44 protein-coding genes are annotated in these 40833 nt (G+C 31.7%); 38 read left to right on the top strand and 6 right to left on the bottom strand.

Annotation, left to right across the window (positions count from 1 at the left end; translation table 11 throughout):
* The 3 genes from Q0P94_RS05200 to Q0P94_RS05190 form a co-directional block, all read left to right on the top strand.
* On the top strand, positions 1-2915 hold a 2915-nt coding region (locus tag Q0P94_RS05200; RefSeq protein ID WP_295114433.1), incomplete at its 5' end, for a DUF3320 domain-containing protein.
* A gap of 12 nt (positions 2916-2927) precedes the next feature.
* Positions 2928-4679 carry an excinuclease ABC subunit UvrC gene (gene uvrC, locus Q0P94_RS05195; RefSeq protein ID WP_295114429.1) on the top strand — a complete coding sequence of 584 codons (1752 nt, stop codon included), beginning with the start codon at positions 2928-2930 and terminating at the stop codon, positions 4677-4679.
* A gap of 98 nt (positions 4680-4777) precedes the next feature.
* Positions 4778-5317, top strand: a complete 540-nt coding sequence (locus Q0P94_RS05190; protein WP_295114427.1) for a zinc-ribbon domain-containing protein — start codon at positions 4778-4780, stop codon at positions 5315-5317.
* 8 nt (positions 5318-5325) lie between these two features.
* Here Q0P94_RS05190 and Q0P94_RS05185 read toward each other — a convergent pair whose 3' ends face one another.
* Entirely contained in the window at positions 5326-5622 is a 297-nt protein-coding gene (locus Q0P94_RS05185) for a hypothetical protein (protein ID WP_295114425.1), read from the bottom strand.
* An 85-nt stretch (positions 5623-5707) separates the two neighbouring features.
* Here Q0P94_RS05185 and Q0P94_RS05180 point away from each other — a divergent pair, with 85 nt between their 5' ends.
* The 13 genes from Q0P94_RS05180 to Q0P94_RS05120 all read left to right on the top strand — a co-directional run bounded on the left by Q0P94_RS05180 (position 5708) and on the right by Q0P94_RS05120 (position 17347).
* Entirely contained in the window at positions 5708-7414 is a 1707-nt protein-coding gene (locus tag Q0P94_RS05180; protein WP_295114423.1) for an ATP-binding cassette domain-containing protein, read from the top strand.
* Positions 7415-7840 carry a universal stress protein gene (locus tag Q0P94_RS05175; protein ID WP_295114420.1) on the top strand — a complete coding sequence of 142 codons (426 nt, stop codon included), beginning with the start codon at positions 7415-7417 and terminating at the stop codon, positions 7838-7840. It begins immediately after the preceding gene.
* A 112-nt stretch (positions 7841-7952) separates the two neighbouring features.
* Positions 7953-8120 (top strand): 4Fe-4S binding protein, encoded by a 168-nt coding sequence (locus Q0P94_RS05170; RefSeq protein WP_295114418.1) that lies wholly within the window; start codon positions 7953-7955, stop codon positions 8118-8120.
* Positions 8121-8125: 5 nt separating this feature from the next.
* Positions 8126-9304, top strand: coding sequence for an NAD(P)/FAD-dependent oxidoreductase (locus tag Q0P94_RS05165; RefSeq protein ID WP_295114416.1), 1179 nt, complete (start codon positions 8126-8128; stop codon positions 9302-9304).
* A gap of 9 nt (positions 9305-9313) precedes the next feature.
* Entirely contained in the window at positions 9314-10282 is a 969-nt protein-coding gene (gene galE / locus Q0P94_RS05160) for a UDP-glucose 4-epimerase GalE (protein WP_295114415.1), read from the top strand.
* A gap of 9 nt (positions 10283-10291) precedes the next feature.
* Positions 10292-11185 carry a hypothetical protein gene (locus tag Q0P94_RS05155; RefSeq protein ID WP_295114414.1) on the top strand — a complete coding sequence of 298 codons (894 nt, stop codon included), beginning with the start codon at positions 10292-10294 and terminating at the stop codon, positions 11183-11185.
* A gap of 75 nt (positions 11186-11260) precedes the next feature.
* Positions 11261-12682, top strand: a complete 1422-nt coding sequence (purF, locus tag Q0P94_RS05150; RefSeq protein WP_295114413.1) for an amidophosphoribosyltransferase — start codon at positions 11261-11263, stop codon at positions 12680-12682.
* A gap of 6 nt (positions 12683-12688) precedes the next feature.
* Positions 12689-13936, top strand: a complete 1248-nt coding sequence (locus tag Q0P94_RS05145) for a peptidase U32 family protein (protein ID WP_295114412.1) — start codon at positions 12689-12691, stop codon at positions 13934-13936.
* Positions 13929-14723 carry a Ni-sirohydrochlorin a,c-diamide reductive cyclase ATP-dependent reductase subunit gene (gene cfbC / locus Q0P94_RS05140; RefSeq protein ID WP_295114411.1) on the top strand — a complete coding sequence of 265 codons (795 nt, stop codon included), beginning with the start codon at positions 13929-13931 and terminating at the stop codon, positions 14721-14723. The genes Q0P94_RS05145 and cfbC overlap by 8 nt, the downstream gene beginning before the upstream one ends.
* Before the next feature lie 2 nt (positions 14724-14725).
* Entirely contained in the window at positions 14726-15217 is a 492-nt protein-coding gene (locus Q0P94_RS05135) for a methylated-DNA--[protein]-cysteine S-methyltransferase (RefSeq protein ID WP_295114410.1), read from the top strand.
* Positions 15218-15245: 28 nt separating this feature from the next.
* A complete protein-coding gene (locus Q0P94_RS05130; RefSeq protein ID WP_295114409.1) occupies positions 15246-15617 on the top strand; it encodes a hypothetical protein in 372 nt (123 codons plus the stop codon).
* A complete protein-coding gene (locus Q0P94_RS05125) occupies positions 15614-16786 on the top strand; it encodes an MFS transporter (protein ID WP_295114408.1) in 1173 nt (390 codons plus the stop codon). Before Q0P94_RS05130 ends, Q0P94_RS05125 begins: the two co-directional genes overlap by 4 nt.
* 36 nt (positions 16787-16822) lie before the next feature.
* Positions 16823-17347: a YgjV family protein gene (locus Q0P94_RS05120; protein ID WP_295114407.1), complete on the top strand. Its 525-nt coding sequence runs from the start codon at positions 16823-16825 to the stop codon at positions 17345-17347.
* A gap of 33 nt (positions 17348-17380) precedes the next feature.
* Here the strand turns inward: Q0P94_RS05120 and Q0P94_RS05115 are convergent, their stop codons facing one another.
* Together Q0P94_RS05115 and Q0P94_RS05110 are read right to left on the bottom strand one after the other, a co-directional pair.
* Positions 17381-17620 (bottom strand): alpha/beta fold hydrolase, encoded by a 240-nt coding sequence (locus Q0P94_RS05115; protein WP_367270206.1) that lies wholly within the window; start codon positions 17618-17620, stop codon positions 17381-17383.
* Positions 17617-18144 carry an alpha/beta fold hydrolase gene (locus Q0P94_RS05110; protein WP_295114405.1) on the bottom strand — a complete coding sequence of 176 codons (528 nt, stop codon included), beginning with the start codon at positions 18142-18144 and terminating at the stop codon, positions 17617-17619. Before Q0P94_RS05110 ends, Q0P94_RS05115 begins: the two co-directional genes overlap by 4 nt.
* A 75-nt stretch (positions 18145-18219) precedes the next feature.
* On the opposite strand from Q0P94_RS05110, the gene Q0P94_RS05105 reads away from it, so the two are divergent.
* The 8 genes from Q0P94_RS05105 to Q0P94_RS05070 all read left to right on the top strand — a co-directional run bounded on the left by Q0P94_RS05105 (position 18220) and on the right by Q0P94_RS05070 (position 25109).
* Positions 18220-18864, top strand: coding sequence for an HAD family hydrolase (locus Q0P94_RS05105; RefSeq protein WP_295114404.1), 645 nt, complete (start codon positions 18220-18222; stop codon positions 18862-18864).
* 566 nt (positions 18865-19430) lie between these two features.
* Positions 19431-19802, top strand: a complete 372-nt coding sequence (locus tag Q0P94_RS05100; protein ID WP_295114403.1) for a helix-turn-helix domain-containing protein — start codon at positions 19431-19433, stop codon at positions 19800-19802.
* A 157-nt stretch (positions 19803-19959) separates the two neighbouring features.
* A complete protein-coding gene (serS, locus tag Q0P94_RS05095) occupies positions 19960-21237 on the top strand; it encodes a serine--tRNA ligase (RefSeq protein ID WP_295114402.1) in 1278 nt (425 codons plus the stop codon).
* 86 nt (positions 21238-21323) lie between these two features.
* Entirely contained in the window at positions 21324-21956 is a 633-nt protein-coding gene (locus Q0P94_RS05090) for a flavodoxin family protein (protein ID WP_295114401.1), read from the top strand.
* Between the two features lie 127 nt (positions 21957-22083).
* On the top strand, positions 22084-22344 hold the full coding sequence (locus tag Q0P94_RS05085; RefSeq protein ID WP_295114400.1) for a transcriptional regulator: 261 nt from the start codon (positions 22084-22086) through the stop codon (positions 22342-22344).
* Positions 22345-22449: 105 nt separating this feature from the next.
* Positions 22450-23241: a hypothetical protein gene (locus Q0P94_RS05080; RefSeq protein WP_295114399.1), complete on the top strand. Its 792-nt coding sequence runs from the start codon at positions 22450-22452 to the stop codon at positions 23239-23241.
* A 193-nt stretch (positions 23242-23434) separates the two neighbouring features.
* A complete protein-coding gene (locus tag Q0P94_RS05075; RefSeq protein WP_295114398.1) occupies positions 23435-23953 on the top strand; it encodes a nitroreductase family protein in 519 nt (172 codons plus the stop codon).
* A complete protein-coding gene (locus tag Q0P94_RS05070) occupies positions 23940-25109 on the top strand; it encodes a MalY/PatB family protein (RefSeq protein ID WP_295114397.1) in 1170 nt (389 codons plus the stop codon). Before Q0P94_RS05075 ends, Q0P94_RS05070 begins: the two co-directional genes overlap by 14 nt.
* Before the next feature lie 39 nt (positions 25110-25148).
* On the opposite strand, the gene nudC is transcribed toward Q0P94_RS05070, so the two are convergent.
* Positions 25149-25940, bottom strand: a complete 792-nt coding sequence (nudC, locus tag Q0P94_RS05065) for an NAD(+) diphosphatase (RefSeq protein ID WP_295114396.1) — start codon at positions 25938-25940, stop codon at positions 25149-25151.
* An 81-nt stretch (positions 25941-26021) separates the two neighbouring features.
* On the opposite strand from nudC, the gene Q0P94_RS05060 reads away from it, so the two are divergent.
* From Q0P94_RS05060 to Q0P94_RS05050, 3 genes are all read left to right on the top strand, one after another.
* The gene (locus tag Q0P94_RS05060; RefSeq protein ID WP_295114395.1) at positions 26022-26522 is read left to right on the top strand and encodes a ferritin; all 501 of its coding nucleotides are present in this window, start codon (positions 26022-26024) and stop codon (positions 26520-26522) included.
* A gap of 38 nt (positions 26523-26560) precedes the next feature.
* Positions 26561-27214, top strand: coding sequence for an adhesin (locus Q0P94_RS05055; protein WP_295114394.1), 654 nt, complete (start codon positions 26561-26563; stop codon positions 27212-27214).
* A 125-nt stretch (positions 27215-27339) separates the two neighbouring features.
* Positions 27340-28326: a beta-ribofuranosylaminobenzene 5'-phosphate synthase gene (locus Q0P94_RS05050; protein ID WP_295114393.1), complete on the top strand. Its 987-nt coding sequence runs from the start codon at positions 27340-27342 to the stop codon at positions 28324-28326.
* A 188-nt stretch (positions 28327-28514) separates the two neighbouring features.
* On the opposite strand, the gene Q0P94_RS05045 is transcribed toward Q0P94_RS05050, so the two are convergent.
* Both Q0P94_RS05045 and Q0P94_RS05040 read right to left on the bottom strand, forming a co-directional pair.
* Complete coding sequence (locus Q0P94_RS05045; protein ID WP_295114392.1) at positions 28515-28946, bottom strand: acetolactate synthase; 432 nt, start codon at positions 28944-28946, stop codon at positions 28515-28517.
* Between the two features lie 8 nt (positions 28947-28954).
* Complete coding sequence (locus tag Q0P94_RS05040) at positions 28955-30256, bottom strand: phenylacetate--CoA ligase family protein (RefSeq protein ID WP_295114391.1); 1302 nt, start codon at positions 30254-30256, stop codon at positions 28955-28957.
* A gap of 212 nt (positions 30257-30468) precedes the next feature.
* Here Q0P94_RS05040 and Q0P94_RS05035 point away from each other — a divergent pair, with 212 nt between their 5' ends.
* The 11 genes from Q0P94_RS05035 to Q0P94_RS04985 all read left to right on the top strand — a co-directional run bounded on the left by Q0P94_RS05035 (position 30469) and on the right by Q0P94_RS04985 (position 40645).
* Positions 30469-32265: a hypothetical protein gene (locus Q0P94_RS05035; RefSeq protein WP_295114390.1), complete on the top strand. Its 1797-nt coding sequence runs from the start codon at positions 30469-30471 to the stop codon at positions 32263-32265.
* Between the two features lie 210 nt (positions 32266-32475).
* The gene (locus Q0P94_RS05030) at positions 32476-33186 is read left to right on the top strand and encodes a DUF2162 domain-containing protein (RefSeq protein WP_295114389.1); all 711 of its coding nucleotides are present in this window, start codon (positions 32476-32478) and stop codon (positions 33184-33186) included.
* A gap of 17 nt (positions 33187-33203) precedes the next feature.
* On the top strand, positions 33204-33848 hold the full coding sequence (locus tag Q0P94_RS05025) for a MotA/TolQ/ExbB proton channel family protein (protein WP_295114388.1): 645 nt from the start codon (positions 33204-33206) through the stop codon (positions 33846-33848).
* Between the two features lie 7 nt (positions 33849-33855).
* A complete protein-coding gene (locus Q0P94_RS05020; RefSeq protein ID WP_295114387.1) occupies positions 33856-34176 on the top strand; it encodes a DUF2149 domain-containing protein in 321 nt (106 codons plus the stop codon).
* A gap of 108 nt (positions 34177-34284) precedes the next feature.
* Positions 34285-34716: a hypothetical protein gene (locus Q0P94_RS05015; RefSeq protein ID WP_295114386.1), complete on the top strand. Its 432-nt coding sequence runs from the start codon at positions 34285-34287 to the stop codon at positions 34714-34716.
* Between the two features lie 65 nt (positions 34717-34781).
* Positions 34782-35099 (top strand): transcription factor S, encoded by a 318-nt coding sequence (locus Q0P94_RS05010; protein WP_295114385.1) that lies wholly within the window; start codon positions 34782-34784, stop codon positions 35097-35099.
* Between the two features lie 202 nt (positions 35100-35301).
* Entirely contained in the window at positions 35302-35601 is a 300-nt protein-coding gene (locus Q0P94_RS05005; protein WP_295114384.1) for a hypothetical protein, read from the top strand.
* Between the two features lie 291 nt (positions 35602-35892).
* Positions 35893-37842 carry a phage holin family protein gene (locus Q0P94_RS05000; protein ID WP_295114383.1) on the top strand — a complete coding sequence of 650 codons (1950 nt, stop codon included), beginning with the start codon at positions 35893-35895 and terminating at the stop codon, positions 37840-37842.
* A 263-nt stretch (positions 37843-38105) separates the two neighbouring features.
* Positions 38106-38576, top strand: coding sequence for an MGMT family protein (locus Q0P94_RS04995; RefSeq protein WP_295114382.1), 471 nt, complete (start codon positions 38106-38108; stop codon positions 38574-38576).
* 11 nt (positions 38577-38587) lie between these two features.
* Entirely contained in the window at positions 38588-40144 is a 1557-nt protein-coding gene (locus Q0P94_RS04990) for a ClC family H(+)/Cl(-) exchange transporter (protein WP_295114381.1), read from the top strand.
* Positions 40145-40645, top strand: coding sequence for a nitroreductase family protein (locus Q0P94_RS04985; RefSeq protein WP_295114380.1), 501 nt, complete (start codon positions 40145-40147; stop codon positions 40643-40645).
* Positions 40646-40833 lie beyond the last annotated feature (188 nt).

Below are 40833 nucleotides of genomic sequence, written 5' to 3'. Positions count from 1 at the left end.
TTGTTGAGGATATTGTTGATAAAACGGATAATGTTGATGTTAGTGATGAGTCTGATTTTATAGTGTCTGAAGATGAATCTGATGTTGCTGCTGAGCTGGATTCAAATGATAATTTGGATGAAATTTATGTAGAAAATGATTCTGAATTCGTTGCAGATATTCCTAAATCAAATGAAAAAATCGATGATTCACAAGATGTAGAAACAAAGTCTGAATCTCTAGAAGATACTAGTTTTAAGGATGTTAAAATTGACTCTGAAGATGTTGAGGATAATCTGGAGGATGATTCGGAAATTTGGGAATCAAAAGATGAGGATATTCCTAAAAATGATGATGCTGAAGTATGGGAAGATGATGAAGGTATTCCCCCTGAGGATAATGCTGAAGTATGGGAAGATGAAAAAGATTATGCTGAGGATAAATCTGAAAACAGATTTAATCCTATAAAAGAAAAAATCAAGTCACTTTTCAAATCTGACGGTTCTGAAGAAAAAATGGATAAAAATCCATTATTTGCAGGACTCAAATTCACAAAAGATTTAGGTAAAAATTCCGATTTGGAAAAAGAATTTGAAGAAACAGTTGATGAAACTTCTAAAAAAGCGAAATCTTCAGATGATAATTTAAATGATAAAGTTGATTTGGGTTCTGATGATGATTATATTTATGTGGATCATAGTCATGATGATGAACGTGTTTTAGATGATAAAGAAGAGCCAATTATCTTTGAAAGTAAAGAAGAACCTAAAAATGATGATGATCCAGATAATGATTTTATAGTTGGAGATCAAAGTAAAGATAAAGTTGACATTAACAATAAAATTAAAAAAGGCAATTCTAAAAAGCCTAAAACAGATTCAACTAAAAAAGATGATGTTATCAACAACATTGAAGATGAATTTATCGAACCTGATGTAATTCCTGATGTGGAAGATCAAGTCAATAATCACGAAAATCTTCAGGATGCTGAAGAGGAATCTGTTGGTTCAGTCCCAATTCATGACATTAATTTTAAAGATTCTGTTGACTCTGATGTAAATGATAATACTGAAGATTTAAATGAGCCTGAATATGATGATAAAGTTGATTTGGGTTCTGATGATGATTATATTTATGTGGATCATAGTCATGATGAAGAACATGTTATGGACACAGAGGAACATGTTAATGAAGATGTTCACAAATCTTTTGAGGATGTGAATGTTGATGAAACTGTTGATAATGACACTCATCATTTTGATGAATCAAATAATGAAGGGAATTCACAACAAATTGTCGAAGAAAGAAAAAGCAATGCCAAATCAAAAATGAAGCATAGGTTTGATTCATTTATCTCTGAGGTTATTAATAATGCTGATTCTCAATTAGAACCTGAAGAGATTGAAATTGTTCGTGGAGAAGTCATTGAAGAGGATATTGAATCATTACATAAGCCGGCTCCTAAGGATGATTCTGTTATTGAAGCGGAAATCTTTAGAGACGGTGAGGAATTGAATATTTTCAATGATGAATTGCCTGATTTAAATAATGATATTTCTATCGATGACGAGGATGAAGAGATTTTTGAACATTATGAAGATTTGGAAAGGCCAACACCTAAAATAGACTTTGAAGATGAAGAGTTAAACATTTTCAATGATGATTTGCCTGATATGAGAAATGATATTCATCGAGAGGCAAAGGATGTTGTGAACAGAGCGATGGATGAATTTATGGATGATGTATTCAGCAGCAACAATTCTTCAAATGATAATATATTTGAAAATACTGAAGATGAGGATTCTTTGATTCAAGATAATGAAAGTAGTGAAATTCCTAAGGAAAAAATCAATGAAGAGTCTACAGGTGATGGTGTAACTTACTATCAGGGGTCTAATGATGTCAAAAGTAAACTTAGAAAAAATAACCTTTATTATGATGATGAAAAACCTCATTCAGTAAGGGAATCCATTAGAGGATTTAAAAGGGATATGAAATATATCAACAGATCCTTAAAAGAAATAGAAAATCCGACTAAAGTTGATTATGTATCTGTCGTTGACAGAACTGAAGAATATAATCCTGAAGATTATTTGAACAGGTCAAGTGATGATGATTCTCATTTGATTATTGAAAAAGAAAATGAATTGACATTTGCTGAAAAAGAGGAAAAGAGAATTGAAAAAGAGCTAATGTCAGAATCTATTGAAAGTGAGTTTGATGATGATGTTATTGTTCCAATCAATGAACAGCAAAGAGAAGAACTAAAAGACCAAACTCTTGAAGATATCATCCAATCTGCTGATGAAGATTATAAAGAAATTGAAAAGGTCAGATATCAAAATAATAATACACTGAAATCATTCGATGATAAAAAACTTCCGGGCAAGAGAAAACTTGAGGATAATATTGTCGATTATGTTCAAGTTACAGACATAGGATTGCATTCATCTGATGAACTGTATAAAAAACCTGCCGGTGAAGTCGCTAAATCAATTAATGCTATAGTTGATATTGAAGGGCCAATTCATGTAAAAGAAGTTGTTAAGAGGGTTAAGGACAGTTGTGACATTAAAAGAGCAGGTTCTAATTTGAAAAAGACTGTAAATGCAGCTATTGATGAGGCAGAAAACTCCGGAAGCATTATTAGAATTGGTGACTTTTTATATGATGCCTCAAACAATAATGTCCTTATCAGAAAAAGGAATAAACCGAATATAGAATTGATTTCTGATGAAGAAATTTCTAAAAACATTGAACTGGTATTACTTTACAATCAAAATGTAACTACAAAGCAGGTTGCAAAGGAAACTTCACGCAATTTCGGATTTAAATCAACATCCAAAAAGACCGCAGATAGAATAAACAGTGTTTTGGATTTGATGATTGCGAACAATAAAGTTAAGATAACTAATGATATTGTCGAACTTAATTGAGGAGGTTATTAAATGTCTACTAAAGTTAAATCTCCTGATAATCTGCCTAATAAACCTGGTGTCTACATAATGCGTGATAAAACTGACACCATAATTTACATAGGCAAGGCAAAAAATCTTATTAAAAGGGTTAAATCTTATTTTCGTGAAAAACTGGACAGGCCTAAAACTCAAATTTTAATGAGTCATTTTGACAGTTTGGAGTATATTGTTACTAATTCTGAAAAAGAAGCTTTAATATTAGAGGCAACCTTAATCAAAAAACATCGTCCAAGGTATAATGTTCAACTAAAAGATGATAAAAGATATCCTTATGTTAAAATCACATCTGAAAAATTTCCACGTTTGGTTATTACAAGAAACGTTTCAAAGGATGGAATATATTATGGACCCTTTACTGATGTCGGTTCTGTCAAACAAACTGTTAAATTCTTGAAATCATTATTTAAAATCAGAACCTGTCGCAATATGGATGGGCCTTGTTTGAATGCTCAAATTGATTTATGTTATGCGCCTTGTGATGGAAGAATATCTGAGGAGGAATATTCTGAAATTATCAATAAAATAGATTTATTTTTCCAAGGTAAGTATTCTACAATTGTAAAAAATCTTAAAAAAGAAATGACTGAAGCTGCAATACATGAAGAATATGAAAAAGCAGCTGTTATAAGAGACCAAATTGCATCTATTGAAGAGATTATGGAAAAACAATTTGTAGATTTAGTGGATGACGATTTGGATCAGGATGTTATAGCTATTGCTCCGGGTAAAAATGAAGTAGTAGTTATCATTATGCCTATAAGAAATGGTAAAATCGTGGGCAGGGATGACTTTTTGATGAGCGGTTCACAGTATGATTCATCTTCAGAAGTTCTGTTTGCATTCATTCAACAGTATTATGGATATAACAGACATATTCCAAAGCAAATTTTATTGGATGAAAACATTGATGAAAAAGAATTGCTTGAAGAATGGTTAAGTGATTTGAGAGGAAATAAGGTTCATATTAAAGTTCCTCAAAAAGGAGTAAAATTACGTTTGGTAAAAATGGCTCGTAAAAATGCTGAAATTATTAAACATCAAAAGAAAAAGATGGAAAATTCATTAATAGAGCTTAAAAAGTATCTTAAACTTGAAAAATTACCTCGTGTGATTGAAGGATATGATATAAGTAATATTTCCGGTAAGTTTGCAGTGGGTTCGAAAGTATCATTCAAGGATGGTAAGCCTAACAAAAAAATGTATAAACATTTCAGAATGGAAACCCCAGGTCCTAACGATTTTGCAATGATGGAGGAGTTACTGACTCGTAGATTAAAAATGGTTGATAGAGATCCCGAGCCAGACTTAATAGTGATTGATGGTGGTAAGGGACAATTGGGTATGGCTTGTGGTGTATTAGAAAAATTGAATTTAACTCATATTCCAATTATTGGTCTTGCTAAGGAATTTGAAGAGGTTTTTATTCCTAATTCAAAACGTCCGATTATAATCCCTAAAAATAATATTGCATTGCATTTGCTTCAACAAGTAAGGGATGAATCTCATAGATTTGCAATAACATATCATAGAAAATTGCGCAGTAAGAATATTCAGGCTTCTTCTCTTGATGATATTGCTGGTATCGGTAAAAAAAGAAAAGTTGCTCTTTTAAAGGAATTTGGAGATATTAACAATATTAAAAATGCTTCTGTGGAAGATTTAGCTAAAATAAAGGGCATGAATCAAAAAACGGCTGAAAATGTCTATAATTTTTATCACTAAATTTTAATTTATTTTTTTAGAATTCGGATTATTTTCCATTAACTTTAAATATAAGAATTTTAATAATGTTTTTATAATAATGTAAAAAGGTTTAAATTATGGTAAAATGTCCACGATGTGGCTATGAAAATTCAGCTTCATCAACTTATTGTGATAATTGTGCCTATCTTTTGACTGACCAAAATGGTAATAGAATTAATAATAATAAAAGAACAAGCAGTTGGAATATAGGCATCGCTAAAAAAATTGTTATTGTTTTAGGAATTGTTGTTATTGCTTTGTTATTATTCTCTTTTGTTTATAATAACTCTCAACCTTCTCCTGAAGATTCTTTAAACGTCATTACAGACAATGGAAGTTTAAATCATTCTTCTTCTTATCCTTATACAGCTGTTATAAAGTATGATGGCAGTTGGTATGCTAAAATGGGTGACCCTAATTACCTTGCTGAATTCTCTGGCAATGGTCAAAAAAGGGAAATTTTAGATTGTGCATCCTGGGAAAGAGTACACATTATGGCTCAAAAAGAAGATAATGGTGAAGGAAATCTTACAATCCAACTTTTAAGAAATGGTGAAGTTGTAGCACAAAATTCAACTACAAATGCTACTGGAAGTATAGAAATAAATTATAATTAATTAAAAAATTATAATTCATTTATTCTTGATTGAAGCAGTTCGACCAGTTCATCAGTTTTATAAAGACGGATTTCCTGTTCTTCTTTGTCTTTGAATAGTTTAATAAATTTGATAAGGTCATTGCATAACTGGTCATACTGGATACTTAATGTGTTATAGTTAGATAGTAGTCCAAATGCTTTTTCCTGGTCTAATTTTGGGTTATCTTTTAATATTCTTTCGATATTTACAAAGTGGGTTTCAATTCTTATTTTTTCTTCTTCTAAACTATCTAGATATTCTTGAATTTTATTTTCACTTGCCATTTTAATCACTTATTTTAAATTTTTAATGATTAAAATATAAATAGTTATAGAAATAAAAATTGGTATATTATAAGGGGCATAAAGAATGATAAAAGTTGAAAATGTAAGTAAAGATTATGAACTTGATGACGGAACAAAAATCAATGCATTAAATGATGTTAGTTTTGAAGTTGAAGAAGGTGAAATATTAGGAATCATGGGTAAAAGTGGTTCCGGTAAGACTACATTATTGAGAGCTTTAAGAGGTGTTGAACATATAGACACTGGAAGTATTTCAGTGGATAAAACCAGTGTCAAAGCGGGTGATTCTCAGTTTTATTATAATGAGCTCAAAAAAGTTACAGCAATTCATCTTCAAAGATCATTTGGGTTATGGCCAGATACTGTGCGTGAGAATGTTTTAAGAAAATTATATGCGCGAAGATACTTTGATGAAGGAGATACTAATTTTGAAGTTGCAGAAAGTGAATTCGGTGAAGAAGCAGATGAATTATTGGAACTTGTTTCTTTAACTCATAAAGCAAACCATTATGCATCTGTTTTAAGTGGTGGTGAAAAACAAAGGCTTATTATGGCAAGACAACTTGCAAAACAACCTAAAGCTTTACTTCTTGATGAACCAGCAACTATGGCATGCCCTAAAACCAAACAAGAAATATTGGATGCAGTAAAAAAAATTAATAAGGAATTAAACATTACTGTCATTGTTGTTTCTCACTTGCCTGATGTTCAAAAATACCTTGCAGATAGAGTTATTTTACTTGAAGATGGTGAAATAGCTGATGAAGGTACTCCTGATGAGATTTGTGATAAGTTTATGGCAGATATGCCCCCAATAGTTGACATTGAAAATGTTGCAACTGATGAAGATCTTATTGAAGTAAAAGATGTATTTAAAAGGTTTTATTTATTGACTGGTGGAGAAGTTCTTCAGATAGAGAATGTTAACTTTAAAGTGCAGAATGAGAATATATTAAGTTTAATAGGTCCGAGCGGCGCTGGTAAAACCGTACTTTTAAGAATGCTTGGTGGTTTGGAAGACCCTGATAAAGGAGAAGTATTGTACAATGTGGACGGAGAATGGAACGACATTGATATTCCTGGAATGGGTCGTATGAAAATAAGGTCTAAATTAGGTTTTATGCATCAGGAATTTGCGTTAAACCATTATGCTACTGTTCTTGATCAGTTGGCTGTTCGCTTAGGTTATAAAAATCAGGATATTATTGCTGAAGCACAAGCAAGAGCTAAAAGAATTGGCCTCAGTGAGGATTTATTGGACTCATTTTATTTACTTACAGACCTTCCTGAAATTGAAGCGAAAGAACGTTTAAGACAAGTAGGGTTAGATGCTGAAATTTTAAATGATTTGTTCCCTAAATTCCCTGAAACTGCTACTAAAGAAGCTGTTGCGGATATTTTTGAAAGTTTAGATTTGGATTTGGATATTTTGTATAGAAGGTCTTATGAACTGTCTGGTGGTCAAAAAGTCCGTGTAATGCTTGCATTAATTTTAATTTCAAGACCAAAATTCTTGCTTTTAGATGAACCCTTCGGAGATTTGGATCCTGTAACTTTAAGAACAGTCACCAACTCTCTTAAAAAGATTTCAAAAACTTATGGAATCACTGTAGTGATGATTTCACACAATACTGACTTTATTAAGGAACTAAGTAACAGGGCAATATTTATGGATGATGGTAAAATAGTCGATGACAGTGAAGATATAAATCAAATTGTAGATAACTTCATTGATTTCTGTCATGCGGATTATTTGAAAGGGGATAACTAAATGTTTGATGTTATAATGGTTCCAATTGACGGATCAGATTATAGTTTCAAAGCGGCTGATGTGGCTATTGAAATAGCCCAAAAATTTTCTTCAAAAATTGCGGCTGTTCATGTTTTGGAAGAGTTTTCATTTAACAGTTATGATTCAGAAGAAGATTCAGGTGATGCTCTTCTTTCTAAAGTTACAAGGAAGGCAAATGAAGTTGGTGTTGAGGTTGTTGAACATTTGCTTACTGCTGACCCTTTAAGGGATATGCATTTCATTGTCAACCAGACTCGCGCTGATTTAGTTGTTATTCATGCTCATGGAGCAAATAATAACAGATTTGTCTCTTTCGAAGAAAATGATGTTTCGGATACTCAAATTGGTTCTGTTTCAGAAAGACTTTTAAGAAATTCTGAAGTACCTGTAATGCTTGTTAAATAAATTCTTTTATTTTTTCTTTTTTTCCTATTCTATTTGCTTTTTTTACTAAACTTTTAAATACTATTAAATACTTACTATTCATAACATAAACTATTTAGTTAAGGAGATATTTATGATAGTTAAAGATTGGTGCTCATTCTGTGGAGAATGTGCTGGGGTTTGTCCAAGAAATTTAATTCAAGTAAGAGAATATGCTTTAGTATTTAATGATGATGACTGTAAAGATTGTGACACTTGCGTTAAAGCATGTCCAATTGATGCATTAGAAAAAGAGGACTGATTATTATGATTGAAACTGATGTTATTGTAGTAGGTTCAGGACCTGCAGGTTCTAGCGCAGCAAAACATGCTGCATTAGGTGGAGCAAAAGTTATTTTAATGGATAAGAAATCTGAAATTGGTGCACCGAAAAGATGTGCAGAAGGTGTTTCAATTCAAGGATTGGAAAAATTAGGAATTGAACCTTCTCCTCGTTGGGTAACTCAAGAAATTCAAGGTGTAAGAATTCAAACCCCTGATGGAACTGATGTATGGTTAACAAAAGATGAAGTACAATTGCCAGAAGCAGGATATATTTTGGAAAGAAAAGTATTCGATAAACATATGGCAATGGATGCAGCAAGAGCAGGTGCAGAAATTAAAATTAAAACATTAGTGACAGGAATTGAAAAAATTGACAATGGGTATATTGTTGAAACTGAATGCATGGGTCAAAAAATTGATTACAAATGTAAAATATTAATTGCTGCGGACGGTCCTGAAGGTCACGTTGCAAGATGGGCTGGATTAAGACCAGCTGCAAAAGCAAAAGAAATGGAGTCTGGTGTCCAGTATGAGATGTGTAATGTCGAATTTGAAAGACCTGGTGTAATTGAATTTTATTTAGGTTCATGTGCTCCTGGAGGATATGTATGGATTTTCCCTAAAGGAGATGACATTGCAAATGTTGGTTTAGCAATTTTACCTCACAAAGCAGAAAAAACAGCTAAAGAATACTTAGATGATTTTGTAGCTAATTCACCTTACTTAAAAAATGCTCAAGCTGTTGAAATGAATGTAGGTGGAGATCCTGTTGGAGGAATGACCAAAAAACTTTATGATGATAATATAATGGTTGTTGGAGATGCAGCAGGTCAAGTAAATCCATTAACAGGTGGAGGAATTATTTCTGGTATGACTGGAGGAATGTGTGCCGGTCAGGTAGCTGCTCAAGCTATTAAGGAAGATTGTTCCAAAAAATTCTTAAAATTATATGATGAAATGGCTCACAATGAATTGGATCATGAGATTAAAAGATATAAAAAAGTACAAGAATACTTACTTACCTTGTCTGATGAGGAACTTGACAGTATTGCTCATGCTTTCCAAGGTGAAAGCTTTGAAAAAATTTCAACAACTGAAATTGTTAAAAAATTAATTAAAGTATCTCCGAAAGCATTGCTCAAATTGGGTAAATTTATCTAGGTGTTAAAATTGATTTTAATTACTGGTGGGGCAGGCTATATTGGTGCCCATACTAACAAAGCACTTCATAATGCTGGTTATGATACTGTTGTAGTGGACAATCTATGTAAAGGTTATGAAAACTTTGTTAAATGGGGAAATTTTGAAAATTACGACTTTGGTAGTAAAGATTTAAGAGAAGTCTTTGAAAAATATGACATTGATGGTGTCATACATTTTGGAGCTTTCTCATCAGTAGCTGAATCAGTTGAAATGCCTCAAAAATATTTTAAGAATAATTATAAAAACACCTTAAATCTATTGCAAATCATGAGAGAATTTGGTGTTGATAAATTTATTCTTTCATCCACTGCTGCTGTATATGGGAATCCTGAAAAGATACCTATTACAGAAAACACTGAATTAAAACCAATCAATCCTTATGGACACTCCAAATTTATCACTGAAAAAGCTTTACAAAGGGAAGCTGATAAAGGTGATTTTAATTATGTATCTTTAAGATATTTCAATGCAGCAGGTTGTGATTTTGATTGTGAGGTAGGGGAATTGCATGACCCTGAAACTCACTTGATTCCGTTGGTATTGGATGCTGCCATTGGAAAAAGGGATTGTATTTATATTTTTGGAGATGATTATGATACTCCTGATGGAACTTGTATTCGTGATTATATCCATGTTAATGATTTGGCTGATGCGCATATCAAGGCTTATGAATATTTATGCAAAGAAAACGAATCAAACATCTTCAATTTAGGAAATGGGGAAGGTTATTCAGTTCGTGAAGTAATTGACATGTGTAAAAAAGTTACCAAACGTGATTTTGAAGTTAAAATAGATGAACGTCGTGAAGGCGATCCTGCAATACTTATTGCTGATTCTTCTAAAATTAATGAAAAATTGGGTTGGCAGCCTAAATATAATCTTGAAGAGATTGTATCTTCAGCATGGAAATGGCATAAGAAAATTAATGGAGTTTAGGTAATTTCCATGGAAAATGAAACTAATGAGTCAAAAATTGATGTTCGTATAATCGTTCAAAGTTTGGATGTTGCTCAAATGGTTTCAAAAGCTGTTAGCAATGTTCAACTTGAAAGAGATTATAATATAATTGTTTCATCTATCATTCCAACAACAGAAGTAGGTATAGTTAAAAAAGTGGCAAAAGGTGCTGATATTATACTTATTGGAAGTTATGGTAAGGATGAAACTTATAATATTCTTTTTAATGAATTGAAAACTGATTTTAACAATGTTGGATTGTTTGACTATAACAATATTATCATTGAAGATGAATCAATTGATTTTAATTTAGCTCAAAAGGAGATTTTAAATTCAATAATAAAATCTACCTTATCTTATTCTTTAAATTTAATCAATATCCATACGTTGGAAAATAAACTGATGAAAGTAACTCATAATTATAATAATTTATTGGATGATTATAATCAAGTTTTAAAAGAAAATGAAGTTTTTTCTCGTGAGAATAAGGAACTAATTGAAGATATTAATGACATTAAATCTGAATTTGAATCATTCAAAATGCGCTATGAAGATATTTATTCACGTGAAATTCTTGAAGTGTTTGATTTGAATGAATTATGGCAAGATACTTTTAGACAAGATTTAACAACTGAAGAGCAAGTTGTAATCGCCACAAATAAGTTTAAACCTGATAATATTATTGTCGGTCAGGGTTATATTGCAGCTCAATCAAAACAGGAAGCTATTGATTGGTTGAAAATAATTAGAACTGCATTAATTTTTGTTGAAGAAAACAAAGAGGATTTAAATCAGAATTTAGAAAAAGTTGAAGAATCTAAGCCTCCTGAAGTCAGGGATGATTATGAAATTCCAAATAATTTTGAAAATTTCTGGGACTGATTAATTAAAAAATAAATATTATTTTATACTAGTTAAACGATAATTATTATTATACTATTTTATGGGAGTTTCCAAATGCAAGGTGAGATTGAAGATAAATGTGGTATTGTTGGAATTCATTCAAAAGATGAATCTAAAAATGTCGCATCCTTTGTTTATTATTGTTTATATGCTTTACAGCATAGAGGTCAAGAATCTGCGGGGATAGCTACTTTTAATCCTGATAAAGGTTTGAACTATTATTGTGGGATGGGTTTGATAACTGATGTTTTTAAAGATTATGAAATCCAAAATTTGGCGGGAAACATGGCAGTTGGTCATGTAAGATATTCCACTACTGGCCAATCAAGGCTTGAAAATTCACAGCCTTTTGTAACTGATTTTGATGATGGATTTATAGCAATGGCTCATAATGGTGATATCGTTAATTCCGGTGAATTAAGGGATGAATTAATCTCTGAAGGTTATGAGTTTAAATCCGACACTGATTCTGAAGTAATTTGTTATATGCTTAAAAAGGAGCATTATGATAATAATAAAAATATTATGGATTCAATTGAATCTGTCTGTAAAAAACTTGTAGGATCTTATGCATTAACAATTTTAGTCAATGGTGAATTGTATGGTGTACGTGACCCTATGGGCATTAAACCTCTTGCTGTTGCTAAAAAAGGTGATGATTTCATTTTAGCTTCTGAAACTGTTGCTTTTGATGTAATTAATGCTAAATATATTAGGGATATTGTGCCTGGTGAAGTAATTTACTTTGAAAATGATGAAATTAACTCTCATATGTTAGAAATTGCTGGTGATTGCAAACTTTCACATTGTATGTTTGAATATGTTTACTTTGCAAGGCCTGACAGTACAATTGATGGTATCAATGTTTATCAGACTAGAATGAATATCGGTCGTCAATTATATGAATTATATCCTATTGATGCTGATGTTGTTATTCCAGTACCTGATTCTTCAATTCCTGCAGCTATAGGATATTCAAGGGCTTCAGGAATTCCTTATGGTGAAGGATTAATTAAAAACAGGTATGTTGGAAGAACTTTTATCATGCCGACCCAAGAAGAAAGGGAATTGGCTGTTAGACTTAAATTAAATCCTATTAAAGATGCTATTAAGGGCAAAAAAATTATTTTAATTGATGACAGTATTGTAAGAGGAACTACCTCCAAACAATTGCTGGATCTTGTAAAAGAAGCAGAACCTACTGAAATTCATTTCCTGGTAGGTTGTCCTCCTGTTATTGCTCCATGTTATTATGGTGTAGCAATGGCTACTAAAAAAGAATTGATTGCTGCTAATTATGAAGTTGAAGAGATTCAGGAGCGGTTGGATATTGATACTTTAGGTTATATTACATTGCCTGCATTGGTGAAGGCTATTGGAATGCCTAAAGAGGATTTGTGTTTAGGTTGTCTTAATGAGGAATATCCTACAGATCTTCCTGAAGGTCTTGAAGCTGAAACTTATTATAAACCTTAGATTATTATGGTTGAATTATTAGCTCCTGCCGGAAATTTTATTTCTCTTCGTGCTGTTCTTGAAAATGGTGCAGATGCGGTTTATTTTGGCCTTGATGATTATAATATGAGGGCCAATGCTAAAAACTTTTCTTTAAATGATTTATCAAAAGTTTCAAAAATCGCTCAGGAATATGGGGCTAAAACTTATTTATGTACTAATATAATTTTAAATGAACGTTTGGCAAATGAGTTAAACAGTAATCTTGAATTCATTTCCTCATCTGAAATAGATGGACTTATTTTATCAGATATTGGTTTAATAGAACAGACTGTATCTCACGGCCTTGAAGCACATATTAGTGTTCAGGAAAATGTCACTAATTCATACACTCTTAAAACTCTTAAAAAATTAGGTGCAAAAAGGGCAATTCTGTCACGTGAATTGTCTTTGGAGGAAATTGCTGAAATTACTAAAAAATCGCCGATTGAAACTGAAATTTTCATTCATGGTGCTATATGTATGGCAATTTCCGGAAGATGTTTTTTGAGTTATGGATTATATGGTCGCAGTGCAAACTGTGGGGACTGCTTGCAGCCATGCAGAAAAAACTGGACATTGACCTATGAAGAGGGTGAGGACAATGTAGTTAACTTCTCGGATGTTGAGGATGAAAGATTTATCATCACCGGAAGTGATGATGGAAGTTATAGGACAAACTTTTTTTCGCCAAAGGACATGTGCATGATTGAATACATTCCGGAACTTTTGAAAAGTGGTGTCGCATCTTTTAAAATTGAAGGTAGAGCTAGAAGTCCTGATTATGGGGCAATGGTAACTGGAATTTATAGACAAGCTATTGACAGTTATCAGGATGACCCGTTAAACTATAATGTTAAGGATGAGTGGATGGATGAATTGTCCAGTGTATTCAATCGTGGTTTTGACACTAATTTTTATTTTTCAACTCCTTTTGAGACAAGTGAAGACAATCAATCAAAGTATATCAAAAAAGATATTGGACAGGTTGTCAATTATTACAATAAAGTAAAAGCGGCTGAAATTAGAATATGGGATGATTTGAATATTGGAGATAAAATCATTATTCAGGGTAAGACTACCGGTTCGATTACACATGTGATTGATTCTATGCAGATTGAAGGTAAATCAGTTGAGCATGTTAAAAAAGGGTGCAATGTTGCAATAGCAATACCTACAAAGGTACGTGAAAAGGATTTTGTTTACAAGTTAGTTGAGAGGGATATTGATGATTAAAAAAATAGCAATTTATGGAAAAGGTGGAATTGGAAAAAGTACTACTGTAGCTAATTTATCAGCTGTGTGGGCAAGTGAGGAATTAAATTGTTTAGTCATTGGTTGTGATCCAAAAGCAGATACTACACGTACATTATATGGAAAAAGAATTCCAACTGTTGTTAATACTTTAAAAGATAATAGGAAACCTGTAAAGGATGATTTGGTTTTTACAGGTTTTAAAAATATTCAATGTGTGGAAAGTGGAGGTCCTGAACCGGGTGTCGGTTGTGCCGGACGGGGAGTTATCGTTGCCATGAAACGTTTGGAACAATTGGGCATTTTTGATGAAAATCTTGATGTTGTTGTATATGATGTTTTGGGTGATGTTGTATGTGGTGGTTTTTCAGTACCTCTTCGTGAAAAATATGCTGATGAAGTTATAATAGTGACCTCTGGAGAATATATGTCACTTTATGCTGCTAATAATATAGTTAAAGGTGTTAAAAAACTTAAAGGAAACTTAAGTGGCATTGTTTGCAACTGCAGAAATGTCGATAATGAAGAGCAAATTGTACATGACTTTGCAAAAAAAATAGGAACTCATGTAGTTGGTACAATTCATAGAAGTAATTTAATTCAGGGTGCTGAATTAGATGCAAAAACTGTTGTAGAAAAATATCCTGAAAGTGATGAAGCACAAGAATACAGAAGTCTTGCTTCAAACATTATGGATAATGAAATGTCATCAACTCCAGAACCTATGGATGATGAGGAATTTGAACAATTCTTTAAGTCATATATGTGAATATGTATTACTCAACTAATTACTCCTCGCCGATTGGCGAAATGCTTATTGTAAGTGATGGGGATGCAATTTGTGGAGTTTGGTTTTTAGACCAAAAAAACTTCAAATCAACACTTGATGAAAAAATCATTCAAAAGGATGATTTGGCTATTTTTAAAAAGGTAATAATATGGTTAGATGATTATTTCAATGGTTTGAACCCTCGAATTGATTTTAAATTAAATCCGAAAGGTAGTGAATTTAGGTTAAAGGTATGGCGGATATTATCTGAAATTCCCTATGGAACTTCAATTACCTATGGTGAGATTGCATCCAAAATATCTCAAAAAATGTCTGCTCAGGCGGTAGGAGGTGCAGTTGGAGCAAATCCAATAGCTATTATTATTCCCTGTCATAGGGTATTGGGAAAAAATGGTAAGTTGACGGGATATGCTGCAGGTTTGGAGAGAAAAATAGAGTTATTGAAAATAGAAAATCTTTTAAATTCTGATTGATATAATAATTAATTGTTTGGTGATTGTTGTGAGTAGGTCTCCATTGCGATTAATTACATTAATATCATTTTTTGGGATTATTGTTCTTTTAAAATTATTCACTAACATATCATGGAATATAATTGTTTCAATTGCAATAATAATGATTTTTTTGGAAGTATTCACATTCGCTTTTGAAACTGAGGGTCATGATTTATTAAAAATTTTTGTTATTTTGACTTCATTTGTTGGGTTGCCCATATTCGTATTACTGTATTTGGGGATTTTTAATTCATTTTCAAATCCTTTGATTAGTTTATTATTTGCTGTTTTTATTGTTATTTTTGGAGCAATGGCAATATTTACAATAGTCAAACTTAATTATGTTGAAATTGAATATGATTGGATTGATGAAAAATGAGCAACCCTGAAAAAATCTTTACTAAATCTTTTTTTCTAATATTCGGCGCATTGCTTTTCACTGCACTTGTAATGTATGCGTTAATGTCAACAGTTACAGAATATGCTACTTCTTTAGGCACTACTACTGCAATTGCGGGTTTAGTATCTGGAATCTATATATTTGGCGGTTTGTGTTCAAGAATCTATTCGGGCAATGCATTGGAAAAGATAGGCTGGCGAAAAACTGCTCTGATATTCATGAGTATTCATTTTCTTTCATGTCTTTTGTATTTCATTGTGAATGATGTTACCTTACTTTTGATTGTTAGGTTTATACATGGTATTGGTTTTGGTGCATCGGCTAATGCCATTGTAACTATAGCAACTGCAATACTTCCTAAAAAACGTTTTGGCGAAGCATTTGGTTATTTCATGCTTGGAACTACAATTGCTGTTGGTATTGGACCTTATATGGGTGGATTGTTATACGATTCATTAGGTTCAGTGGGATGTTTTATTGTGGCAAGTATTTTTGCGGCTTTAGCGTTGATTTTCATTTACTTTATTGATGTGAGTCAGGTTGATCCTGCAAACAACAGGAAATCAATTAAAAATGAAGAAAAAACATACAATGGTATTGAAAGAGTATTGGAATTCAGTGCAGTTCCGGTATCTCTTTTTACTGCTTTAACAAGTTTGGGTTATGTTTCAATATTGTCATTTTACAGATTATATGCAGTTGAAGTAAACTTGGTTAATGTATTTTCCTGGTTTTTTGTAGTATATTCCATTGTTCTGGTTGCCTCAAGACCTATTGCAGGTAAAATTCAGGATAAGTATGGCGATATGATAATTTGTGTTGTTGGAATTATAGCTCAATCTATTGGATTGTTCATGATTGCTTGGACACCATCAGAATGGACTGTTATACTTTGTGCAATTTGTGAAGCACTTGGATTTGGAACATTGAACTCAGCTTCCACAACTATCGTTACAAGAAATACTCCAGAACATCGTAGGTCTTATGCAGTATCGACATTTTTCATATTTTGTGATGCCACAATGGGTTTTGGCCCAGCATTACTTGGAATGTTTGCATTTGACGGTTATGCGCCGATATATTTCATTTCATCTGTTATAACATTATTGGCTTTGCCGATTTGCATTTATTCTCTTAGAAAAAATTAGTTAATTATATTTAACATAGAAAAGAGATAGTTCAGTATGGATTTGCCGATAAACATTGTCATAGGTAATGGAATTTCATTGATTGCAGGAATTTTCATCATTTTAAGCATGTGGGTAAACGATGAAAAGAAAGCTTATAAATATCAGTTTTTAAATGCGTTTATATTAATGATTTCATCAGTGTTTTTCTTTTCTTGGACAGGTGTTGTAACTATGGCAATTGCAGCTTCAAGGAATTTATTTGTATATTATGATAAATTAACTTTCAAGCTGACAGTTGTGTTCATTGTTATTTCAATTGTCATAGGAATGTTGGTAAATACGATGGGAATAATTGGAGTGCTACCTATAATTGCAATTATTCAGATTACTTTATGCAATTACTATTTAAAAACCATTAAACCAATTAAAATAGGTTTCATTGTCAACAGTGCAATATACATAATTTACTTTGTTGCAATTTTGGATTTCTCATCTGCTGTTATAGAAACAGTTACTGCACTGGTCGGTGTGGTTGCTTTATTCAAATTGATTTATTTTGATTCAAAAAAGAATAATTAAATTTAAAAATTTTTTTAATATCCTATGAATGAATCAATTAATTTTATTACCTCTTCTTTTTTTTTCGAAGTATATGATATGGCCGGCGTCTTCAATAATTTCAAGCTGTGAGTCATATAAAGCATCATGGACTTTTATGGATTCTTCCGGCGGATTCAACCCGTCATATTGACCGACTAAAAGAATCACAGGTATTCTTACATTGTCAATATCGCTCATCATGTCATACTCTGAAAGTGAAACATAGATATTTTTTCTCTCTTCGTTGGTCAGTTCAATTTTTCCTCTATTTCCTCTGTAATACTCTTGAATTTCTTTGGGACTGGTGTTTGGAGGGTAAACCCTTTGGATATTAACTTTCCCATTTCCTTTAAGTCAATGTTACTATTCCCATTATTTTCTTCTATCGCTTTTTCCATTAGGGATATCTTGCCTTTTCCTCTGATTCCTATTAATACAATCTTTGAAAATAACTCAGGGTATTTTTCCGCTGCGGTCAATGTGATGTAAGATCCCATTGACAATCCAATTACTATTGGTTTATCTAAATTGTAGAACTCCACTATAGCTTTTAAATCATTCGCATGGTCATTCAAACTGAATCTTTTGGGTTTATCACTTTCCCCATGGCCTCGAACATCATATGAAATTACATGGTAATTGGATTTGTAGTAATCAAATAGAGGGTTCATAATCTCCTTGCTTGCAAATATTCCATGGATTAAAACCATGTCCTGACAGGTTCCTTCCTCTTTAACTGAAATGTTAATTCCGTTAATTTCTATTTTTCTGTTCATTCAATTGTTTATATTTTTAATATTTTAAAAAATGTATTGTAAAATATTTTACATAGGATAATCAAAGAGTTATATATGAAGAAACTTGCAATATTTGATTTTGACGGTACATTATGCGATACTGTAATGGATGTAGTTATATGCTTTGATGAGGCATTGTCCAGCTATGGTTTTCCTACTTTAACTCGACAGGAGTATATTGAATGTTTAGGTGGAAATATTGATGAGGCGGTATCATTAATTTTAAAAGATCAAAATTCAAAGGAAAACATTGAACTGATTAAAAATGCTTATGAAAAATTATACAGTGTTTCCAATAAACAAAATTCCGTTCCGTTTCCAGATGCATTAGAAGTTTTAAATAAATTGCAGGAAAAGGGCATTTTATTGGCAATTAATTCAAATAGAAAAACTGATTCTATAAAATATTTTGCTGATAAATACTTCAAGAGCATTGATTTTGTTTTAATTGAAGGTCATAATCCTGATTATCCTTCCAAGCCTAATCCTTTTGGTGTTAATAGAATTATCAAAAAAGCTGATGTTTCTTTGGATGAAACAGTTTACATTGGAGATTCATCTACTGATATTAATACTGCCAAAAATTCAGGGATAGACTGCATATTGGTTAGTTGGGGTTATGGTAATGAAAAGGATTATGAAAATGAATATGTCTTAAAAGTTGTTGAGGATATGAATCAGTTACTTGATATTGTCTAATTGTAATCTGTTTTCAATAATCATTTATCATAATTATGTTTTTTGATTTTTAATGTAAAAATTCATAGAAAATTAAGTATAATTAAGAGATAGAGGAATTTTTTGATTTTACTATTTTGAAATTTTGGGAATATGAGGTTTGAAAGTGCAGGTAACCTAATGTTACCTCAAAAAATTCCTTTGTGGAAATCCAATGAAATATAGGGAGGATTTTATTTTAGTGTTTAAATAACGCAAATTGCAATGTTTTTTTTAAGTCCGGTCAATAGAATCTTTTTTCAACGATACTGCGTGGGCTTGCAGTATTTCATTCGTATTGATTCAAACAATAATACTATTTATCATCTGAGGAAAAAATATTTCATTTTCATTCCAAATCTTTATGGGATTCATTTTTTTCTATCTCTGCAATTTAGAAGCTACATTCATGCAACTTCTAATATCAACTTGGAATCAAGGTATATAAATGATTTTCGTAACCTTTTGGTGACCTCAAAAAATCGAAAAGTTTATATATGATGATATACAAGTCATTATAACCTATCTATTTTTAGGAGGTAATGCTCATGGAAACCTTAAAGCATATTAAATCATGTCCAATAGAATTAGTTGTTAAATTGATAAATAAAAAATGGGTAATTCAGATCATACGTGATTTATTCTTTGGTAAATCTCGTTTTCATGAATTTAAAGAAGATAAACCTGGTCTTTCAAATAAAGTTTTAAGTAACTGTTTAAAAGATATGGAGAAAAATGGTTTAATACATCGTATAGTTGATAAATGCGATAAGAAAAATGTAAAATATATCTTAACAGAAAAAGGAAAATCATTAAACAAAGTAATGTATGAAATTGCTATGTTAGGCGTTGATTTTGAAACTTATTCTGATAAAATAAAAAATGATGTAAAGGCGACTTTTAAAGAAACATTGCTCTGATGAATATATGATGAGGGTGTGGGCGGTGCCATATCAACCACTATTTTTTTTTTAAATTTTATCTAATTTTCATTAAAAATCTTAACTTCAAGGATTAACTTTAAAAAATAAAAAAATCATATTATAAAATGATTAAAAATTTTTTAGGGGACAAAAATTGTTAGATATAAAATTATTCAGAGAAAATCCAGAATTAATTATTGACTCTGAAAAGAAAAGATTTAGAGATACTGAAAACGTTGAAAAAGTTATTGAATATGATACCTTATGGAGAGAAGGTGAAAGAAAACTCAATTCTTTGAGATCTGAAAAAAACAAATTATCAAAATCATTTAAAAAAGCTAAAGAAGAAGGTAATTTGGATGAAGTGATTAAAAGGTCTAAAGAAGTTGCTGCTGAAATTAAAGAATTAACTTCAAAAAATGCAGATTACCTAAAACTTCGTGATGATTACAGATACAAGGTAGGAAACATAATAGATGAAGATGTGCCTATTTCAGATACTGAAGATGACAATGTGGTTGTCAGAACTTATGGTGAAATTCCTGAATATGATTTTGAACTTTTAAACCATGTAGATTTAATCAACAAAATAGATGGTGCGGACTTGGAAACTGCTGCAGACATTGCAGGAGCCCGTTTTTACTATTTGAAAAGAGACATTCTACATTTAAATTTGGCATTAATTCAATTTGCATTATCCGAACTTGAAGCTGAAGGTTATATACCTATGCAAACACCATTCTTTGTGAAAGGTGAAGTTGCAGCAGAAACTTCAGAATTAGGTGAGTTTGAAGAAACTTTATACAAAGTGGAAAATGAAGATATGTATCTTATTGCAACTGCTGAGCAAACTTTGGCTGCTCTTCACAGAGATGAAATTATCAATCCTGAAGATTTGCCTTTAAGATACTGTGCACTTTCAACCTGTTTTAGAAAAGAGGCAGGTTCACATGGAAAAGACACCTTAGGTATCTTTAGAGTTCACCAATTTGAAAAAATTGAACAGTTTATTTATTCCACACCGGAAGATTCAAGACATCAACATGATCATTTGATGGAAGTCACAGAAAGAATCTATCAAAAATTAGGTATTCCATATCAGGTCATAGCTATTGTATCATCCGCATTAAATGATAATGCTGCAATAAAATATGATTTGGAAGCATGGTTCCCGGGTTCAGGTGCATTCAGGGAATTGGTTTCATGCACCAATTGTAAAGATTATCAAGCTCGTAAAACTAAAACCCGTTACGGAAGAGCAGGTTCTGGAGATGCTCAAATATTGCACACACTCAACAGTACTGCAATTGCAACTGAAAGAACCATGTGCTGTATTTTAGAGAATTATCAACAACCTGACGGTAGCGTTAAAGTTCCTGAAGTGTTAGTCCCTTACATGAATGGAAAAACAGTTATCGAAGCTAAAAAATAATTTATATTAAATAAGTGTGTTTCACACTTTAACTTTTTTTTTATTTAATTGATTTAATGAATTTTTAATTGTGAGGTTGTTTTTAAATGAAAACTATTGTAATTAATGCAAGTCCAAGGAAGAAATGGAATACAGCGGAGGTAATGCAAGCCGCTCAAAAGGGTGCTGAATCTGTAGGTGCTGAAACGGAATACATTAATTTATATGATTTGGTATTTAAAGGATGTAGAAGTTGTCTGATTTGTAAAATGAAGGATAAAACCAAGGGCAAATGTTACTGGAGAGATGATTTAACACCATTGATTGAAAAAATTTTGGATGCTGATGCATTGCTCATAGGAACACCAATTTACTTCGGCGAGCCTACAAGTGAATTTCGCGCATTGGTTGAAAGGCTGATTTTCTGCAATCTTTCATATGATGATGGATCCAGTTATTACAGTGGAAAAGTAAATGTTGGAATTTTTTACACTATGAACGCTCCGTTCGATTTCTTTGAAAAAAATATGAAGGATAGTCTGGCAAGTACTGAATTTCTATTTTCATTTTTGAACGGTGAAGTTGTATCATATCCTATCTGCGATACTTTGCAGGTTCACGATTATTCAAAATATAATATGGCCGGTTTTAGCCAGGAACTAAAGGAAAAACAATTGATTTTACAGTATCCAAAAGATATTGAAAAGGCATTTGAAATCGGTGCTGAATTGAGTAAATAATTAAATTTCATTATTTTTCAATCTCCTTTTATTTTGTTTTATATAATATTCGAATATTCTTATAAATTGTGAATAAATTTTTATATGACTTACGAGTTATTATATTTTACAAAATTTAGGTGTTATTATGGATGATGATACATTAAAATTGATTTCTCATATAAATATTTCAACTTATAGGTTGAAAACTGTAAAAGCATTGGATGATGGGGAGAAAACACCAACTCAGATTTCTAAATTCACTGGAATTCGTTTAAATCATATTTCTGGTGTGCTTAAGCATCTAAAAGATTTAAATATTGTCATTTGCATTAATGAAGAAAAACGAAGAAACAGAATATATAAATTAACTTCATTGGGTCAAAGTATTGTCGATTACTTGGAATAAATTTAAGTATACTTTTTTTAAAAATGCATACATTTATATAGTACTTCATCACAATATTTAATTGTATACAAAAAACAATTATGTATACATGTTTGTGGTGGTATTATGAATAATGAAAAAGGAAAAAACTCAAGAAAATTTGTTTTTGGAAATGAAAGATTTGGTGGGTCATATACTCCGGGTGAATTTGAATTCAATTTCCCTGAAGACATGTCCCGTGAAGATTTTGAAAAGGCATTTACTTCTAGAATGAAAGCTTTTCAAAAAAGAGGCAATGAATTAGCAGAAGAATTTTTTGACAATACTTCAAAATCAAAAAAAGAAAAATTAAAAACTTTAAGTATTCGTGTAAAACCTCATACAAAGGAATTCTTTAAAAATAATTCAATTTTATCTCCTCGTGATGTTTTGGAAATGTATGAAAATTTCAACAATGGAAGTGAAGCATTCATTAACTCTCTTATTGAAGATGAAAAGCAGCTTGAAAAAGAGTTGCTTGAAGTTCAAGAGAAGTTGCACAATGCTAAGTTATTCAAGGAAAAATTGAGTGAAATAAAACCTGAAAATGATGTTTTGACAGATGAAGATAAGATTATAAAATTAAATAATGACTATGAGAACAGTGAAATCAAGATAATAGGAAATGAAACTTCTGTGGGGAAAGCTAAAAATAAAATAATTGCAGATATTCAAATGTATAATACCTTAATTATCCGTGTTTATAATAATGAGGTTTTATCTATTGGTGTTTTCACTAATGCTCAACCAGTTGTATATTATTTCAAAAATGAATATAAAAAAGAAGATATTCAAGAAATTTTAGGTCATGTTGAAGATTACTGCTCAAAGCATGATATTTCATTTAAATTAAATGAAAATTCTCGTTTTGATGAGTAATTAATTTTTTTGAAGTGCAAAAGTATCTTTATGCATTTCACTTAATTTTATTTTTTTAAAAACAGAATTTTCAAAATCAAGAAAAAAGTCTTCTATTTTGTTTGATACTATTTTTTCCATCTATTTTTTAATAAATAAATATATATCTGATGTAAATCTTATTAAAATTATTAATATTTTTTTTAGTGATATTATGGTTGAATTTGAAGAGATTATTAATACAAGACGAAGCATTCGTGAATATGCAGATAAAGAAGTAAATGATGATGATATTTTAAAAATTATCAAAGCAGGTATGCAAGCTCCAGGATCAAGATTAGGGGCTGAACCATGGGAATTTGTTGTCATTAAGAATAAGGAAACCTTGGCAAAACTCGGTGAAATAAAACCTCGTGTAACCAATGCCCCTGCGGCTATTGTTTTGGTTGCAAATATTGAAAGGGCTTTTTATAAAACCGTATGGCAACAGGATATGGGGGCTGCAGCTGAAAATATGTTGCTTGAAGCAGTTAACTTAGGTTTAGGTGGCCTTTGGAATGGGGTTGCACCTGAAGAGGAAAGAATGACTAAAATAGGTAAAATCATTGGAATTGATGATATCGCTGAAACCAAACCGTATTGTATTATTACAATAGGATATCCTGCTGAAGGCTGGGAAAACAAGTTCATGGATAAGTTTGATGAAGAGAGAATTCACTATGAAAAATACTAAATATGATTTTGAAAGTGTTGTGGATAGACACAGCACTAACTCTCTAAAATGGGATTTGTTTGAAGATGACCTGCCTATGTGGGTTGCAGACATGGATTTTAAGGTAGCGCCAGCCATTAATGAAGCAATTTTAAAAAGGGCGAATCATCCGGTTTATGGATATACAATTGTTCCTGATGAATTATTTGAAGCATATATTGATTGGTGGTATAGACGATACGGTCTTGAGATGTCTCGTGAGCAAATGGCATATTCTGTAGGTGTTATGCCTTCAATTTCATCAATGATTAGATGTTTGACTGATGTTGGAGACGAAATCTTAATTCAATCTCCGGTTTATCATGTATTCTATCATGTTATTGAGGAAAATAACAGAAAGGTATTGGAAAATCAGTTGGTCTATGAAAATGGTAAATATTTCATTGATTTCGATGATTTGGATGAAAACTTATCTGAAGTTAAATTGATGATATTGTGCAATCCTCACAATCCTATTGGTAAAATATGGTCCAGAGAGGATTTGGACAAAATTGATGAGTTATGCAAAAAGCATGATGTAATATTGATATCAGATGAAATTCATTGTGATTTGACAGATCCAAAATTAAAATATAATCCGTTCAAATCATCTGATAATGTCGTTCGTTGCCTGTCACCTTCAAAATCTTTTAATATTGCAGGTTTTCAAAGTTCAATCGTGCAAACATCCAACAATGAATTGTTAGAAAAAATCAAAAATCAAATGCACATTGATAATTCCGGCTCTTGCAATGTCTTTGCAGCAACTGCTGTCGTGGCGGCATATAATCAATCTGAAGAATGGTTGGAAGAGCTAAAAGAAGTTTTGTATGAAAATAAACAGTTTGTAAAAGAATATCTATCTGAAGAATTGCCTGTAATCAAGCTTGTTGAATGTGATGCGACATATCTGCTGTGGTTGGATTGCAGTGAACTTAAAGTTCCATCAAAGGTCTTGTCCGGATTTTTAAGACAAAATCAGGGATTATTTTTATCTGCAGGAATAGATTTTGGTAAAAACGGTGATAGTTTCTTGAGGATGAATATAGCATGTCCTCAGGAATTATTAAGAGAGGGTCTTTTAAGATTAAAAGCTGGTATAATAGCTTTAAATACATTTAATAAAGGACTGTATTGATTATAATTCAATAATATGTATGTTGTATTTTTACTGTTATTATATATTGTCAATGAATTCCTGAATAAGCCAGTCTGAAATACTGATGTCTGATTCATATCTTGTTATTTCATCTTTTTTAAACCATTTGGCTTTTAGTATTTCATCACCATCTACTTTTATATCTCCGGATTCATATTCTGCTGTAAAAGCAAGCATCAATGAGTTTGGAAACGGCCATGACTGACTGCGTTTGTATTTTAAATTTTTAATATTTATTCCCACTTCTTCAGCCACTTCTCTGTGAACGGCCTCTTCAATACATTCGCCGGGTTCTACAAAACCTGCAATCAGTGCATATCTTATATTGTCATGGTAACTGTGTTTTGCCATCAGCAGTTCCTCATCTTTTCTTATTGCCACAATGATTGCAGGAGCAATGCGAGGATAGTGTGCTTGACCGCATGAAGGACATTTTAACATCATGTCCTTTTCATCTATTTGTGTTTTTGTTCCACATCTGCCGCAAAACTGATGTGATATATACCAATCGTTAATAAGTACAGCTTTTCCACCCATCAAATATAAGTCTTTGTCAAATTCATAAACTTCTCTTAAATCAAAACCTTTTTCAAAATCGGCATGAGCAACAAAACAGTCTTTGGAGTTATATTTTCCAATATATAGACAAAAATTAACTTGAAAATCATTAATGTTTTTAGGCAATTGTTTAGTTTCATCTAAAAATAATTCTCGATTATTATTGAAAATAAATATGTAATCATTTTGAGTGGGTGTAATTTTATCGCTAAAATTGATTTGGTAGTCTTCATAAATTGATTTTTCTATCATGATTTTAATTTATACTTAATAATTTAAATAGTGTAGTAGGTTTTATATTTAATCAGATACAAAAATTATAATGGTGATAAAATGGTATCAGAAAATATGGAAAAAGCTTTAAATGCTCAATTAAATGCTGAAGTTTACTCTGGATATTTATATTTATCCATGGCGGCTTATTTTGAAGATGAAGAATTAGCAGGATTTGCTAACTGGATGAGGGTACAAGCTGAAGAAGAATTAGAACATGGAATGAAATTTTATGATTATATTATCAGAAGAGGTGCTTCTGTAACATTAACTGCAATTGATGCACCTAAAACTGAATGGGATTCTCCATTAGCTGCATTTGAACATGTTTTAGAACATGAAAAGATGGTATCAGGATTAATCAATGATTTAGTTAACTTAGCTATTGAAGAAAAAGACCATGCAACCAACAACTTCTTGCAATGGTTTGTTGAAGAACAAGTTGAAGAAGAAGAAAATGCAATGGAATTGCTCTCAAAAGCTAAATTTGCTGATGGAGACAACAGATTAATGTATGAATTAAACAAAGAATTAGGTGAACGTTCACCTTCTGAAGACTAGATTACTAGTCATTTTTTTATTTTTTTTTAGGTGTTAAAATGAGCTATCCTGATGGTCCAACTGATTGTGCAAAAATTGATTCAACCAAATACGATTCTAAATTGATAGGTAAAAATGATTTGGGATGTGTATATGTTCATGGTCCTTTTGGTAATGTCACATCAGATGTAAAAATAGCTTATTTAATTGGAATGCATCCACTTGAAAGCAAATCACACAGGGCATTATTTGAAAACTTAACCAATAATGATGAGTTGAAATACTGTTATTACATTTATAATATTTGCGTTAAGGAATTGAATAGTGAAACTGAAGGACGTATGGAAGGACAGCTTTTAGCTAAGGAATTTGTTGTGCCTTGTATAGTGGATGGACAATACGACTTGTTTATGGATATTCATTCTAATAGAGGATCTCACGGCCCAGGTGATTATCAGATTACTAACTTTATTTTTGCACCCGGTTTTGATGAAAAATCAACAGAATATATGAATATACTGCTTGATGATATTGAAGGGGTTGAATATTATGCTCCCGAGCACAGGACAAGTCCTCCATTTATAACTGAACCTACTTCCAAAGCAGGAATACCAACACTTGTTTATGAATGTTATTCCTATGAGCCTATGAATGTTTCATGCGATTTGGCTTCAAAATTAATCAATTCTATTGAAAAGTTAATTTTCAAATAGTCTTTTCTTTTTTTTTAACGATATTTTGGAATATATTTTCGATGAAAGACCCTATTAATAAAAAACTTTATTAAAGTATACTCACAAATATTTATAAAGATTAATTTATATATGGAAGTGAAAACATGATTATCAAAGCACCTTCAAGAATACATATGTCCCTTATTGATTTGAATGGGTCATATAGAAGAATCGATGGTGGAATTGGTTTAGCTTTATCTGAACCTCAATTTATTTTGGAAATTCAAAAAAGAGACGACAATCTTGTTACTCTAGAATTCTTGGACACTGTTACTGATGATGAGGCTATTGTGGAATGTTCACAGAAAATTCCTGTGGCTGCACAAAAAACAATAAAATATTTTGATATAGACCAAGGTTTTAATTTTATTGTCCATCAGACTTATCCTCCACATTCCGGATTTGGAAGTGGAACACAAATTGCAGTTTCAACAGCTCATTTAATTACTGAAACAATGGGTATTGAAGTTGAAAGTAGAGAATTAAGTAGTATTGTTGGAAGAGGAGGAACTTCTGGAATTGGAACATATACTCATGATTTAGGTGGTTTTATCTTAGATGGTGGACACAGTAAAGAGGATAAACCAAGTTTTCTGCCTTCTGGTGCTTCAAAAGCAAAACCGGCTACACTGATTGCAAGATATGATTTTCCGGAAGAATGGAATATTCTAATTGCCATTCCTAAAGTTGATAAACATATGAATGGTCAGGATGAAGTAAATGTTTTCCAGGACTGTTGCCCTATCCCTAGAGATGAGGTTGAAAAAGTATCTCATTTAATTTTAATGAATTTGGTACCTTTCATGCTTGAAAAAGATATTAAAAACTTTGGCTGGGCTGTAAGTGAACTTCAAAAAGTTGGATTTAATAAATTGGAACATTCACTTGATGATTCATTTTTACCTACAATGAAAGCCATTGAAGATGCCGGTGCTTATGGTGTGGGTATTTCTTCATTTGGTCCTGTTTTATACACAGTATTTGATGAGTCAAATGCGGATATAGTTGAAAAGACCAAAGAAATCATTGGTGATGAAGGTACTGTTTTTGTAACAAAAGCTCAAAACCATGGATTTACTATCGAACGATAGTCAAATCTTTCATTTTTTTTATTTGGATTTTTTTTTTAAAATTGAATAATTATCATTGAATTAAAAAGGAATTCTGATTTTAATGCTTTCATTTTCTTTTAAAATTAGTTGATATTTTAAATCCGTCTTATATAATAACTAGAGCACATTTTTAAAATTAGTGAAAAAATATTAAAAAGAGAGTGAAGTTATAAATTATAAACTTCACTAGCAGGAACGATTGGAATATTGTTTTCACCAAGAGTTTCAATTAGTTTATCTATATTGTCTGCATGTAATAATAGGATAGCTTTTTCAGCTTTATCATGTGAAAATGCATAAAGATATTCTAAATCAATTAAATTATCTTTAATTATTTTTAAAACGGTTGTTAAACCGCCTGGTGCATCATTCATTTCAACACCTATAATGTCGGTGATTTTAACTAGATAGTTATTCTTTTCAAGAACATCCTTTCCTTTTAACGGGTCATCAACTACAAGTCTTAAAATTCCAAATTCAGATGTATCCGCCATGCACATTGCTCTGATATTGACATCTGCATCACTAAGTGCCTCTAATGGGTTGGATAAGCTTCCCATTCTGTTTTGTAAAAATATGGATAATTGTTTGATTTTCATGTTTTCACCTAATGTAAGTTTCTTTTATCGATTACTCTTTTTGCTTTGCCTTCAAATCTAGGCAGGGTTTTTGGTTCTACTAGTGTTACTTTTACTCGAATTCCTGTTTCATTTTCAATTGATTTTCCGATTTTATCTTGAACTGCCATCATTTCTTTAATGCCGTCAAAGAAAATATCCTGTGATGCTTCAACTTTAACTTCGATTTCATCAAGTGTTCCGGGTCTTGTAACTATAATCATATAATGAGGCTCAACATCACCTGCTTTAAGCAAGGCTTTTTCAATTTGTGATGGGAAAATAGCTACTCCTTTAACTTTAATCATATCGTCAGATCTTCCTGTAATCCTGCTCATTCTTGCATGTGTTCTTCCGCATTCACATTTTTCATAAGTAATTTTAGTCAAATCTTTGGTTCTGAATCTTATGACTGGCATTCCTTCTCTTTCAAGATTTGTCAATACTAATTCTCCAGGTGTATTTTCACTTAAAGTTCTTCCTGTATTTGAGTCAATGATTTCTGGATAGTATATGTCTTCAGGAATATGCAGGCCTTTTTGCGCTTCGCATTCGATACCTACTCCAGGACCCATGAGTTCTGTTAATCCGTAAATGTTGTATGCTTTACAGCCAAAAATGTCCTGCACTTTCTGTCTTATTTCTTCAGTCCACATTTCTGCTCCAAAACCTATGGCTTTAATTCCTAAATCTTTTGGATCAATACCATCTTCCAGTGCAACTTCACCTAAATGAATTCCATATGATGGGGTGAAAATTAGTCCGGTTGTTCCAAAATCACTCATAATTTCAATTTGTCTTCTGGTCTGACCTGTTGAAATAGGAATGATTGCGGCACCAATTTTGTGACATCCGTAATGTACACCGAAACCACCGGTAAACATTCCATATCCATGAGTATTCTGGAGAATGTCTCCTTCATCAAGACCCATCATTGTAAGCCCACGAGCTATGGTTTCTGCCCATGTATCAAGGTCTTTTTTTGTATAACCTGATACAACCGGTTTTCCGGTTGTACCTGATGATGAGTGCAATTCTTTAATTTCTTTAATGTCTACTGAAAATAATCCGAAGGGATAACTTTCCCTTAAATCATCTTTTGTAATGAACGGTAATTTTTCAATATCTTTTAAAGTTTCAATATCTTCGGGATATACTTCCGCTTCACTGTATTTTTTATTGTAATAGGGTATTTTATCAAATGCTCTTTTAACTATTGCTTGAAGCTTTTTCAATTGCAATTCTTCAAGTTCATCTCTTGGCATTGTTTCAATTTCTTCATTCCAAAACATATTTTGCCTCATTATTTTGTCAATATAATAATATATTATTTTTTTATCTTTAAAATTTTTCTAGTATTGATTTAGAAAGTTTTTTTTAAAATAAAAAACATAAATTAAACTTAGTAATGCTTGTATTTTATTAATTTAATAATTTATGGGTATTACTAATTTGATGTATGTATAATTGCGCAATTGGTTATACAGAAAATTAGGAGTAATTCATGATAAAACACGGTGTTGTTATGGTTACTTTGTTGATTTTAACACTAAGTTTGGTGGGAATTGTTTCAGCAAGTAATATAACTGCATCGGATGTTGAAATGCAATCATTTGATCAAGATAATATTCAAATTGAAATTACTGAAAATAATGAATTGTCAAGTGTGGATGAAAGTTCTGTTTCGCTTTCAGGTGATGTGGAGTTGTCTTCGGATGATTCTGTTTCGCTTTCAGGTGATGTGGAGTTGTCTTCGGATGATTCTGTTTCGCTTTTAGGTGATGTGGAGTTGTCTTCGGATGATTCTGTTGCCGTTTTATCTGATGATGATTTAATTAGTGATGGTTTGGGTAATTCATTTAAATTTAATAAAGATACAAATTATGAACTTGGTTTTGATGCAACAACATCTGCATGTAATTTATTGGATTTTCAATCTGCCGATGATATATTGGTAATTGCTTCTGTTGATTCAAGTAAAATTGATGATGTGACTATTAAAAATGCTATAAATGGGATAATTGATGCTTCTAATGGATATATAACTTATGAAAAAGGTAATCTAATAACATTGTCTTCATTAAAATCAGATTTAATTGATATTGCGTTCTTTTCAAGGAAATGTGAATTTCTCACTATGGTATTCTATGAAAATGGAGTAATGTCTTCAATATTTTCTGGTAATGCAAGTTCGGAAGTTTCTGTTGGTCTTTGGGATGAAATCAAATATTCCTTAACTGATGGGATTGTAAATGGTGTTTTTTGTGATAAGCAGAAACATTTTTTAACTGAACAAATATTTGAGCAAGAATTGATTCAAACATTATTCGGATGTAATATGCTTGAAGAACCTATTGTGAATGCTGACGAGTGTTTATTGGGTGTTTCAATGGATTCTGATGATAATGCGGTTGTTTGGATTTCTGAAATTTCAGACAACAATGTGTACATTGGTGATTCAATTGGAAATGAATCTTTAATTGGGTTGAGTATGGAGAATAACGCTTCTGAAAATGGAATGATTGCCGTAATGAGTTATGATCAGTCAAATTTTAATGATATGTTGAAAATAGAAAATAAGTTAAATCCTGATATTAATAGAGCCAGTGGTAGTAAAGATTCGGATTTGGTTAAATTGACATCATCTGAAATTAAGCAAATTGGTGTTGATGCAGCTAATGACGCTTTAGTTTACTTCAAATCACAGGGTATTAATGTTAAAAAAGATTATTCAAGATTTTATATTTTAACTTCTGCAGGTTATGCAAAAATAAATGGTTTGAATACAAAAAAAGCTATTAATGGTCTTTTGGAAGTATTTGGATCTAAAATAAGCAAAAATGTAGATTTAATTCAAATTCCATTATGGAAGGATTTAATATTCTATTTTATATGGGTAAATGATGCTGATAAAAAAGATTTTGTATCTTATAGTCTGAAATATGATCCTAATGTAGGTGAATTGGTTGAATCAAGCAAGGCAAGAAAACAGGGGGACAAGATAGTCTATATCTTGGAGTTGTTTGATAATTATAATGAAAATCATAATTATCATAATAATGGTTTAATATTACCAGTAGAATTTGGGCACAATTTCATCAGTCCTGTATCAAAAGTTAATATTACTGGGAATACAAATGCAACCAATGCAACAAATTCAAGTAATGCCAGTGTCAAACAGACATTTTTGCCTAAGGATGAATTACATTCAAGTAAGGTTAATCCATTCAATATCCTGTATACATTAGTTTCAATATTTATGGTTTGTACAATATTTGGTATCAGTTACTCTAAACGTTAATTCAATAAGTATTTCACGAGATGTGAAATGCTATTTTTTTCTTTTTTTTTAAAGTCTATTAATTTCATCCAAATTATTTTTATAATGAAAATGAAAATATTATAATGATGGGTGTTTTTTTGCACATCGCAGTTAAAAAATTTATATACTTTGTAAAAGTAATAAGTAATTGTAAATTATTAAAATTTATTTGATAATGGGGAAATTAATATGGATATGATGAGTGTTTTGTGGCAAGTTGGTATTTTTGCATCTGTCCTTGTTTTCGGTGTAAAAATAGGGTTGGCTTCAGGATTAGCTAACTTGTCTAAAAAGTTATTTGCAATAATTTGTATTGCATATGGTGGTGGGGTAGTTCTTATTTCTGCAATTGCTTCATTATATGCAGAACAATTAATTCAGGCTATTTATGGATATAATACTATATTTTATATTATAATGGCTTCAATAATGATTATTGCAGGTCTTTTTACAATAAGAGAATGGAAAATACATGATAAAAATACATCTACTGCAACTTCCCTGGCTATTATAGCTCCTTGTCCATGTTGTTTTGGTTCAATTATTGCAAGCGTATTGATTGTTGCTCCAACAATTGGTGTAAGTTCACTCAATTTAAGTTGGTATGCAGCGGCTGCATTAGTGGCAGTTATGATTGTAACTTACTTGGCATCAAATACAATTATCAGGTTTATACATAAACCTTATCCAATTGTATTGGGCAATTTCATGTTGCTTTTAGGTGCATATTTCTTACTTTCAGCAATCGTTATTCCAAATATTGCAGGGGCATTGACAAAAACTGTAAGTCCTATTACTATTGGTTCTCCTCAAGACATACTTATGGTGATATTAGCATTTGCTATTTTACTAGTTGGAGGTATGGTTTTAAATAAAAGAGGCAGAAGTATTTTAAAATAATTTTTAGGTGAAAAAATATGGCTTTAAATATTCCAGGTGGAGAGTTTTTAACCGGTTCTCTTGATGTTATCTCACAAAGTTTAACCATTCCTGTATTGGTTATTTTGCTTATAATTGTTATAATAACCATTATCACATTGGGTGGTGTGATTGCTGAGTACACTTCAAGAAGAAAAGTTCCAGTAGGTACTATTAGAGATTTAATATATGATATTAATGCGGCTAATTCTGTTGATGAACTTAAAAATATTATTTCTAATGCTAAGATACCGAAATCTCAGAAAAAAGTTTTAACAGAAATCGCATCTTCTGAGGTATTGGGTGATTCTTCAAGAGAAGCTTTAGCTCGTAAATTATTTGAATTTGAAGAAGAAAAAACTTTAAGCACATTGCAGAAGACCGATATCATCACACGTATAGGTCCGACTTTAGGATTGATGGGTACTTTAATCCCAATGGGTCCTGGACTTGCTGCATTGGGTGCTGGAGATATCAACACACTTGCAAGTTCCTTGACTGTTGCTTTCAACACAACAATTGTTGGTATCGGATCAGGTGCTTTATGTTATGTTCTTGGTAAAGTAAGGTCAGGTTGGTATGACAGATATCTATCTGACTTGGACGCTTTGATTGATGCAGTTCTAGATTATATGAATAAATAGTGGTTTTATGGTAAGAAAACGAAGTAGAAGAAGATCTAAAAGAGTCGAAGAAGACCCAATGGCGGGTACATCCAACCTTGTGGATGCTATGCTTGTTATTGCTGTTGGTTTTTTAGTTTTTGTTATCATAAGTTGGAACATGCAGGCAATGTTAGATCCTAATCAGAACATTCAGGAACAGATGCAGCAAAAGACAACAGAAGTTGATCAAGGCCAACAATTAAATGAAACTCCAGACACTTCTAATAGTTCTGGTCAAGGTTATACTGAAATGGGTAAAGTTTACAAGGACCCAGCGACGGGTAAGCTGATAATGGTGGAAGGTTAATCCTTTCACACAAAACTTTTTTTTTTAATTTTTTCCATAGAATTCTTAAATATTATATGTTTTAAAATACAAACATATTATTAATTCTGATATGGAACTGGTGATTTGATGGTTGAAAGTAATAGTGTACGTGCAGTTGTAATGAATCTTGTATCTGCATTGATAATTGCAGTTGTTGCATGTTATTTTCTTTTTGATTTCAAGCTCACTCAAGTGCTTTATATTGGAAATCTGTTTGGATTGTATTTTTTAGTTGTTTTTGGAACTGAGATTCTTATTGAGTCCGGAAAACTTCAAAACAACTATAAAAGATTTGTTTTTGTCATTGTAAATACGATAATCTTTGATGTACTGTTCTTGATATTGGTGCCGATGATTTTCGGCAAACATATTTTGGATCCTGTTGATAATATTTTGCTGTCTTTCGGTGGCTTTGAATATAATCTGGTTTTGAATTCAACATTTTACATGACAATTTTTGCCCTGATGATGCTGGTGTTCAATTATCTGTTATACAGGAAAACAAGGTCTCAAAATTAATCGATTATTTTATATGTACCTTTGATTAAATTAATACTTGCGAATTTTAAATGGAGTTTTTTAGTATGGAATTCTGTCCTGATTGTGGTGCAATGTTAATGCCAAGTAATGGAAAAGTTAAATGTAGATGTGGATATGAAAAATCCTTAACAAATGATGATATTGAGGAACAGTATCATATGGAAGGGGAAAAGAATCCTGAAATGAAGGTAATTGTTACAGATAAAAATAATGTGGCGCTCCCGACAACTACAATAACATGTTATAAATGTGGCGGTACAAAGGGATACTGGTGGACAGTGCAGACAAGATCTGCAGATGAAGCTCCTACTAACTTTATAAGATGTGCAAATTGTGGAAACACATGGAGAAGTTCAAACTAGAACATAGGCTTCTCTCTTAATTAAATTTTAGTAAATTAAATCTAAAAATTTTTTTATTTTATTCAATTATTCATATAAATTGTTACAATTAAAATAACGAAGATTGTCTCGTATTTAATCTCAAGGTCTTCGTTGATTGAAAAATGCCCAAAAGGTGGCATAACTTTAAGAAAAAAAGCTAAAAAATGCCTTCGATGCGATTATGAATTTTAATAGGGATATTTATGAAAATATTGTAAGTCATGTTGTCGAGTATTTAAAAATTCGGACTTTAAAATCTGCCCCTGCTGTGGCAATCAATTATCTTCACGAGCTTAAAGGCAACCAAATTACACGCAAACTTCACCATATCATATTCCAAAGAGATAATTATCGTTGCGGGGGGTTCGCCGCTACCAACAAAGAAACACGTTTACATATGGATTACACCAGACCAGTAGCAAAAGGTGGAACAAATAACTTAAGTACCTACAAACATTATGGGAAGATTGTATGGGGCTAAATGCACTGATGAGTGGGTTGGAGAATATATAATAATCATTATACAAGTAATTTTAATCAAAATAGTGTAGATGAAGAGTTGGATGCATTAAATAAAAAACACATGGAGAAGTTCCAGCTATACTTAGGATTCCTTTAATTAAAATTTATAATCAAATAGAAAATTTAATTTATTCAATTCATCAAAACTAGATTATGCCATGCTTGTTTTTTTATTTGCATCATGTTTCCCTGGCTTGGAGATAATTGGTATAGGAAATATTTTAAACATTGATGCATATAATAATTTTATATGGAAAGAATTAGTGAAAAACCGCCGCGAAATATTTCGATTAAAAGAACTTTGATATTATTTTTTGCAAATGTAGTTGCAATGTATCTTGTTAGTTATTTTGGTTTAGGTGTTGAAATTGACTATCTTGATGATATTCTTCTTTTTGTTTTATTTTTCAGTTTGGTAAATTCTATTTTGTGGCCGATTATCACTAGATTATTCCTGCCTTTCATATTATTGACATTCGGATTTGCTAATTTCATATTGAATGCTTTTATAATAGAGTTTTTTGCACCTATGTTTTATATTAAACTTGAAGGTTACGGATTTTTAGTTGTTGCTTTCGTATTGACTGCCGTTAATACATTATTAACAGCAATTTTAACTATTGATGATGATACCTCATATTATAGGGTTGTTTTGAGGGATGCAAAAAAGAAAAGGAAAAAAGATGTTAAAAATTATCCTGGGGTTATAGTAATTGAAATTGATGGGCTTTCATATGAAATGCTGTCTAAAGCTATTGAAAAAGGTCATATGAGTAATGTAAAAAAGCTAATTGAATCAAAAACTCATAGTCTTAAACCGTGGATTACTGATTTATCTTCTCAGACTGGAGCAAGTCAGGCCGGAATTTTACATGGAAATAACCATGATATAGTGGCTTTCAGATGGGTTGAAAAAGAAAATAATAATAAAATTGTCCAATGCTCTTCCTTAAAAGACATTGAAATATTGGAAAAGAGAATTTCGGATGGAAACGGTTTGCTTGCAAATGATGGGGCCAGCCGTTCAAATCTGTTTTCTGGGGACAGTGAAGATGTTATTTTAACATCAAGTAAATTCAGAAACTTTAAAAAAATTTATAATACTGCATGGTTTTCCTTATATTCAAGTCCCAGTTATACTGCACGTATAGCAATATTGGGATTACTGGATTTATTTAAAGAGCTCCGTTCACAAAGAAAGCATGAATCTGAAGATATTCAACCAAGGATTGATAGGGATTTTAAGTATGCTTCTATCAGAGTTGGTACAAATGTTTTTATTAGTGAGGTGAATACTTCAACATTGCTGGGAGATGTGATGGTTGGAGATGTTGATATTGCATACTCCACATATTTGGGATATGATGAAATTGCACATCATTCTGGTGTTGAAGATGAAGATTCATTCTATGCCCTTAGTTTAATCGATAAACATATCAAACGGTTAATGGAAGGAAGCAGGTATGCTTCAAGGGAATATCAATTTGTCATCCAGTCCGATCATGGGCAAAGTAAAGGAGCTACCTTTACACAGAGATACGGGATGACTTTTGAAGAATTCATTATATCATTGCTTCCGGAGGACATGTCAGTTTACGCTAATCTCTCATCAAGGGAAGAGCACCACACTGATGTTTTCAATCCTTTTTCACAAAAAAATGAAAAAGAAGAGGATGATGAATGTATAGAATCTCAGGTAACTGTACTTGCATCAGGCAATCTCGCACTTATTTATTTAACTCAATGGGATTACAGATTAACTTATGAGGAATTAATGGATTTATTCCCGAATTTTATTCCGGGAATCCTTGATAATGAATATATAGGTTTTATAGTAGTCTATTCAGAAAAGCATGGTAATTTAGTTTTAAGTAAAGATGGTAAATATTTCCTTGATATTGATAAAATTGAAGGTGAAAATCCTCTTAAAAACTATGGGGAAAATGCAGCTGAAAAGATAAAAAGACACTGCAGTTTTAATCATCTTCCTGATATTTTGGTAAATAGTTTTTATGATCCTGAAAAAGATGAAGTTTGCGCCTTTGAAGAGTTGATTGGAAGTCATGGCGGAATAGGTGGAAGTCAATCTGAATCATTTATTTTATATCCTTCAAATTGGCAGATGCCTGAGGAGGAGATTATTGGTGCAGAAAATATTTATTCAATTTTGAAAGAGAATTTGCAGTTATTAAAAAAATGACCGACAATAATTTCATAGGTTTTTGAATCGGTTGTTATATAAATATCAATATTGGGTTTATCTTTCATAAATATAGTAACTGACAGATTCATGTAAATCGATTTTTGATAAAAATCATCATGATTAGATTATAATTCATTTTTGGACAGATTAAGGAATTGCGTATTATAGTTTATCAAGACATGTTCGAACTGTTTGAATATTCGTAATGTATTTAACTTTTGAGGTTCAAAGAATTGTTTACATCAAATTGTGGTGATACTATGGTTCGCAAATCATTCAATGAAAAATTACAAGACTCTAAGGATATGCCGAAAATAGTTGTGATAGAAAACGATAGAGTTGTTCAGCGTTACGGTGGAAAAAATATGCTGATAGCTCCTCCTTTGGAGTATAATGATATTATCTCTAAAATCCCTAAAGGAAAACTGTTGACCATTAAGGAAATCAGAGAATTTCTGGCAAAAAGGTATGATGCTGATTTCACATGTCCGATGACTGCAGGTATATTTATCAATTTGGCCGCCCAGGCAAGTTGTGAAAGAAAAAATAACAGAATTCCATTTTGGAGATGCCTTAAAAGTGATGGTCAGATAAACCCTAAATATCCTGGAGGTATTGAATATCAAAGGAAAATGCTTGAAGCGGAGGGTCATGAAGTATACACAAAAGGCAGGAAAAATATTCGTTTTTTCATAATGGATTATGAAAAAAATTTATATGATTTAAATTAAATTAATTAATAATGAAGGCTCTTGAAAAAACATTAAAATCAGTAAGTGAAAATCCCAAATATATCTTCAGATTAACCGTTCAAGGAGCAATGGTGGGTATATTTGCCGGATTGATGGTTTGTTTATACAGATTTTTACTTGCAGGTTCCGAACATGTTTTAAGAGACTACTTAGGTATTATACATGGAAATGTATTGTACATTATTCTTTTTTTCATTGCTCTTGCTATTATGGGTATTTTAATAGATTATCTGACCAAATGGGAAGTGGATTCGGCAGGAAGTGGAATACCCCAAATATATGCTGAAGTAAAAGGGCATATGGAAGCCAATTGGGCAAAAGTATTGTTTTCAAAGATAGTTTCAGGTGTTTTAACAGCTCTTGGAGGGTTATCTTTAGGTCCTGAAGGTCCGTCAGTTCAAATTGGGGGTATGGCCGGAAAGGGTATTGCGAAATTATTCAAGGGTTCAAAAACTGATGAATTGAGATTGATTTTAGTTGGTTCGGCTGTAGGTATTACTGCTGCATTCAATGCTCCGCTTGCAGGGGTTATTTTTGTTTTTGAAGAAATCAATCATGGTTTTGATAAGACATTGATTTTCATTGCACTTGTTTCTGCAATTGTGGCTGATTTTGTTTCAAAAATAATATTCGGACAGGCCACAATTTTATCATTTCCAATATATGACATTCCTCTTGAATCATATTGGATTTTAATTGTTTTAGGTCTTATAATTGGTTTTTTAGGTTACATATATAATGTTGGAATGATTAAGTCTAGCGATTTGGTAAACAGTCTTAAAATTCCGTCATGGCTTAAATTCGTATTGGTTTTCATGATATCTGGTGTTGTAGCACTAACTATTCCGGATATTAGTGATGGTGGGCACTTTATGATGGATATGCTAGGTGTAGCTGTTCCATCTTTGGGCGTTTTAGTATTATTATTGGTTTTAAAATATGTCTTTTCCATGTTTTCATTCTCATCTGGTGCGCCTGGAGGAATATTTTTACCAATTTTAGTATTGGGTGCTTATATTGGCGCTGTATTTGGAAGTATTGTCGTACCGGCATTTGGATTGGAACATGACTTGATTTATAGATTTATCGTAATATCAATGGCAGGATTTTTCGCATCAACTGTAAGGTCTCCAATTACTGGTATTGTTCTTTTGGCTGAGATGAGCGGTTCAACAAGCTCTCTGGTTGCAATGGTCATTGTATCTTTAATTGCTTATGTTGTTCCGACACTTTTAGGCAATGAACCAATTTATGAGTCATTATATGACAGATTGCTTTTAAAGAAAAATAGGGAGTATGTAAAAAAACCATCAAAACATGTTTTATCAGAATATATTGTGCCTCTAGGTTGCAATTATATTAATTTTAAAATTAAGGATATTCCATTTCCTAAAAATGCAATTGTAGTGTCTGTAATCAGAAACGGTAAGTATATTATTCCAACTGAAGATTTCAATATACAATATTCTGATCAGATTCAGGTTTTAACAGACAGTAATGATTATCCCTATGTAAGGGAAGAAATTGAAGAATTATTTGGTGATTAAATGAGTTTAATATTTAAAAGACATTCAGTTCGCAGATTCACTGATGAAAAGGTAACTGACGAAAAGATTGAAAACTTGCTAAAGGCAGGTATGCAGGCGCCTTCGGCATGCAATGCTCAGCCATGGGAGTTTGTAGTTGTGTCAAAAAAAGAAGATAAGGAAGCTATTTCAAATATGCATCAGTTTGCAACTCCTGCACGTTATGCATCACATCTGATAATTACATTGGGAAATCTCAATGAATCCAAAGTTCACGGAATGATTGAGCAGGATTTGGGTGCTTGTAATGAAAATATTTTGCTTCAGGCAACTCATGAAGGACTCGGTGCCGTTTGGTTAGGTTTTCATCCAATCGAAGATAGAGTATTGAAGTTAAAGAAGTTTTTAAACATTCCTGACTATTGCATTCCATTTTCAGTAATCTGTGTAGGTTATCCTCAAAGTGAAGGTAAAGTTAAGCTTAGATATGATGAGTCTAAAGTTCATTTTGATAGGTACTGATATTGTGTTGTATAGTTATTAAACTCATTTAGGCAAATATAAATAATAATAGTAATAAATTTTTAATTAATGACTTAATTATTTAAGTTAATATTAATATGAGGTTAAACTATGGTAAGTGTAAATGTAGAAGCTAAAAAAACCGTAGATGTAATGATTGAAAAAGCAGATGAATTAAACATCGCTGT

The organism is uncultured Methanobrevibacter sp., assembly GCF_946184425.1.
Classification (GTDB): Archaea; Methanobacteriota; Methanobacteria; order Methanobacteriales; family Methanobacteriaceae; genus Methanocatella.
The sequence above is the reverse complement of the archived record's forward strand: the minus strand, read 5'-3'. Positions and strand labels throughout refer to the sequence as shown.

What these genes read in the sequence shown, in the direction of transcription:
- uvrC (WP_295114429.1), top strand. Translation starts at nt 2,928, where the DNA reads ATGTCTACTAAAGTTAAATCTCCTGATAATCTGCCTAATAAACCTGGT.
- Q0P94_RS05190 (WP_295114427.1), top strand. Translation starts at nt 4,778, where the DNA reads ATGGTAAAATGTCCACGATGTGGCTATGAAAATTCAGCTTCATCAACT.
- Q0P94_RS05185 (WP_295114425.1), bottom strand. Translation starts at nt 5,622, where the DNA reads ATGGCAAGTGAAAATAAAATTCAAGAATATCTAGATAGTTTAGAAGAA.
- Q0P94_RS05180 (WP_295114423.1), top strand. Translation starts at nt 5,708, where the DNA reads ATGATAAAAGTTGAAAATGTAAGTAAAGATTATGAACTTGATGACGGA.
- Q0P94_RS05175 (WP_295114420.1), top strand. Translation starts at nt 7,415, where the DNA reads ATGTTTGATGTTATAATGGTTCCAATTGACGGATCAGATTATAGTTTC.
- Q0P94_RS05170 (WP_295114418.1), top strand. Translation starts at nt 7,953, where the DNA reads ATGATAGTTAAAGATTGGTGCTCATTCTGTGGAGAATGTGCTGGGGTT.
- Q0P94_RS05165 (WP_295114416.1), top strand. Translation starts at nt 8,126, where the DNA reads ATGATTGAAACTGATGTTATTGTAGTAGGTTCAGGACCTGCAGGTTCT.
- Q0P94_RS05155 (WP_295114414.1), top strand. Translation starts at nt 10,292, where the DNA reads ATGGAAAATGAAACTAATGAGTCAAAAATTGATGTTCGTATAATCGTT.
- purF (WP_295114413.1), top strand. Translation starts at nt 11,261, where the DNA reads ATGCAAGGTGAGATTGAAGATAAATGTGGTATTGTTGGAATTCATTCA.
- Q0P94_RS05145 (WP_295114412.1), top strand. Translation starts at nt 12,689, where the DNA reads ATGGTTGAATTATTAGCTCCTGCCGGAAATTTTATTTCTCTTCGTGCT.
- cfbC (WP_295114411.1), top strand. Translation starts at nt 13,929, where the DNA reads ATGATTAAAAAAATAGCAATTTATGGAAAAGGTGGAATTGGAAAAAGT.
- Q0P94_RS05135 (WP_295114410.1), top strand. Translation starts at nt 14,726, where the DNA reads ATGTATTACTCAACTAATTACTCCTCGCCGATTGGCGAAATGCTTATT.
- Q0P94_RS05125 (WP_295114408.1), top strand. Translation starts at nt 15,614, where the DNA reads ATGAGCAACCCTGAAAAAATCTTTACTAAATCTTTTTTTCTAATATTC.
- Q0P94_RS05120 (WP_295114407.1), top strand. Translation starts at nt 16,823, where the DNA reads ATGGATTTGCCGATAAACATTGTCATAGGTAATGGAATTTCATTGATT.
- Q0P94_RS05110 (WP_295114405.1), bottom strand. Translation starts at nt 18,144, where the DNA reads ATGAACAGAAAAATAGAAATTAACGGAATTAACATTTCAGTTAAAGAG.
- Q0P94_RS05105 (WP_295114404.1), top strand. Translation starts at nt 18,220, where the DNA reads ATGAAGAAACTTGCAATATTTGATTTTGACGGTACATTATGCGATACT.
- Q0P94_RS05100 (WP_295114403.1), top strand. Translation starts at nt 19,431, where the DNA reads ATGGAAACCTTAAAGCATATTAAATCATGTCCAATAGAATTAGTTGTT.
- Q0P94_RS05090 (WP_295114401.1), top strand. Translation starts at nt 21,324, where the DNA reads ATGAAAACTATTGTAATTAATGCAAGTCCAAGGAAGAAATGGAATACA.
- Q0P94_RS05085 (WP_295114400.1), top strand. Translation starts at nt 22,084, where the DNA reads ATGGATGATGATACATTAAAATTGATTTCTCATATAAATATTTCAACT.
- Q0P94_RS05080 (WP_295114399.1), top strand. Translation starts at nt 22,450, where the DNA reads ATGAATAATGAAAAAGGAAAAAACTCAAGAAAATTTGTTTTTGGAAAT.
- Q0P94_RS05075 (WP_295114398.1), top strand. Translation starts at nt 23,435, where the DNA reads ATGGTTGAATTTGAAGAGATTATTAATACAAGACGAAGCATTCGTGAA.
- Q0P94_RS05070 (WP_295114397.1), top strand. Translation starts at nt 23,940, where the DNA reads ATGAAAAATACTAAATATGATTTTGAAAGTGTTGTGGATAGACACAGC.
- nudC (WP_295114396.1), bottom strand. Translation starts at nt 25,940, where the DNA reads ATGATAGAAAAATCAATTTATGAAGACTACCAAATCAATTTTAGCGAT.
- Q0P94_RS05060 (WP_295114395.1), top strand. Translation starts at nt 26,022, where the DNA reads ATGGTATCAGAAAATATGGAAAAAGCTTTAAATGCTCAATTAAATGCT.
- Q0P94_RS05055 (WP_295114394.1), top strand. Translation starts at nt 26,561, where the DNA reads ATGAGCTATCCTGATGGTCCAACTGATTGTGCAAAAATTGATTCAACC.
- Q0P94_RS05050 (WP_295114393.1), top strand. Translation starts at nt 27,340, where the DNA reads ATGATTATCAAAGCACCTTCAAGAATACATATGTCCCTTATTGATTTG.
- Q0P94_RS05045 (WP_295114392.1), bottom strand. Translation starts at nt 28,946, where the DNA reads ATGAAAATCAAACAATTATCCATATTTTTACAAAACAGAATGGGAAGC.
- Q0P94_RS05040 (WP_295114391.1), bottom strand. Translation starts at nt 30,256, where the DNA reads ATGTTTTGGAATGAAGAAATTGAAACAATGCCAAGAGATGAACTTGAA.
- Q0P94_RS05035 (WP_295114390.1), top strand. Translation starts at nt 30,469, where the DNA reads ATGATAAAACACGGTGTTGTTATGGTTACTTTGTTGATTTTAACACTA.
- Q0P94_RS05030 (WP_295114389.1), top strand. Translation starts at nt 32,476, where the DNA reads ATGGATATGATGAGTGTTTTGTGGCAAGTTGGTATTTTTGCATCTGTC.
- Q0P94_RS05025 (WP_295114388.1), top strand. Translation starts at nt 33,204, where the DNA reads ATGGCTTTAAATATTCCAGGTGGAGAGTTTTTAACCGGTTCTCTTGAT.
- Q0P94_RS05020 (WP_295114387.1), top strand. Translation starts at nt 33,856, where the DNA reads ATGGTAAGAAAACGAAGTAGAAGAAGATCTAAAAGAGTCGAAGAAGAC.
- Q0P94_RS05015 (WP_295114386.1), top strand. Translation starts at nt 34,285, where the DNA reads ATGGTTGAAAGTAATAGTGTACGTGCAGTTGTAATGAATCTTGTATCT.
- Q0P94_RS05010 (WP_295114385.1), top strand. Translation starts at nt 34,782, where the DNA reads ATGGAATTCTGTCCTGATTGTGGTGCAATGTTAATGCCAAGTAATGGA.
- Q0P94_RS05005 (WP_295114384.1), top strand. Translation starts at nt 35,302, where the DNA reads ATGAATTTTAATAGGGATATTTATGAAAATATTGTAAGTCATGTTGTC.
- Q0P94_RS05000 (WP_295114383.1), top strand. Translation starts at nt 35,893, where the DNA reads ATGGAAAGAATTAGTGAAAAACCGCCGCGAAATATTTCGATTAAAAGA.
- Q0P94_RS04995 (WP_295114382.1), top strand. Translation starts at nt 38,106, where the DNA reads ATGGTTCGCAAATCATTCAATGAAAAATTACAAGACTCTAAGGATATG.
- Q0P94_RS04990 (WP_295114381.1), top strand. Translation starts at nt 38,588, where the DNA reads ATGAAGGCTCTTGAAAAAACATTAAAATCAGTAAGTGAAAATCCCAAA.
- Q0P94_RS04985 (WP_295114380.1), top strand. Translation starts at nt 40,145, where the DNA reads ATGAGTTTAATATTTAAAAGACATTCAGTTCGCAGATTCACTGATGAA.